Here is a 56863-nt window from a genome sequence, read left to right as displayed (position 1 = left end):
CGCTCCGACATCGAATGGCGCAACGAAAGTACACAAAAGCCACCCAAGCAGGCGGTTTACATACAAGGAGCAGGCGCAACAGAAATCTTAAAAAATGCCCACGCGCAAACTGCAACTGTTTGGACTGGCGATTTTCACAATGCCAAGCAAGTCTTATCTGCAATGAAAAAACGTATCCGCAGGCCGTCTGAAAAAAAGAAAGGCGCACCTGCCGATATTCAGACGGCCTTTCATGCCCACCGTATGAAACAGGCGCAACAAAGCCGTTTGCTCAATATGCTTGCCGTTGAAATTCAACCGAATTTTCAACTGGGCAATGCACGCGCACCCGACATCTACGCCGCTCTGTGCGATGTTTACGACACACCAAACGACAAGCCGTTTCTTTTACCGCTGAATCAATTACTGGGCTTTATTGGTGCGCACGAGTGGCACAAAAAAGGCATAGACATTCCGCAGTTAGACGGAAAAATCCATGTTCCTTTCGGCGTATTCTCTCCACTGCGTGGCGAATATTTGGATTTAATCGCCCAAGCGCCACTCGCTCCCAATATTCAGACGGCCTTTGACATCGGCACCGGCTCAGGCGTTATTGCCGCAATTTTGGCCAAACGAGGCATACCCGACATCATTGCCACAGACACCAACCCCAAAGCAATTGCCTGCGCCATAGCAAACCTCGAACGCCTAGGCTTGGATAAAGCCGTCAACATCCAATCGATTGATTTATTTCCCGAAACTTGCGCCGACCTTATCGTCTGCAATCCGCCTTGGCTGCCGGCAAAACCGACCTCGGCTATTGAGACTGCCCTTTACGACCCCAATCATGCCATGCTGACTGCGTTCCTCAACGGCGTACGCCAGCACTTAAATCCAAACGGCGAAGCTTGGCTGATTATTTCCGACTTGGCAGAACACTTGCATTTGCGCGATAAAGACTTTCTAAACCAATGCTTTCAGACGGCCTCGCTCAATATAGTCGATATTTTGAAAACCAAACCGCAACACAAAAAAGCAATAGATGAATCCGATCCTTTGGCGTTTGCCAGAAACAAGGAAACTACTTATCTATACCGTTTGAAAGCGATATAAAATCAAGGCCGTCTGAACATTTAGACAGCCTTTAAGCATTTCTATAAAAGAAAACGGCATATCCGTAAAGATATGCCGTTGATGGGAGCAGGGACTGCTATATTTGGCAGTGGTTTGTGTTTTAGTCCTCTTGCGCCGCTGTTTGCAGGTAGTTTGGCAAACCAACTTTGCCAATCAATTCCTGCTGAGTTTCAAGCCAGTCGATGTGTTCTTCGTTGATGTCTTTTTGTTTTTCCAACAAATCACGGCTGACGTAGTCTTGTTGCTCTTCTGCAAGAGCGATGGCTGCAACCAGAGCATCATGTTTTTCATACTCTTTTTTCAGATCGCAGGCAATGATTTCTTCGGTAGATTCACCGATCAACAGTTTACCCAATTCTTGCAGATTAGGCAGGCCTTCCAAGAACAAAATACGCTCGATTAAATCGTCTGCGGATTTCATTTCGCGGATGGATTGTTTGAAGAAGTGTTCGCCCAATTCTTCAAAGCCCCAGTTTTTCAAAATGCGGGCATGCAGGAAGTATTGGTTAATGGTAATCAGCAACAAGCCTAAGTTTTTGTTCAATTCGCGGATAACTAAGCGATCGCCTTTCATATTCAGCTCCTTGTATGTTATACGCTAGATTACAGTTGGCTTTGGTAGTAGTTGCCTTCGCCGACCAATTCGATCAGACGCAGTTGTTGTTCCAACCAGTGAGCGTGATCTTCTTCAGTGTCTTTCAGTTGGGCAATCATCAAATCGCGGGTAACGTAGTCTTGAGCTTCTTCGCACAACTTGATGCCTTTTTTCAGCGCATCGCGTACTTCGTATTCAGTGTTCAAGTCTGCTTTCAGGCAAGAGATTACGTCAGTACCAATGTTCAGTTCGGCACGGGTCATTTTAGGCGTACCGCCCAACATCAGGATACGACGGATGAAGTCTTCGGCGTGAGTGGTCTCTTCTTCCATCTCGTGGTTCAAACGTTCAAACAGTTTGGTGTAACCCCATTCAGAGTACAGGCGAGAGTGGATAAAATATTGGTCGCGAGCAGCCAACTCACCAGACAATAATTCGTTCATGTAATCAATAACTGCTTGGTTGCCTTGCATAATTCTTTCTCTTTCTTTTAAAAGTTGATAATCACGAATGAAGATTCGTGTGTTGTTATGGAATGAGGTAATTGTATGCACAAGTAGCACTTTTGACAAATTTTCTATTTAAAATACAAACAATTATCAAAAAATTTAACCTGCCTAAAAGGCCGTCTGAAAAATTAATCCCCTGTTTTTAATAACAATTTTTTGACATTAATATTAAGAATCCATTGCATTATTCAAAAACATTTACATTTGTTAACCATAAATAAAAGCAAATAATCCAACAAAATCAATCAAATTTAATTATGAATTATTCTCAACTGCTTTTGCCTCATTTTTTTGAATCTTCTACTCCGTCAATACTTAGGAATCGTGCTATAATCGCCAGTTATCTTTTTTTTAAGCACCTAGCTGAAACACATAAATTATCATGAAACAAATCCGCAATATTGCCATCATCGCCCACGTCGACCATGGCAAAACCACATTAGTTGACCAGTTGCTGCGTCAGTCCGGTACATTCCGTTCCAACCAGCAAGTCGAAGAACGCGTCATGGACAGCAACGATCTTGAAAAAGAACGCGGCATTACCATTCTTGCTAAAAATACCGCCATCGAATACGAAGGCTACCACATTAACATCGTAGATACCCCGGGACACGCTGATTTTGGTGGCGAGGTGGAACGTGTATTGGGCATGGTTGACTGCGTCGTACTGTTGGTTGACGCACAAGAAGGCCCTATGCCGCAAACCCGTTTCGTGACCAAAAAAGCCTTGGCTTTGGGTCTTAAACCTATCGTTGTTATCAACAAAATCGACAAACCATCTGCCCGTCCAAGCTGGGTTATCGACCAAACATTCGAATTGTTCGACAACTTAGGCGCAACCGACGAACAATTGGACTTCCCTATCGTCTATGCTTCCGGCCTGTCCGGCTTTGCCAAACTGGATGAAAACGACGAGAGCAGCGACATGCGCCCTCTGTTCGAGACCATTTTGAAACACACGCCTGCACCAAGCGGCAGCGCGGACAAAACGCTGCAACTGCAAATTTCCCAACTGGACTACGACAACTACACCGGCCGCCTCGGCATCGGCCGCATCCTGAACGGCCGCATCAAACCCGGCCAAGTCGTTGCCGTCATGAATCATGAAGAACAAGTCGCCCAAGGCCGCATCAACCAGCTGTTGGGCTTCCAAGGCTTGGAACGCGTACCTTTGGAAGAAGCTGAGGCCGGTGACATCGTGATTATTTCCGGCATTGAAGACATCGGTATCGGCGTAACCATTACCGACAAAGACAATCCCAAAGGCTTGCCTATGTTGAGCGTGGACGAGCCGACCCTGACCATGGACTTTATGGTCAACACTTCTCCTCTTGCCGGTACTGAAGGCAAATTCGTGACTTCCCGCCAAATCCGCGACCGCCTGCAAAAAGAATTGCTGACCAACGTTGCCCTGCGTGTTGAAGATACAGCTGATGCCGACGTTTTCCGCGTTTCTGGCCGCGGCGAATTGCACTTGACCATTTTGTTGGAAAACATGCGCCGCGAAGGCTTTGAATTGGCAGTCGGCAAACCGCGCGTGGTATTCCGTGAAATTGACGGTCAAAAATGCGAGCCTTACGAAAATCTGACTGTGGATGTGCCGGATGAAAACCAAGGCGCGGTCATGGAAGAACTCGGCCGCCGCCGTGGCGAATTGACCAATATGGAAAGCGACGGTAACGGTCGTACACGTTTGGAATACCATATTCCTGCACGCGGCCTGATCGGTTTCCAAGGTGAATTTATGACCTTGACCCGCGGTACCGGCTTGATGAGCCACGTTTTTGACGACTATGCTCCGGTTAAACCTGATATGCCAGGTCGTCACAACGGCGTCCTGGTTTCTCAAGAGCAAGGTGAAGCTGTTGCTTACGCCCTGTGGAACTTGGAAGACCGCGGCCGTATGTTCGTTTCTCCAAACGACAAAGTCTACGAAGGTATGATTATTGGTATTCACAGCCGCGACAACGACTTGGTGGTAAACCCTCTGAAAGGTAAAAAACTGACCAACGTCCGCGCCAGCGGTACAGATGAAGCCGTGCGCCTGACTACGCCTATCAAATTGACTTTGGAAGGTGCAGTTGAGTTCATCGACGATGACGAACTGGTTGAAATCACGCCACAATCCATCCGCCTGCGTAAACGCTACCTGAGCGAATTGGAACGTCGCCGTCATTTCAAAAAACTGGACTAATTCTGTTTGATTGATACGTTTTAAAATTGAGGCCGTCTGAAAAGTGTTTTAGAAATCCTAGATTTCATTATTACACTTTCAGACGGCCTTTTATCATCTGTTCAAATAAAGTAAATCGGCATTTCTTCCGCTTGTACTGCTGCTTCATCAGCGCGATCACTTTTACGATATTGCCCCGGCGATATCCCATATTGCTTTTTAAATGCCTTGCCAAAATGCGTTTCCGATTGAAAACCAACCGAGAGCGCAACCGATAAAACCGAATCCGCCGTCTGTTTCAATAATAATGCTCCCTGTTGCAAGCGGATACTGTTTACAAAGGCGTGCGGGCTTGTGCCCGTCTGCTGCTTGAATACCCGCATCAACTGGGCGCGAGATAAGTTGGCCATCGCGGTCATTTTCTCGATATTCCATTCCTCTTCCGGCTTATCCACTACTGCCTGAAGCAAATTCCGCAGGCGTTTGTCCTGCCAACCATTCAGCAAACCGCTTAATTGCGCTTCCCCATTTTTTTCCAAGCTGGCTCGAAGTAGAAATACCAGCAACACCGAAGCCAATGCATTCACAACCGCTACCGAACCGGACAAGGCTTGACCGCTCTCATATTGCAACAATGCCACCAAATACTGCAAAGAAGGATGGTTGATATTCAGCAAAACCGTGTCAGGCAGCCCCGCCATAATATCCGCCTGCGCTTCATATTCAAACCGTGCACAGAAAAGATGCAAAGCCGCATCGCCTCCTGCATGACTTTGCTTGACTTTAAATGCGCCTTTTTCACTCGTCAGCACATTAACACCAAGATTTTCACAACTGCTATCGCTGCTCAAAGTATGCCCTACACTACGCGGGAAAAAAATGACATCCCCCGCACTCAGCAGCCTTGCCTCTTGCTCCCCATCAATTCGGATATAACCCGAACCGGCAGTGACGATATGCACCAAACCATTCGCACGCTTGGGCTCATGCCGCACATACCACTCCCCCCGAAAAAGACATTGAACATCCACGCTGCCTTTTACCTGCGCCAATTCGACCAGCCTATCCAAAATATCCATAGTGTTTTTTACCAATAAATGAGATGTTTTGACGATTTTATTCTTCCAATTATTGCAATAATACACACACTAAACACAAACGGATAGGATTTTTTATCTTATCCACTCACATTAAGAAAGGACATATCATGTTTAAAGACTGGCCTGAACATACCGCCTTGGTAAAAAAAGCATTCGGTGAACTGGGTAAAAACCATCCTAAAATGCTGCAAGCCTACGGCGCACTGGATCAAGCAGCCGCTGCCGAAGCACTGGATGCCAAAACACGCGAACTGATCGCCATCGCCGTTGCCATTACCACACGTTGCGAAAGCTGTATCAGCGTGCATGCTGCCGCTGCAGCTAAAGCAGGTGCAACCGAAAGCGAAATCGCCGGCGCATTGGCCACCGCTATCGCCCTGAACGCAGGTGCCGCTTATACCTACGCTTTGCGCGCTTTGGAAGCAGTAGAAACCCAACGCTAATCGGTTTGTAAAATCAGGCCGTCTGAAAGCCGACTCCCCTTTCAGACGGCCTGATGAAATGCTAGACTGATAAAGTTATCATATTGTTTTCTGTCTAATAGGAGATTGAACCATGAAGAAACTGCTGACCGCCGTACTTTTTGCCGCCGCTGTTGCCACTCCTTTGGCCGCTTCCGCAGCCTCTATGCCTAAGGTTGAAAAAAGCGCGGCACAGCCTGCAAAAGCAAAAGGTGTTTGGATTGATGTCCGCTCTGCCGAAGAATTTAAAGAAGGCCACTTACAAGGTGCACTCAATATTCCGCATGACCAAATCGTTGACCGCATCAAATCCGTCAGCCCGGATAAAAACGCACCGGTCAACCTCTACTGCCGCAGCGGCCGCCGTGCAGAAGTCGCGCTGACTGAGCTGAAAAAAGCCGGCTACACCAACGTAACCAACCATGGCGGTTATGAAGACTTGGTGAAAAAAGGTTTGAAATAAATCTAGCTGATTTTAAAAAGGCCGTCTGAAACTTTTCAGACGGCCTTTATTGCCATTACAGGCAGCAACTTCCAAACCTCAAACGTTTGCTGAGACCGGTTTCGTGAATTAATTGTTTGATAACCAAAATATTGGTGTTATCGGCCAACGCGCGAATGCTGTGCGCCTCCATCGGCTCAAGACGGATAACTTGCAAGCCTTCGGTCTGCAAAACTTCGTCCACCGTTTTGATTTCGGCTTTGCCGTTTAAAACCAAAAGCAAAATAATCGCATCCGCCTCATATGCCGGAATTTCATTATTCTTCTGCAGTGAAAGCTGAACAATCTCTTGATTGCCGTCTGAAGCAATCACGCCGCCCAATAAAGCTTTGGGGTCTAATTCATAATGTTTCATTATTATCCTTTCCGCCCAAACGTTGCCGATTCATGGACAATCGCTCAAGCAAACCAGTACAATACGGCCCATCTTACCGATAGACACAATATTGTCACATGAACATATTAATCTCAAACGACGATGGTTATCTTGCGCCCGGTTTGGCTGTTTTGGCAAGAGTATGTGCAGAATTTGCCAATGTCAGGGTGGTTGCGCCCGAACGCGATCGCAGCGGCGTCAGCAATTCCCTGACTTTAGACCGTCCTTTACAACTGAAACAGGCGGAAAACGGGTTTTACTATGTGAATGGCACCCCTACCGACTGCATTCATGTCGGCCAACACGCCCTTGCCGATTTCAAACCCGACTTAGTTTTGTCCGGCATCAACAACGGCGCAAACATGGGCGACGATACGCTTTATTCCGGTACGGTTGCCGCTGCGACGGAAGCCTACCTGATGGGCATACCCGCCATTGCTTTCTCCCTCGCCGACTCCAGCGCCCGTTATTGGGAAACCGCGGAAAAAGCCGCTTGGATACTGCTTTCCTACTTTCTCAAACGCCCTATTTCCGAACCCATCTTATGGAACATCAATATCCCTGCCGTCGCACCTGAGGATATCCAAGGCATAAAAATTACACGGCTCGGCCGCCGTCATCATGAACAAAGCATTGTTCCCATGTATAATCCACGTGGCGAACAAATTTATTGGATTGGGCCGGTCGGCGATGTTTCCGACAGCGAAGAAGGTACCGACTTTAGCGAATGCGCATCCGGCTTCATCACGATTACCCCCCTGCAAGTCGATTTGACTGCCTACGGACAAATGGAGCAAACCGCTTCCTTTTGGTCAGAAATCCCTGCGCCTTAACAGTCCCTAACAGCCGAACACTTGAGAAACAAGCATATTTTTATTATGATATGCCCCGACGAGAACAATTACCCGAATACGAAAGTCATTAACATGTTGAAAAAAAGTGTATCTTATGCCGGATCGGCAGCTTTGGTTTTATTACTTGCAGCCTGTGCCAGCCAACAACCGGCTCCTGTAGTCGTCGGCACACAAAGCGGTGGTTCAACAACAAGCTCTACCGCTGACAATCCTTACGGTGCAGCGCCTTACAATACCAACACCAGCCCAGCGGCAGATGCTCCATACACTCCGCCGGTAAGTACACCTGCTCCAACGTACAACAGCGGCAGCACCGGCACTTACACGCCTTCTTATGCGCCTGTTGATATTAATGCAGCGACACATACCGTTGTTCGTGGTGATACCGTTTACAACATCTCCAAACGCTACAACATTACCCAAGACAATCTGCGTGCATGGAATAACTTGGCCGACAACACCATCAGCATTGGTCAAACCCTCCGTGTGAAACCTGAAGGCTACGTTGCACCTGCAGCTTCTGCAAGCAAACCTTCTACTCCAACAACTACAACTACTGCTCCGACTCCAAGCACGCCTGCCAATACACCGACCGTATCTACCGGCAGCAGCCGCAACGTCAGCGGCATCACATGGCAGCGTCCGACTACCGGTAACGTTATCGCCAACTTCGGCGGCAGCAACAAAGGTGTGGATATCGCCGGTACGCAAGGCCAGCCTGTTGTTGCAGCGGCAGACGGTAAAGTCGTTTACGCAGGCTCAGGCTTGCGCGGTTACGGCAACTTGGTCATCATCCAACACAACTCCTCATTCTTGAGCGCATACGGTCACAACCAACGCCTGCTGGTTAATGAAAACCAAACCGTGAAACGCGGTCAAACCATTGCGCACATGGGTAATACCGATGCATCCCGCACTCAGTTGCACTTTGAAATCCGTCAAAACGGCAAACCAGTCAATCCGGCAAATTATGTTGCCTTCTAAGCTGATTCAAGCAACCTAATTTCAATTCAATCCCTGCCTAAATATCATTTAGGTAGGGATTGTTTGTACCGGTTTCCCATGAAATTTCATCTTCCTCTTCTTTATACCCTGCTATTGGGCGGTTGCGCCGCGTTTTTGCCATCATTGGACGAACGCACCCAAAGCAGTTATCTTGACATCCCTTCAACGCCGCGACTGGACAGCGCCTTAGGTATTCCTTCTACCCCCTCCAAGGCCGATATTTCCCATATCTATCTGCTGAACGATGCCCATGAAGCCTTTGTTGCCCGAGCAGCCTTAATTGAAGCCGCCGACCATACTCTTGATTTGCAGTACTATATCTGGCACAACGACATCTCCGGCAAGCTTTTGTTCAACCTGATTCATCGCGCGGCCGAACGCGGCGTCCGTGTGCGTTTGCTTCTGGACGACAACAACACCAACGGCATGGATGATCTCCTGCTGGCACTCGACAATCATCCCAATATCGAAGTCCGTCTGTTTAATCCCTTCATTTTCAGAAAATGGCGTGCGCTCGGCTACGTTGCCGACTTTCCGCGACTTAACCGCCGAATGCACAACAAATCCTTTACCGCCGACAACCGTGCCACCATTTTGGGCGGACGCAATATCGGCGACGAATATTTTAAGGTTAACGACGATACCATCTTTGCCGACCTCGATATCCTCGCAACAGGACGCGTAGTAACAGAAGTGTCCCAAGACTTCGACCGCTACTGGGCAAGCCATTCCGCCTACAATGCAAGTAGCATAATCAAACGGGGAAACCTGCAAAAAGGACTAGCCGAACTTAATTACACCGACCAAGATAAAAACCAAACGCTCATCCGCTACCGTCAAAGCATTGAACACTCCAACCTCTATCAAAAAATACAGAGCAACCTTATGGAGTGGCAAAGTGTCAGCACACGCCTGATCAGCGATGACCCGGCCAAAGGCTTAGACCGTGACCGGCATAAACCGCCTATTTCCGAACGCCTACAAGACGCCCTCAAGCAACCTGAAAAAAGCGTTTACCTTGTCTCACCCTATTTTGTGCCCACAAAATCGGGCGTTAAAGCCATAGAAAAGCTGATTCACAACGGCGTGGACGTTACCGTTTTGACCAATTCGCTCCAAGCAACCGACGTTGCCGCCGTCCATTCCGGCTACGTCAAATACCGCAAGCCCTTGCTTAAAGCTGGGGTCAAACTCTATGAGCTCCAGCCCAACCACGCCGTTCCGACCTCCAAAGACCGCGGCTTGACCGGTAGCTCCGCCACCAGCTTGCACGCCAAAACATTCATCGTGGACGAGAAACGCATTTTCATCGGCTCATTCAACCTCGACCCACGTTCCGCACGCCTCAATACCGAAATGGGTGTCGTCATCGAAAGTCCCCAAATCGCAGGCCAAATGCAGCGCACCCTCGTTACGACCACCCCAAACTACGCCTATCAGGTAACGCTTGGCAATTACAATAAACTATACTGGTATGACCCAAGTGAAAAACGAACTTACGCACAAGAACCAGAAGCCAAATTCTGGAAACGGGTTACTTCAAAAATCCTGTCCATCCTGCCCATAGAAGGATTATTATAGAGACCGTCTGAAAACATAAATCATGCGACCGGAGAAATTCACCATGTCTCGACTCATCTGCAAAACCCTATTTGTTTGTACCACCAGCCTATTGTTGGCCTCCTGCGGCACCACCAGCAAACACAAATCCCACAAGCCGCAAATAACCGCCAGAAAAGTCCAACCTGTCCGCATTTCCCATATTGACCGCACACAAGGTTCGCAGGAATTGATGCTTCACAGCATGGGCCTGATCGGCACGCCCTACAAATGGGGCGGCAGTACCACAGCCACAGGCTTTGACTGCAGCGGCATGATCCAATTCGTCTATAAAAACGCCCTCAATGTCAATCTGCCACGCACCGCACGCGATATGGCCGCAGCCAGCCGTAAAATTTCCGATGACAAATTAAAAGCCGGCGATCTTGTCTTTTTCAATACCGGCGGCGCACACAAATATTCCCATGTCGGCCTCTACATCGGCAACGGCGAATTCATCCACGCCCCCAGCAGCGGCAAAACCATCAAAACCGAAAAACTTTCCACCCCGTTCTACGCCAAAAACTATTTGGGCGCACATACCTTTTTTACTGAATAAATCAAGGCCGTCTGAAAGGTATCGCCACATCATCGATACCTTTCAATCTATTGCTGATGAGTCAAGCTTGATTACAAGATAAGCCCTGCAAAAATTTACCCATAACAAAACACCATCAAGGAAATATCATGCACACAGAATCCGTTCTAACCCTCCTCAAAACCCTGCAAAACCAAATCTGCGCCGCGCTGGAGCAAGAAGATGGCGAAGCCAAATTTGTGCATGAAGCGTGGACGGGGAAACTGGGTATCGGCGAAACCCGCGTATTGAAAAACGGCGCAGTATTCGAGCAGGCCGGTGTAAATTTTTCGCATGTAAAGGGAACCAAAATGCCGGCTTCTGCCACTGCCCATCGTCCTGAATTGGCAGGCGCGGCGTTTGAAGCCATGGGCGTGTCGCTGGTCATTCATCCGAAAAATCCTTATGTCCCGACCAGCCATGCCAATGTGCGCTTTTTTATTGCCTATCCTGAAAATGCCGAGCCGGTTTGGTGGTTTGGCGGCGGCTTTGATTTGACGCCGTTTTATCCTTTTGAAGAAGATATCGTGCATTGGCACACAGTGGTGCGAGACGTATGCACGCCATTTGGCGAATCGGTTTATTCTGAATTCAAACAATGGTGTGACGAATATTTCTACTTGAAACACCGTAACGAAACACGCGGCGTGGGCGGCCTGTTTTTTGACGATTTAAACCGTTGGGATTTCGATACCTGCCTGAATTTTATCAAGGCGGTTGGGGAAGGCTATATCGCAGCGTATCTGCCGATTGTGGCCAAACGTAAAAACACGCCTTATGGAGAACGTGAACGAGATTTCCAACTCTACCGTCGCGGACGCTATGTCGAGTTTAACTTGGTTTGGGACAGAGGCACGCTGTTCGGCCTGCAAAGCGGCGGCCGTACGGAAAGCATTTTGATGTCCATGCCGCCTTTGGTACGCTTCGAGTATCAATATGTGCCGGAAGAAGGTTCACCCGAAGCACGCCTCAATCAATTCCTTATACCGCGCAACTGGCTGGAAGAAGCCGGCAGATAGTTTTACCTATAAGAGGCCGTCTGAAAAGCGATTCTCACTGGTTGAGACTACCTTTTCAGACGGCCTTTGCTTCAATTGCTTTGAATTTGCATACCTTTGCCTATCATGCTGTTTCATCTCTATAGAGTTTTTGAGACAATGCGCCCATATAAAAATCACCTCACAAACCACACTAAAAAGGAATAATCGGTGAAACGCATTTTCTTATTTATCGCAACCAATATCGCAGTTCTGGTTGTCATCCGTATTATTTTGGCCATCTTGGGCATCAACAGTACCGACCAAGTCGGCAGCCTGTTGGCTTATTCCGCAGTCGTCGGCTTCAGCGGCTCGATTGTCTCTTTGCTGATGTCGAAAACCATTGCCAAACATTCGGTCGGCGCCGTCGTCATCGACCAGCCCCAAAGCGAAGAAGAAGCTTGGCTGTTGGCAACTGTTGAAGCGCAAGCCCGCCAATGGAATCTGAAAACGCCCGAAGTAGCCATTTACGACTCCCCAGAGCCTAATGCCTTTGCAACCGGCGCGACCAAAAACAGCTCGCTCATCGCTGTCAGCACCGGCCTGCTCGACCACATGACCCGCGATGAAGTCGAAGCCGTTTTGGCGCATGAAATGGCACACGTCGGCAACGGCGATATGGTAACGCTGACACTGATTCAAGGTATTGTGAATACTTTTGTTGTCTTCTTGGCGCGTATTGTTTCCAGCATGGTGGCGCGCAACAATGACGGCAGTACGTCGCAAGGTACATATTTCATGGTCAGCATGGTATTGCAGATCGTATTCGGCTTCCTCGCCAGCATCATTGTGATGTGGTTCAGCCGCCAACGCGAATACCGCGCCGATGCGGGCGCTGCAAAACTGGTGGGCGCGCCGAAAATGATTGCCGCCCTGCAACGCTTAAAAGGCAGCACCAGCGATCTGCCGCAAACCATGACCGCAATGGGCATTGCCAGCGAAGCCAAAGATTCTTGGTTCAGCACCCATCCTTCTTTGGACAACCGCATCAACCGTTTGAAAAACCGCTAATCGAAAACATCAAGGCCGTCTGAAACATCAATTTCAGACGGCCTTTTTTTATTTCTTCATCAAAGCCCGTTTGATGATAATCATCCAGTCTTTCTTATCCAACAGCGGCCGCTGGTTAAACACGTCATATTTGCAACCGTCCAGTTTCTGCAAAATCAACTGGCCGCCGACAATAATCATGCGCAACTCAAAACCGATTCGTCCTTTGAGGGTTTTGCCCAACGGCGAACCGGCCTTCAGTATTTGAAAGGCACGTTGACACTCGTGTGCCATCAGTCGTTGAAAAGCAAAGTCGGCTTTGCCGGCCGCAATCTGTTCTTCGCTGACTTTGAACTTCTGCAAATCTTCCTGAGGGATGTACACGCGCCCTTTCTGCCAATCTGCCGCCACGTCCTGCCAGAAATTAATCAGCTGCAAGGCAGTGCAAATGCCGTCGCTTTGCGCTATGCTCACTTCATCGGTTTGCCCGTACAAATGCAACATAATGCGCCCCACCGGATTGGCGGACAAACGGCAATAGGCAATCAATTCGCCAAAATTTTCATAACGGTTTTTGACCACATCCTGACTGAACGCCGCCAACAAATCGTAAAACAGCTGCAACGGTAATTGAAACGGCTCAATCGCTTCGTTGTACAAACGCTGCATCAAAGCTGTTTGCGATTTCCCACCTTGTGTAATGCGGTCTAACTCTGCCTTCAGTTCGTCCAGTTGGCGCAGGCGTTCGACTGCTTCGGCATTGCCTTCGTCGGCAATATCGTCCGCCGTCCGCGCAAAAGCGTAAACGGCGTGAACCGGCTTGCGCAAACGGCGCGGCAGCACAATAGAGCCGACTGGGAAGTTTTCGTAATGATTGACTGACATGGGGAAATCCGAAAATTTAAAATAAAGTGTTTTTGCTGACAGGCCGTCTGAAATTCAGACGGCCTTACGTTTGGCCGCAAAGAAATCCTGCAATACGCTTTGGCATTCTTCTGCCAATATGCCGCCCAAAATTGCGGTATGCTTGTTCAGACGTTTGTCGGCAAACAAATCGACCACGCTGCCTGCCGCACCGGTTTTAGCTTCAGCCGCACCATAAATCACACGCCCGACCCGCGCCTGTATCAAGGCAGATGCGCACATGGAGCAAGGCTCTAAGGTAATGTACACGTCGCAGTCTTCCAAACGGTAGTTTTGCAAGGTCTTACCTGCGGCGGCAAGCGCGTTGATTTCGGCATGATGGCTGACATTGTGGTCGCCAATGCAGGTATTGTGTGTCGCTGCGATTGCCTCGCCTTGATATACGATGACCGCGCCAACCGGCACTTCGCCCAATACCGCCGATTGTTTGGCCTGTTCTATCGCCAACCGCATAAAGGTTTCCATATCGCTTTGCGAAGGGAAAACGGCAACAGGCGGATGTTTTTTCAAATCCTCGCACAGCTCCGTCTTTCTCTCCTCGGAAATACGCCGGGCATCCACACCTGAAACCAACGCAGCCAGTTGCCATAAGGTGCTTTTGGTTACGGTCAAACCCGACGCTTTCAGCAATAGAAATGCGTGGACTGCGCCGATTTCCTGTAAATCTTCCAGCGTACAAATACCCAATTCTTTTAGCGCGGTCAATGCTTTAGGGGCAAGTGGTGGCGTAGTCAGCATGGATTATTCCTGAAAATGCTGACGCGCCAAGGCTAAGGCCGTTTGAACATAATCGCTGTCTGCGTAAGGATCTAACGTGTGCGCCAAAGGAATTTTCCGCAACCAGGTCAACTGGCGTTTGGCAAGCTGGCGCGTGGCGATAATGCCTTTTTCGACAAAGGTGTCATAATCGGTTTCGCCTTCGAGATAATCCCAAGCCTGACGGTAGCCCACGCAGCGCATAGACGGCATATCGGCATGCAGTTGCGGATAATCGCGGCGTAAGGCGTGTATTTCATCTAGGAAACCGTGCTCCAGCATACTTAAAAAGCGTTTTTCGATTTGCTGGTGTAACAAATGGCGGTCTTCGGGGATAAGGGCAACCGTGCATAAATCCAATAAAGACGCAGCCTGCTTCTGCTCTGTGAAATGTTCGCTCAAAGGCCTGCCGGTCAGAAGATAGACTTCCAAAGCGCGCTCAATACGCTGGCTGTCATTGGCTTTCAGACGGCCTGCCGTTATCGGGTCAACTTCCTGCAAACGGCGATACAGGCCTGCCAAACCGTGTTCTTTTTTTTCCGCCTGAAGCTGTGCGCGCACCGCCGCATCCGCGCCGGGCAAATCGTTCAAACCTTCCGTCAGCGCATGGAAATACATCATCGTGCCGCCGACAATCAGCGGATAGCGACCGCGCGCATGTATTTCGTTCACCAAGCGCACGCAGTCGCCGACAAAATCCGCCGCGCTGTAACTTTCCAGCGGCGAGATAATATCAATCAAATGATGCGGTACGGCAACAAGCTCTTCGGCAGTCGGCTTGGCCGTACCGATGTCCATGCCGCAATACACCAGCGCGGAATCCAAACTGATGATTTCTACCGGCAACGATCGGGCAATATTTAAGGCCAGTGCGGTTTTACCGCCGGCGGTCGGGCCGAGTACGGCGAAGGCTTTGGGCGCGTTCATAAGAAAACGGAAAAATTAAAAATGCGATTATAGCAAACCCGGGCAAACCATATTTCAGGCCGTCTGAAACATTTGCTCTACATTATCAAAAGCGTTACACTTGCTGCGCCGTTTCAGACGACCTTTTATATTGATTTCAAACCTGCTGCTGCCGTCATTGCGCCGGCAGTCAAGCCGTCAGCGACACTGCGTCGCTGTAAACACGAAAGAACACACTATGACCGTATCTCCCGTAGCCTTGCGCCGTCAAACCGAGCGCAAGCCGCATCCGACTGCGCGTTATTGGAAAAAATGCGATGTCGAGGCTTTATTCGGACTGCCTTTCCTCGACCTCGTTTTCCAAGCCGCCGAAATCCACCGCCAAAACTTCAACCCGCGCGAAATCCAACTTTCCACCCTGCTCTCCATCAAAACCGGCGGCTGCCCCGAAGACTGCGCCTATTGTCCGCAATCGGCACACCACAACACCAATCTGGGCAAAGAGCAGATGATGGATGTGGACGAAATCGTCGAAAAAGCCAAAATTGCCCAATCGCGCGGCGCCAGCCGTTTCTGCATGGGCGCGGCATGGCGCGGCCCCAAACCCAAAGACGTGGCTGTCGTTTCCGAAATCATCAGCGCGGTGAAAGGCTTGGGCATGGAAGTGTGCGGCACCTTCGGCATGCTCGAAGACGGCATGGCGGAAGACTTCAAAAAAGCCGGTTTGGACTACTACAACCACAACCTCGACACCGACCCCGAACGCTACAACGACATCATCCACACCCGCAAACACGAAGACCGCATGGATACTTTGGGCAAAGTTCGCAATGCCGGTTTGAAAGTCTGCTGCGGCGGCATCGTCGGCATGAACGAAACCCGCGCCGAACGCGCAGGCCTGATTGCCAGCCTTGCCAACCTCGATCCGCAACCCGAAAGCGTGCCGATTAACCAGTTGGTCAAAGTGGAAGGCACGCCGCTGGCCGATGCCGAAGATTTGGACTGGACGGAATTTGTCCGCACCATCGCCGTCGCGCGCATTACCATGCCGCACAGTTACGTCCGCCTGTCCGCTGGCCGCAGCAATATGCCGGAATCCATGCAGGCCATGTGTTTCATGGCTGGCGCAAACTCAATTTTCTACGGCGACAAGCTGCTGACTACGGGCAATCCGGACGAAGACGGCGACCGCCTGCTGATGGAAAAATTGAATTTGTATCCGCTGCGCTTTGAATTGGAAGAAGAATACAAAGCCGCTCAGGAAACGCCTAAAATCAAAGTCGACTATTAACCGCCATCATAAAAGGCCGTCTGAAACTTTTTCAGACGGCCTTTTATCGTTATTCAACATTAAAACTTTCAATCTTCCGTACCCATTCTTCCTTTTCCGCCTCGCTCAAAAACGAAGCGCGGAACGAATTCGCGCACAAGGTTTTGATTTCTTCCGCACTCAAATCCAAAGCCTCGGCAAGCGCTTCAAAATTGCGGTTCATATAGCCGCCGAAATACGCCGGATCATCGGAATTGACGGTTACCAACACGCCGCGTTGCAACATACGGCGCAAATTGTGTTTTGCCATTTCAGGGAACACTTTTAATTTCAAATTGCTCAACGGGCAAACGGTCAATGGCATTTGTTCTTTAATCAAACGCGCCATCAACGCCTCATCTTCTTCCGCCCGTACGCCATGATCGATACGGCGGATATGCAGCAAGTCCAAAGCCTCATAAACATATTCCGGCGGGCCTTCTTCTCCGGCATGTGCCACCGTCAACAAACCCTCCGCCCGCGCCTGCGCAAACACGCGCTCGAACTTGGACGGCGGATGCCCCTGCTCGCTCGAATCCAAGCCTACGCCAATGATGTGTTCCTTATAAGGCAAAGCCTGATTTAAGGTTTCAAATGCGCTTTCTTCCGACAAATGACGCAGGAAACACATAATCAAACGCGTGCTTATTCCCCATTGCTGTCCGGCTTCATGACAGGCGCGGACAATGCCGTTAATCACGGTTTCAAACGCCACACCCCGCGCAATATGGGTTTGCGGATCGAAAAATATTTCCGTATGCACGACATTGTCTTCACGGCAACGCTCAAGATACGCGCGGGTCAAATCGTAAAAATCCGCCTCGTGCAACAATACGCCGGCACCGGCATAATAAATATCCAAAAACGACTGCAGATTGTGAAAATCATAAGCCTGCCGTACCGCATCGACATTTTCATAAGGAATTGCTATATGGTTGCGCTTGGCGATTTCAAACATCAGCCCCGGCTCAAACGTCCCTTCGATATGAACGTGCAACTCGGCTTTGGGCAGGGCTTGGATAAATTGTTTGATATTCATATTTTCTCTGATTTTCTGTTTATATTTAATATTGAAGGCCGTCTGAAACTTTCAGACGGCCTTTGACCATTTATCTGTTAAAAACCATTTTCCATCATGATTTCGCCGGGGATGCGGTTGCGGTGCATAGCGTAGCCCAAATCCATCAAGGCTTGGAAAGTGTCTTTGACCATTGCCGGATTGCCACAGACCATAAAGCGCGTATCGGCCTTGGTGAACTTGAAGCCGACTTTTTCTTCCAAGCCGCCATTCTTCAGCAATTCGGGAATCCGTTTGCCACTCAATGCGCCTTCCGTTTCCTCACGCGTGGTGACTGGCACCAAAGTGAATTTATGGAAATATTCTTCAATCAGCGGATGCTCTTTCAAATCGGCAAGGCGCTGGTTGAAAATCAACTCGTCGGCGTAAGAGACGGAATGCGCCAAAACCAAACGGTCGAAACGCTGCCAAATTTCAGGCTGCTCAATAATAGAGAGGAAAGGCGCAATGCCTGAACCCGTGCAGAGCATAACCAAATCTTTGCCGTCGGGGAAACGCTCGGGCAAGAGGAAACCGGTAGCCGTTTTATCCAGCAAAATAGTATCGCCCTCTTTCATCGCAGCAAAACGCGCCGACATCGGGCCGCCTTCGATTAATACTGCGAAATACTCAAGCGTATCGGCGTATTCGGCAGACACGACAGAATACGCGCGCCAAATAAAGCCCTCGCCGTCACGGAAACCAAGGCGCGAAAACTGCCCTGCCGAAAAACGGTAGGACTCAGGGCGGCTGATGGCAAAAGTCATCAGCTTGGGCGTATAGTGTTTGATCCACAAGACTTTTTCTTCTGTAAACTTGGCTTCTGGAGAAGCTGCCATAATAGGTTTCCTTGATATTCGGTATCAGTTTCAAATAGGGCTTATTATAAAGATTCAAAAGGCCGTCTGAAATATTTATTTTCAGACGGCCTTTAAGATTATTCACGGCGCAAACGGATATTGATGCCTTTTTGTTCCAAAATCAAATCGTTACCATCAAAACGATAGTTCCACACGCTTTGTTTACGCAAAAACGCATCTTCCAGCTTCATGTCTTCACACAGCATCATACTTACCGCAATATGGCCAAAATCAATTTTGTCCGCTCCGATTACATTCGCTTGAAACATCATACCGTTGCAACCCATATTGCCATAAGCCTTAGGCATTTTGCTGAAATCCAAATAGGCGTTTTTATCTGCCAATTCTTTTTCAGTGAATTTATTGAAAGCGACAACACGCCATTTAGCGGCTAAAGTAGGCATTTTCATTTGCTTTGATTCAGATGATTTGCTAGAAGAAATATGTGGCTGACTTGATAAAGGCTTATCGGCAGGCGTAGAACAAGCAACCAATACAAATGCACCAATCATTGCTGAAATAAGGGTTTTCATGACTCATCCTTTTTTAGAAATCTTCTTTATCGTCTAACTGTACACCAAACGGACAACGGCTTTTTTACTATCCGCATCAAAAAATAGGTACAACTCATCGCAACCATATTCCTGAAATTTATATCCGCTCAAATAGCCGACATAAGAAAAAACTTTTCCATCATCTCGTTTGGGTGTATCCACTAAATTACCGTACTCTTCTTGGAACATTCCATCAATATGGTTAAAACCTTCTTCCAACATACCCTCTGATAATCCGCCGGCATCCTCAATCAAATCTCTATCCAACCCGTCATCCTGACATTGTGAATCTGCAGCTTCCTTCAATGCAACCAATTCTTCCAAAGTATATTTACTGTCCAGCTCAATGGGTACATATCCCTGAAGGAATTTTCCATATTTCAGATACAAATTTTTGATGGCATTAAAACAAAGATGATTGATTCTATATACGTTTTCTAATTCTTCCTGCGTATCCTGCCGATAAATATGCGGCGTTTTATACCAAGCTGCCTGATCAAAACTCATACCCTGTTTTTCCGCAATCTTTTGCGCCTGTTCCATTATTCTGGTTTTAATTTCAGACGGCATTTCCTTGTTTTCCAAAATAAAAAAATGCCAATCGCCATTAAATCGATATTTACCGTTCTCATCGACATCAAAACAAATACTGTCCTCAAAATTATAGCGGTCATGAAATGCCGATGTATGCTCACCTACGCAACCCGAATGAATTTCCGCAGGCTGGACGAAATGTATCCAAAACTCTTCACTATCAGGACGTATAAATTGAAGATTAAGCGAACAAATGGGTAAAAAATGTTTCGCGTGTCGCTCTATCTCTTCAGAAAAAACTTCTTCCGGAGAGGGGAATGGACGAATAAATTTTTCAGGGATATTCATCTTAATCACCATAATTTAAAGGCCGTCTGAAAAACTATCCACCTTCAGACGGCCTTTAAGCCTTATTTACAAAGTCGTATCCAATGCTTTGGAAATATCGTTCCAAATATCGTCCACATCTTCGATACCGACAGAGAAACGCAGCAGGCCGACTTTGATGCCCATTTCCATTTTCACATCATGCGGCACGCCGCTGTGGGATTGGGAATAGCAATGGTTGACCAAACTTTCCACTCCGCCAAGGCTAGAAGCCATTTTGACCAGTTTCATGTTTTTAATCACACTATTGGCCGCTTCACGCGTGTCGTTTTTGAGGTAAACCGTAACCACGCCACCGATGCCTTTGGGCATTTGTGCTTGGGCGAGTTCGTAATGTTCGTGAGACGGCAGGCCGGGATAGAACACTTTTTCAATGGCAGGATGGGCTTCCAAACGGCGCGCGATTTCGAGTGCGTTTTGGCAATGGGCGTTCATGCGTAGAGCCAGTGTTTTAATACCGCGCAACACCAGCCAACAATCCATCGGACCTGCAATCGCGCCGGTATGCACCATCATGTCGTGCAAAGGCTGCGCCAGCTCTTTGGTTTTGGCAACGACTACGCCCATCAGTACGTCCGAATGGCCGCACAAATATTTGGTAGCGGAATGGAACACAAAATCACAGCCCATATCCAACGGCTGTTGCAGATACGGCGTGGCAAAGGTGTTGTCGATGCCGACCAGCGCACCGGCTGCTTTGGCTTTCGCGGCAAGCGCTTTGATGTCCACCAAGCGCAAAAGCGGATTGGACGGCGTTTCCAGCCAAACCAGTTTGACATTGTGCGCTTTAAGCAGCTCGTCCAGATTATCCGGATTGCCCAAATCGGCAAAAACAACGTTCACACCCCATTTTTGATAAACATCGACCAATAAATCATAAGCGCCGCCGTAAATATCGGCGACTGCGACAATGGTATCGCCCGGGCGCAGGAAAGTACGCCATACGGCATCAATCCCCGCCATACCGCTGGAAAACGCAAAGCCGGCCACACCGTGCTCCAAATCGGCAACGGTATCTTCCAAGACCTGTCGGGTCGGGTTGCTCAGGCGCGAGTAGCGGTAAGGCACATTTTCGCCAATCTCGTGCAACGCGAACATACTGTTTTGATAAATCGGCGGCATCAGCGCACGGTTGTGTTCGTCGCAATCGTAGCTGGAATGGATGGCTTTCGTGGCGAATTTCATTGGGTCTCTGCCTATATAGATGTGAATAATTGAAGATTTTATCACTATCTGAAAAATAGAAACAATCAATGCAGGCGGATAAAGCAAGTGATATAATCTCGCATTTGCAAATCGGCCGACACGAGCCGACTCCCTCCACACGCATCTCAACAATCCTATCATGAAGGACATACCACGCATGAACGCCATTGCAGACGTGCAATCCAGCCGCGATTTACGCAACCTGCCGATTAATCAGGTCGGCATCAAAGACCTGCGCTTTCCAATCTCCCTCAAAAGCAAAGAAGGCGAACAATCCACCGTCGCCCGCCTGACCATGACGGTTTTCCTACCTGCCGACCAAAAAGGCACGCATATGTCGCGCTTTGTCGCCCTGATGGAAAAACAAACCGATGCTTTGGATTTCGATACGCTGCACAAGCTGACCGCCGATATGGTTGCCCTGTTGGATTCCCATTCCGGCAAAATCAGCGTTACCTTCCCGTTTTTCCGCAAGAAAAGTGCGCCCGTCTCCGGCATCCAATCGCTGCTCGACTATGATGTTACCCTGACCGGCGAAATCAAAAACGGTACATACAGCCACAGCCTGAAAGTGATGGTTCCGGTTACTTCCTTGTGTCCGTGTTCCAAAGAAATTTCCCAATACGGCGCGCACAACCAACGTTCGCATGTGACGGTCAGTCTTATTGCAAACGCGGATGTAGGCATTGAAGAAATCATCGATTACGTCGAAGCACAGGCAAGCTGCCAGCTCTACGGTTTGCTCAAACGCCCTGACGAGAAGTATGTAACGGAAAAAGCATACGAAAATCCGAAGTTTGTCGAAGACATGGTTCGTGATGTGGCCACGGTGTTAATTGCAGACAAACGCATCGAATCATTCGTCGTCGAAAGCGAAAACTTCGAATCGATACACAACCATTCCGCTTACGCTTATATCGCTTATCCTTAAAAGCCGAGCAGAATAAAAACAAAGGCCGTCTGAACATTTCAGACGGCCTTTGGCATAGATTGAACGATAACATGAGACTATCGGTCATATATGGGCAACTCTATTTCGATATAATTCAAAAGCATTAGATTTCTCTCGCAATATTTAACATAAATTAAGCCGATTGTTTTTTCCATCATTTATAATGACGGTTCCTCAACGGCAACTCCGTAGATACTATGAAAAAATTCCTTTATTTCCTCATTGCATTTTTAGGCTTGAGCAGCTTCGCATTCGCAGTAGATGCCAATGATTTACTGCCTCCAGAGCAAGCCTTTGTACCTCAAGTCAATGTAACCGACCAAGGCATCAGCGTGCAGTTCAAAATCGCCGACGGCTACTATATGTACCAGTCCAAAATCGTTGCAGCGACCAATCCTGACAAAATCCTAGGCGAACCCAAATTCAGCAAAGGCGAAGAAAAAGAAGACGAATTCTTCGGCAAACAAACGGTTTACCACCATACCGCACAGGTTGACCTGCCTTACAAACAAGCCGCACCGCAATACAAACTGACGCTGACTTATCAAGGCTGTGCCGAAGCCGGTGTATGTTATCCGCCTGTGGACACCGAGTTTGACGTAAAAGGCAACGGGGTTTATCAGCCGCAAAGCGATGAGCCGGTTTCTGCCAAAGACCGCTTTTTACAACCGTCCGCCTCTTCAGACGGCCAAATGCCAACGCAACCCAGTACAAACAATCCCGACAGCAGCCGCTTCAAGCTCTCTTGGGATACTTTAAACGCCAACCTGTTGGCGTTTTTTGTCGCAGGTTTAGGCTTAAGCTTTACCGCCTGTATGTATCCGCTCCTGCCGATTGTTTCCAGCATTGTCGTGGGCGATAAAAAAGCCGGCAAAGGCCGCGCGTTCACCTTGTCTATGGTGTATGTACAAGGTTTAGCATTGACCTATACCTTGGTCGGCGTGATTGCCGGCTTGACCGGCGCGCTGCTGACCGTATGGCTGCAACAGCCTTGGGTCGTACTTGCCGCCGCCGCGTTGATGGTGGTACTGGCAATGTCCATGTTCGGCCTCTTCAACATCCAACTGCCCAACTCCGTCCAATCCTATTTCCAAAACCAAAGCAACAAACTCTCCGGCGGCAAAATCATTTCCGTCTTCATCATGGGTATTTTGTCCGCGCTGATTGTCGGCCCTTGCGTTGCACCTCCGCTGGCATTTGCTTTGGGCTATATCGGCCAGACCGGCGATGCCGTCTTGGGCGGACTTGCGCTTTATGTTTTGGCACTCGGCACCGGCGTGCCGCTCATCATCATCGGCACATTCGGCGGCCATATCCTGCCTAAAGCAGGCGACTGGATGAACGGCATCAAATACGCATTCGGCTTCATCTTGCTGGCCGTTGCCGTATACCTTGCCACACCGCATCTGCCTTATTTCGCAGTAGTCGGTCTCTACACCTTGCTGATGATTGTTCCCGCCCTGATGCTTTTGGCGAAATCCGGCAAACAAAAAGGCCGTCTGAAAACGGTTGCCGCCGTATTGGGCTTTTTACTGCTGATTGGCGGCTCATGGTTTGGCTGGCAAAGCTTCAATAAACAAACCACCGCCCTCCACCACTTCTTAACGCTGGTTCCGCCATCCGAAGCCGGCCAAGAAACCGACCACGGTAAGATGTTTACCGATGTCGGAGAACTCAAAGCCGCTATGGATGCCGCCTTGAAAGCCGATCCTAGCAAACCCGTGCTGATTGATTTCTACGCCGACTGGTGCGTATCCTGCAAAGAAATGGCCGCCTACACGCTCAACCAACCGCAGGTACACGAAGCAGTCGATATGCAGCGCTTCTTCCAAATCGACGTAACTGCCAATACTCCCGACCATCAGGCCTTACTGAAAGAATACGGCCTCTTCGGCCCTCCGGGCGTGTTTGTTGTCCGCGCCGACGGCAGTCATAGCGAACCCTTATTAGGCTTTGTCAAACCCGATGCATTCATTGAATGGTATCGCAAAAACGAGAAATAGCCGTCTATAAAAAGGCCGTCTGAAAACAGATTTTCAGACGGCCTTTTCTTATGTTTAAAAATTAAAATTCATCTTGAGCCCAACGCGTAGAACGCAAAATGCTGGAATCCACATCTTGAATATTGCGATGACCGGTAAACGCCATAGAAATATCCATTTCTTTATACAGGATTTCCAGCGCACGGGTTACGCCTTCTTCACCATACGCACCCAAACCATACAGGAACGCCCGGCCTATCATCGTACCTTTCGCACCCAAAGCCCAAGCCTTCAAAATATCCTGACCGCTGCGGATACCGCTGTCCATCCAAACCTCGATGTCGCTACCCACTGCGCTGACCACATCAGGCAAAGCTTTAATGGCAGACACGGTATCGTCAAGCTGACGGCCGCCATGATTGGAAACGACCAATGCGTCCGCGCCACTTTTCGCTGCCTTTTCCGCGTCTTCAGGTTCCATAATGCCTTTAATAATCAACTTGCCGCCCCACAAATCCTTAATACGCGCTACATCGTCCCAGCTCAGACGCGGGTCGAATTGTTCGGAAGTCCATGAAGACAGCGAAGACAAATCACCCACGTTTTTCGCATGACCGACAATATTGCGGAAGGTGCGGCGTTCCGTGTTCAGCATTTTCATGCACCATTCCGGTTTGGTCGCCAGATTGATTAAATTGGCGATGGTCGGTTTCGGCGGCGCAGACAAGCCGTTTTTAATGTCTTTGTGGCGCTGACCCAAAACCTGCAAATCGGCAGTCAATACCAAAGCCGAACAATTGGCATCTTTTGCACGCTTAATCAGGTTTTCCATAAACTCGCGGTCGCGCATCACATAAAGCTGAAACCAAAACGGCGAACTGGTGTTTTCAGCCACATCTTCAATCGAACAAATAGACATGGTCGACAGCGTAAACGGGATACCGAATTTCTCAGCAGCCCGCGCCGCCAAGATTTCCCCATCAGCGTGCGCCATACCCGTGAAACCTGTTGGCGCAATCGCCACCGGCATTTTCACATCCTGCCCAATCATTTTGGTTTCGAGACTGCGTCCCTCCATATTAACCAATACCTTTTGGCGGAAACGGATGTCTTTGAAATCCGAAGTGTTTTCACGATAAGTAGTTTCCGTCCAAGAGCCTGAGTCAATATAGTCATAAAACATACGCGGCATTTTACGTTTGGCAACAAGGCGCAAGTCTTCGATACAGGTTATTTTGCTTAAATCAGATTTCATTGTCGATTGCCTCTGTTAAGGTAAAGATGGATGGTCAAGGCCGTCTGAACATTTCAAACACCTCATTATTTTACTCCATCAAAACAACTAAATTTTAAGAATAATTTTGATAATCTATATCAGTATCAATATTAAATCAAAACATTTTAACCCTGGTATTTGTAGGGTTGATAGCCTTTTTTCAGACGGCCTTAAATCCAAATCACAGAAAAATAAAGAAAATATTTTCCGATTTAAAAATCAACCCATGCCACCATTTAAACAAACAATCAAACCGAACCGCCACATACTTGACTGAAACACTCAGATATTAGACAATTCCCCCACTAATAAAAACGCCCCACACAGGCAACCACACCATGAGACTGACTACCAAAGGGCGATTTGCAGTAACCGCCATGATAGATTTGGCGATGAACGCGCAAACCGGTGCTGTCAAACTCAGTGCCATCAGCGAACGACAAAGCATATCGCTCTCCTACCTCGAACAATTATTCAGCAAGCTGCGCCGTGCCGGATTGGTTGAAAGCCTACGCGGCCCAGGCGGAGGCTATATCCTTGCAGCTCCCGCCGAGCAAATCAATATTGCACAAATCATCTCCGCAGCCGAAGACCGACTTGATGCCACGCAGTGCGGCAGCAAAGCAAACTGCCACCACGGCGCCCCCTGTCTGACCCATGACCTTTGGGAAAACTTAAACAAAACCATCAATGATTACCTCAGCGGCGTTACGCTGCAAAGCATCATTGAACAAAAAAACTGCAGCGACAGCAGTCATGTCGTTACCTTTACACACATTCATTAAACCGACCTACGGCAAAGACCGCAGGCAGATGACCAAACGAAAGAGCAAACCATGACCGTCAAAACCCCAGTATACCTCGACTACGCCGCCACCACTCCCGTTGACCGCCGCGTTGCCGAAAAAATGATTCCCTACCTGTCCGATATTTTCGGCAACCCAGCCTCCAACAGCCATAGCTTCGGTTGGGAAGCAGAAGAAGCCGTAGAAAAAGCACGTGCAGACATTGCCGCCCTGATTAACTCCGACTCCAAAGAGATTGTTTTTACCAGCGGCGCAACCGAGTCCAACAACCTCGCCATCAAAGGCGCGGCCCACTTCTACAAATCCAAAGGCAACCACCTCATCACCGTAAAAACCGAGCACAAAGCCGTACTCGACACCATGCGCGAACTCGAACGCCAAGGTTACGAAGTAACTTATCTGGACGTACAAGAAAACGGCTTGGTTGATTTAGACGTACTGAAAGCCGCCATCCGCGAAGACACCATCCTCGTTTCCGTCATGTGGGTAAACAACGAAATCGGCGTGGTTCAAGATATTCCTGCCATCGGCGAAATCTGTCGCGAACGCAAAATCATTTTCCACGTTGACGCAGCACAAGCCTGCGGCAAAGTGCCTGTTGACGTTGAAGCTGCCAAAGTTGATTTGTTGTCTATGTCCGGCCACAAAGTATACGGCCCTAAAGGCATCGGCGCCCTGTATGTACGCCGTAAACCACGCGTCCGCCTCGAAGCCCAAATGCACGGCGGCGGCCACGAACGCGGTTTCCGCAGCGGCACCTTGCCGACCCATCAAATCGTCGGCATGGGCGAAGCCTTCCGCATCGCCAAAGAAGAATTGGCACAAGATACTGCACACTACCTGAAACTGCGCGATATCTTCCTCAAAGGTATCGAAGGCATTGAAGAAGTCTACATCAACGGCGACCTCGAACACCGCGCTCCAAACAACCTAAACGTCAGCTTTAACTTCGTCGAAGGCGAAAGCCTGATTATGGCGGTTAAAGAACTCGCCGTATCCAGCGGCTCCGCCTGTACTTCTGCAAGCCTTGAGCCAAGCTACGTTTTACGCGCACTCGGCCGCAACGACGAATTGGCACATTCATCCCTGCGCATCACCTTCGGTCGCATGACCACCGAAGAAGAAGTCCAATTCGCAGCAGAACTGATTAAATCTAAAATCGGCAAACTGCGCGAACTGTCCCCGCTGTGGGAAATGTTTAAAGAGGGTATCGATTTGAACTCGATTGAATGGGCGGCGCATTAATCAAGAGAAAAGGTCGTCTGAAAAATCCCCAAGGCCTTTACCTTTTCAGACGACCTCATCAAGAAAAATACTAAAAATGACGATAATAAAAAATAAAATACGCCACTTACTTTCTTGTCTGATTCTATGCTCGGTCCCGCTGGTTTCAGCACAGACACAACCTGATTGGTCAACTATATTCAAATCATTTGAAAATGGCTGCCAATTCGATAAACATTTGGAAAACCTGTTGGATCCATTTAGTGATGCAAGCTATGACTGGAACGATAAAGACTCTAAATATCAAAACCTGCGTTTGAATTATCCCAATAGAGTCAAGCTGCCAAAGGCTTACCGTGATCTTGCGCACCCTCCGATGACTTTGCACCGCGCGGAATTTAGTGAAGACGGAGAACAGTTCATTCTTGATCAAACCCGTTTGAAACTAAGCGGTACTTACTATGGCTTACCTGTGGTTCATATCAGCCAGACGTTCCAATTAGAAACCGCAGGTTACAGCTACACCCGTTTGTTGTTGGATGTACCTTTGGAACAGGCACGCAAGGTGTTAAAAGGAAAATACCGCCCTATTCGAAAATACAGTTTGATTTTAGAAGAATACGAAACCCTGCAAGCAAAACTAAAACCGATTAATGTTGATGGGAAAGCCCAAACAATTTTGGAATGTGCTTTTGTAGATGGTTAATAAAACAACTTTGCAATAAGCAATCAACCTGGACATTAAAAAAGGCCGTCTGAAACTCTAAAAAAGCCTTTTCAAACGACCTAAAAACCACCACATTCAAACCAAGGATGCAATCCATGAACGAACAAGAATTAGACCTCGACAATCTCGACAACCTGCTTGAAGATTTTGACGGCGTTACCGTAGAAGGCGGCGTTGATTCAGAGAATGATGACGGCTGCGAAGGCGGCGCGTGTAAAATCTAAACTTCAGGCCATCTGAATATTCGTAAACAAACCATTTACACCACTAAAAACACAAAGGAAACCACATCATGGCATACAGCGATAAAGTAATCGACCACTACGAAAACCCCCGCAACGTCGGTACTTTCGACAAAAACGACGAATCTGTCGGTACCGGCATGGTCGGTGCACCGGCCTGCGGTGACGTAATGCGTCTGCAAATCAAAGTAAACAATGAGGGTATTATCGAAGATGCAAAATTTAAAACTTACGGCTGCGGCTCTGCTATCGCTTCTTCCAGCCTGATTACCGAGTGGGTAAAAGGCAAAAGCTTGGATGACGCGCTGGCAATCAAAAACAGCGAAATCGCCGAAGAATTGGAGCTGCCGCCGGTAAAAATCCACTGCTCCATCTTGGCTGAAGATGCGGTAAAAGCAGCCGTTGCCGACTATCGCAAACGTCAGGAAAACAAATAACCTTGTTTGCCAGATACTTAGTTTGCAGACATTAATGTCTAAATCGGCTTGATAGGCCCAACTTGCCATATAAGTGCGCCAGTACCTGCAAAATCAAAGAAGACGATATGCCTTTTACCGATGAAGAAATCCAATCCCTACTTGCTGTCAAAGGAATAGGTAAAACCATATTGCAGCGTTTGCAGCAAATGGGATTGATGATATTGCCACTCTGGAGGTTGCGGATTTAGACGATATTTTGGAACAGGGCGCACAATTAACCGGCTCAACCTGTTGGAAAAATAGTCCGCAGGCCAAAGCTGCCATTACTGCCGCAATAGAGTGGGCAAAACAGCGTTTTCAGACGGCCTGATAGTTCAAGAGGCCATCTGAAATAAAAAAGCAGACAAAACAGAAAATGATTGCGAAATGAGGAAAAAAGCATGATTACCATCACAGAAAACGCAGCCAAACACATCAACAGCTACCTGACCAAACGCGGTAAAGGTTTGGGCGTGCGCTTGGGTGTGAAAACCAGCGGCTGCTCAGGCATGGCATACAACCTTGAATTTGTCGATGAAGTGAACGAGGATGACCTGATTTTTGAAGAACACGGCGCACGCGTTTATATCGATCCGAAAAGCTTGGTTTATCTAGACGGCACGCAAGTCGATTACACCAAAGAAGGATTACAGGAAGGTTTCAAATTTGAAAACCCAAACGTTAAAGATTCCTGCGGCTGTGGCGAGAGCTTCCACGTTTAAAATATCAAAAATGGCGAGAAAGTATCAAAACCATCCCGCCATTTTTTGGCTTCTTGCCTATTATAGCTACCCTTGCCTTTTCTTTTTCGTTCTACTTTGTGTCGGAACAAATCAGATTTGACTAAGGCTTTTAAGGCATTGTCTCGTATTTTGCCTTTATTGTGTTGCACCTTACCGGTCATATTGTTTTCCTTTCGTATAAACAGTTTCTGGATTATATCGTAAAATAATCCTCTTCTTTAGATTTTTTCCTTTGATATCATGTCTCAATACTTCAACCTCTTTCAGCTTGAGCCATCTTTCAATATTGATACCGAAGCACTCGAACAGATCTATCGAGCTTTAGCTGCCCGTTTTCATCCCGATAAATTTGCTTCTGCTTCAGCTTTTGAGCAGAAACAAGCCGTTATGATGTCTTCTACAATTAATGACGCCTACCGCACATTAAAAAGCCCTATTGATCGAGCCGCTTATCTCTTGAAAAGCCAAAATATCGATGCTGATGCACCTGAACACACTTCGTTTTCACCAGAATTCCTCATGCAGCAGATGGAATGGCGGGAAACATTGATGGATGCACAAATGGAACAAAACCATGATGCCATCCGAGCGCTGGATCAAGAAATCCAAGAAGTACAAAGCAACCTATATCAAGATTTACAACAAGCATTTGAACAACAGGATTATGAATCGGCCGCACAATGGGTACGGCATGGCCGCTTTCTTAATAAACTTCGCAATGAAATTGCTTCAATCTTATAAAGTACATATGCTGCTGCATTTGCCTAAGTTTTATTATGGCAAATGATTTTATATGTAAAACAAAAACCGTATCAGATTTATCTGATACGGTTTTCTTATATTAACTACCTATTAGCGTTTTTTACCAGTAACAGTAGCAACAGCCAGGTTTTCATTACGTTTCAGAGAAACACTTTCAACACCTTCTGGCAATTTGATGTCTGACAAGTGCAGAATGTCGCCAGCAACTACAGATGCACAATCCAACTCCAAGAAAGCAGGAATGTTTGCAGGCAAAGCAACTACTTCAACAGAAGTGTTCAACAGAGATACGCGGCCACCTTGCAATTTAACAGCTTGAGAGTTTTCAGCGTTAACAATGTGCAGAGGAACGCGGATGCGTACAGGTTGATCAGCTTTTACAGCTTGGAAGTCGATGTGTTGAACTTCGCGACGGAATGGGTGCATTTGGAAGTCACGCACGATAACGTCTTTAGTTTCACCGTTCAAAGACAGTTTAATCAAAGCAGTATGGAAAGATTCTTTTTCCAATGCGTAGAATACAGTTTTGTGGTCTACAGCGATAGCAACAGGCTCTTGACCTTCACCATACAGAATGCCAGGGATTTGGCCTTCGCGACGCAGGCGGCGGCTCGCACCAGTGCCTTGGGCTTCGCGAACAGAGGCTTGAATTTCGTAAGTCATGTTTAATACTCCAATTTAGATAAAATCGTCGTCATCGGCCGCGACCAGCTTAAGACGACATCGGGTTATGGCAGCAACATGCCGCCAATCATCACATCTTCATTGAAAAGATATGAGACGGATTCTTCATTGCTAATACGGCGTACCGTTTCAGCCAGCAAACCGGCAATGGTAACTTGACGGATGCGTTCACATTTTTTAGCTGCTTCAGACAACGGAATCGTATCTGTCACAACTACTTGGTCAATTTCGGAAGAAGCAATTCGATTCACTGCTTCACCGGAGAATACTGCATGGCTAGCGTATGCCAGTACACGTTCTGCACCGCGCTCTTTCAGGGCTACAGCCGCTTTACACAAGGTGTTTGCCGTATCGATCATATCATCTACGATCAAGCAAGTACGGCCTTGAATATCGCCAATGATATTCATCACTTCAGCCACGTTGGCTTTAGGACGGCGTTTATCGATAATGGCCAAATCAGCATTTAAAGATTTAGCAACAGCACGTGCACGTACAACACCACCGATATCAGGACTGACAACAGTCAGATTGTCGATACGTTGTTGTTTAATGTCGTTCAACAAAATCGGGGTAGCGTAAATATTATCTACCGGAATATCAAAGAAACCTTGAATTTGGTCGGCATGCAAGTCAACAGTCAATACGCGGTCGATACCTGCGGAGTACAACATATTCGCTACCAATTTAGCAGAAATCGGTACACGAACAGAGCGAGGACGACGATCTTGACGCGCATAGCCAAAGTAAGGAATCGCGGCAGTAATACGACCGGCAGAAGCACGTTTGAGTGCATCGGCCATAGTCAAAATTTCCATCAGGTTATCATTGGTTGGCGCGCAGGTAGGTTGCAAAATAAACACATCGCGACCACGCACATTTTCCAACAATTCAATGGCTACTTCGCCATCAGAGAATTTGGAAACGGTGGCTTCACCGAGTGAAATATCCAAATGTTTGACAACACGTTGTGCCAATTCCGGATTTGCATTACCGGTAAACACCATTAAACTGTCATAAGCAGCCATATCTTCACCTGATTCTAGATTTGATTTACGCTCAGAAAACATTACGCTTCCCTTTGCCCTATGTCTAAGACACTAATTATGCGATTATACGCGTAAAGACGGGTAAAAAAAAGTTTTTCAGCGTTATTGCGCTCTGAGCATAAAAAAGCGTGTAAGAAAACTTACACGCTTTTATTTGGCTGGGGAGGAAGGATTCGAACCTTCGCATGCTGGAATCAAAATCCAGTGTCTTAACCGCTTGACGACTCCCCAATAAAGGGTGTTGGCTGGGGAGGAAGGATTCGAACCTTCGCATGCTGGAATCAAAATCCAGTGTCTTAACCGCTTGACGACTCCCCAACAAAGGGTTTGGCTGGGGAGGAAGGATTCGAACCTTCGCATGCTGGAATCAAAATCCAGTGTCTTAACCGCTTGACGACTCCCCAACTTACTAAATCATATGAAACAGCGGATGAATATCTAACCCTTCCACACAATAAGCTTCATATGATTGAGAAACCTGTTGGTAAATTGTATTTGCTTCTTGATGAGATTCACTTGCTATAAACAAACAAGCCCCAGAACCGGTCATTAATGCATGACCATATTGGGATAACTCAACATAAGCCTTCCAAACTTCAGGATATTCCTGAAATACAACCGCCTGCATATCATTTTGAAACGGCTGTAACGATTGGAAAGTCGGCATTATGCTGGGTTTGGAATCCCGTGTCAAGCCTTCATGTGCAAAAATTTTAACTGTTGCCACATGGACGGGGGGCTTAACGATAACATACCATTGTTTAGGGACATCTATTTCAGCCAGCTTCTCACCCACACCTTTGGCAAAAGCACTTCTGCCAAAAATAAAAAAAGGAACATCTGCACCAAGACTTACGCCTAAATCAATCAGTTGCTGCCTACTCAAACCGCATTGCCACCATTGGTTTAAAACCATTAAAACCGTGGCTGCATCAGAGCTTCCGCCGCCCAATCCGCCTCCGGTTGGAATCACTTTATCCAACCAGATTTCGACACCGTGCGCTACGCTTGCATATGGCAGTAATAATTTAGCCGCCCGATAAGTTAAGTCTTGCTCAGGTTCAAGCCCTTCGACCGGCGTATGCAGAATAATCTGCCCATCAGTACGGATTTTCAGATGAACGGTATCATATAAGCCGATCAAACAGAAAATACTTTCCAAATTATGATAACCATCGCTCCTGCGGCCGGTAATCCTCAAATCCAAATTTAATTTAGCCGGCGCAGGAAAGGCTTGGATTTCCTCTGAAACAGACATGGCATCCTCTATTTGCGTGCTGCGCATCGGGTTTGTCCATTCTTATCCAAAGAGTGGTTTACCGTGTCAAACACCAAGCGGATATTAAACTTGGCATTTTCAAGTTGAAGCGTTTTGGGCTGTCCTGAACTATTTAAAGTGCGCGATATCGTCCAGTCAAACTGCTCCAGACGTCCATCAGGCAGGATTTTGTATGGCGCATTGGCAACGCGTTTACCATCTGCCCAAATATGCAAATATTGTACCGGCAAAGCAAAGCCCAAAAGCTGTCTGCTCAATTCCTCAGCAGTTTCCGCCTGATAAACCTTACCCTTACTGTCTACCGCCAATACACCTTCACTGTCTTGACACAGCTGGCCTACGGTATTGCCCAATGGGGTATTCACATCAATGGTTTGAACCGCGTTCTGATAAGTCCAATCGAAATTGGCATAAGAGCCTTTTCCTTCCACTTTGACAGCCAAACGACCGTCTGCGCTAAAATCCTGCACCTGCTCTGCTGCTTGCCAACTGTTTTGCTGAGGTAAGTTTGGCTGCGCACAGGCAGCTAAAAGCAATAAGGCTGCAACCGATGATAATCGTTTTAAATTCATGGATATTCCTTCATAGACCGTCTGAAATCAAACGCTTTCAGACGGCCTTTGGGTTTTATTTGTGTTTTTGAGTATGCGGTTTGCTGGGCGTTATACCGAATTTGGACATTGTCTCTTTTAATACTCGGAGATTGCTTCCACGTTTCAAGCCGTCATTCCAGATTTCTTTGGCCTTGTCTTGGTCTCCAAGCGTCCATAGGACTTCGCCCAAATGTGCGGCGACTTCGGCTTCAGGTTCTTTTCCATAGGCATATTGGATATACGGCAAAGCCATTTGGGCATCGCTTTTAAGATAATATGCCCAGCCTACACTATCATTAATGGCTGCGCTTTCCGGATCCATTTGATAGGCCATCTGAACCATTTTGAAAGCCTCGTCCAAATCCTTGCCGTTGGACAGCAAGGTATAGCCCAAAGCATTCCAACCATGCGGATTGTCCGGATACAACTCAACAACTCGGCGCAAATCGGCAATCGCCTTGCCTGGCTGATTCAGCTTCTCATACACCATCGAACGCTGATACAGCACATTGGCAAGCAGCTCCGGAGAAGCTTGGGTTTTCAAGGATTTTTCGGTGGAATTTACCAAGCTGTTCAAAGCGTTCAACGATTCTTGAAGATTGGTATTTTTAGACAATACGAACAAAGCCGTACTCAACAAATCCTTAACTTCAAAATAACGTCCTCTTTGCTCGGGCATTTTTTGTGCGCGTTGTACCAAAGCCCAAGCCTCTTTATGGTTGCCCTGTTTGGCTTCGATAGAAGCAGCCAAAATGGTTTTATCAAACGTATAAGCCGTAGCCGTTACCTTATCCAGCCATTGTTTGGCTTTGGCCAATTCTTCTACATCATTATATGAAACCGCACCAATCAACGCTGCACGGCTGCGCTGCTCTTCCGTGCCAGCTTTATAAGCCTTTTCCAGATAGCTGTTTACCGCAGAAATATTTTCTGTCTTGCTCGCTGACAATAAGGCAGCCTGAATATACAAATCAGGGTTGGGATTTTCTTCCAATAAAGTCTGCAAACGCTTAAAGGCCTTATCATTTTGACCATGGGCGATCAAATTGGCGATGTCCAATTCCTGCCAAATCGGAGATAAGGTTTTGGTGTCTGTCTCTTTGAAGAAGCCGTCCAAAATATCAGGATGCCGTTGCGCCATCAGCCGCAACGTCACAAAAGTCGGCGGCAAAATTTCGTTGTCCAACTTGGCCAATCGCTGCAATGCCGCAATGGCGTGTTTCTTTTGACCGTCTTTTGCACTAAAAATTGCATCCGCAATCGCCGCTTCTGGAAAGTCTTTATAATTCAAGGCCGTTTTATGCACCTGTTTAACCGCATCGCTGGTCAGATTCGGCTGTTGTGCTGCGGTTTGTGCTAAAAGCAGGAACACGCGCTTTTGCTCATCTTCACTACCGCCGGCAATTACCTTGTCCAATCCGCTCAAATTCTTATCGGCTTTACCCAGCAGCAAATTGCGCAACCAAGTCATACGCTTTTGTGTTTCACCAGGCTCCGGCTCGATTTCGCGCCATTTTTGGTAAATGGCTTCAGCCTGTTCAAATGCGTTTAACGAAACCGCCATCTCCAAAGCGCGTTCGGCCACTTCGGGAGATTTGGTGCGATGCAACGTTAAAATATAAGTAAACAACGCAGAAGCTGCATCACCCTTTTGCAGGGCCAGTTCTGAATTTAACAAAGTGAAAACCTGAGATGTACGGTTTTGTATACCCAACAGACGTATCCGCTCCTGCTCGCGCTCTTCGGGAGAAAAACGGTCGGTACGGCTTTTCTTTTTAATAATCTTAGCCGATTCAAAAACTGCATTTGAATCGCCGGGCGCGGCAAAAGTTTGTGTAACAAACAACATCATGACAGCCGCAGCTGCCACTCGAATACGGGATGGGGAAAACAACATAACTATCCTTTTTGAGAACCTGCCGACATTTTCAGACGGCCTAAGCACTTGCAGAACAGACGCAAAGCTTTATTTATCATTCAGGCATAACTGTAACACACGCACCCTATTTTGTTGACACGGTAACCGTAAACCTTGTGTAATCCTCATCTGCATAAAACGATCAGCGCCAAAAATGAATACCGACCACCTTATCCATTTCCTAACTCAAGCTTCACGCTTCAGCAGCCGTATGCAAGCAGAGCGCAATCAATTAGTTACCACTAAAACGGTCAAAGAAGCAGCCGTTTTGGTCGGCATCGCCTTGCATGAAGGAGCGTGGCAAATTTTACTGACCAAAAGGGCCGAGACCTTAAGGCAACACACCGGACAAATCGCCTTTGCCGGCGGCCGCAAAGATGCCCAAGACGACAGCCTAACGGCAACGGCGTTAAGAGAAGCTTACGAAGAAACCGCCATTCCGATTGCCGCATGGCAGACTTTTGCGCCGCTACCCTTTTATGACACACCTTCCGGCTACCGTGTTACGCCTGTTCCGGCAATTTGCACCCAGCCCGTCAACCCCAAAGCAAATCCCGATGAAGTAGCAGAAATTTTTTATCTGCCTTTGGACTTCACCTTAAACCTGCAAAACTACTCATACCGTCATCTTCATCACAACAATCAAACCCTCGCCCTCCCCGCCCTGCCTTTCCGACACTACGACATCTGGGGGCTGACAGCAATCATCCTATATGGACTGGCAGAACGTTATCAGCAATATTGCCAAGCTTTTAAATAAGGCAAGGCCGTCTGAAAACCAATATTCAGACGGCCTTGTTTGATCAATCCTCTTTATGCAGCTTCTTCATAGCATTCGACAAATTCTCCAAACCATTTCATCTCATCGCGCAGGGCAACCACTTCGCCAATTACCATTAAAGCCGGACGTTCTGCTTCGGCAGCCAACAAGCCCAAATCTTTCAGACGGCCTGTCCGCACGGTTTGATGCGGTAAAGTCCCATTGGAAATCACGGCAACAGGTGTAGAAGGCTGCCTGCCATAAGCCATCAGCTTTTCCGCAATCTCAGCCGCTTTAAGCGTGCCCATATAGATTACCAACGTTTGGCGGCTTAAAGCCAAAGTCTGCCAATCGGGCTGACTGCCCTCGTGTTTGCTGTGGCCGGTTACAAATAAAGCACCTTGGGCACAATCGCGATGGGTTAACGGAATACCGGCATAAGCAGTAGCTCCAAGCGCGGCAGTAATACCCGGCACAATGCGGTAGGCAATCCCGGCCTGATGCAGGGTTTGCACTTCCTCCCCGCCGCGACCGAACACAAAAGGATCGCCGCCTTTCAACCTTACCACACGCTCGCCTTTTTGAGCGTGTTCAACCAATAGACGGTTGGTTTCTTCCTGCTGAACATGGTGCGCACCAGCACGTTTACCCACGCTGATTTTCACCGCATCTTTACGCACCATCGCCAAAATCTCATCCGACACCAAAGCATCGTAAAACACGGTATCCGCAGCCTGTATCGCCTGCAAAGCATGTATGGTCAGCAAGCCCGGATCTCCCGGCCCTGCGCCCACCAAAACCACTTCGCCGCCAAACGGCGTTTCCCGGTTTAACTGCGTGATCAATTCACGTTCTGCCGCCTCGATATTGTTTTGAGCCGCAAAAATACTGAAACGGCTGTCGAACAACTTTTCCCAAAAATAACGGCGTCGTTCGACATGATGAATAGTCTGTTTAACCTTTTCGCGCCATTTACCGGCAATACGCGCCATCGTGCCCGTATGCAGCGGAATCAATGTTTCAATAATCTGCCGCCATTTACGCGCCAATACAGGCGCAGTACCGCCGCTGGATATGGCTATCTTCAATGGCCCCCTATCCACCACGGCAGGCACGATAAACGAACACAAGTCCGCCGTATCCACCGTATTGCACAATTTCACCCGTCGTTCCGCCGCTTCAAAAACACGGCGGTTAAACATGCCATTATCCGTCGCCGCAATAACGAAATACACCTCGTCCAGCATGGCTTCTTCAAACAAGCCACCCAGCCAAACTATTTTCCCTTCAGCCGCCCATTGCTGAAACTGCGGATTCAAAGTTTCCGCAACAACACGCACGCGCGCTCCGGCAGACAACAGGCTTTCCGCCTTACGCTCGGCAACCTTACCCGCACCTGCCAGTAAAACAGGGCGGTTTTTCAAATCGGCAAACAACGGATAATGGCTCATAGTCGTGCTCTTACTTTATCAATGATTGTCCGCCGATATTAAAGGCCGTCTGAAAAAATAGGAAAGAATGGTTTCTGATTTTCTTATGGTGTTTGGTTATATACCTGCAAAAAACCGTCTTTTGAATAACAAAACATTCAGACAGCATTTTTAAATTTCAATCACAAACCGAATTATTTTAGATATTTGCTATCAAACGGGGAACTTATTTTCCGCTCTGCCTACTAAAAAGTCTTAACAATTATTCATATCAACAACTTAAGTGATATTGATTTATTAAGGTAATTTCAAAATATAATATTTAGAAGCGAATATACAGCATGACAACTGAAGCAAAAACAGCCCCTTTACCGACTATTCTCTTTAACAAGGTAGCCTATACCAACGGCGATGATGTTATTCTGAACATCTCCAATGCGACAGACAAAATCACCTCTGTCACCGTCAGCCATTTGGGTACGGAAATCCAAAAATTGGATCATCTGAACTCAACCTCCGTCAAACTCTCTTCCGATATTTTTTCACCCAATTCAGGCTACGTCGTCAAAGTAGAAACCGTTGACAACACCGGCAACCACACCAGCAAAACACTGGGATTGTCTGTCGAAGACGACTGGACTATTTTTCCCCGCTATGGCGTAGTGGCAGGATCTAACGATAATTCGGCAGAACGAAACAACGCCATGACCAATGACCAGCTCGAAGGCTATCAAAACAATATCGATCAGCTGGCACAAATGCACATCAACAATTATTTCTTCTATGATGTGTACGACACAACCTCCAATCCATTTCCAAATGTCAACAGCTTCAAGCAAGAATGGGCGACTTGGGCTGTCGACAACGGCCAACCCAACCCTCCCCAAATCGATACCCTGCTGATTAAAAACCTCGTGAACAAAATTCACGAAAAAGGCGGCAGTGCCATGCTCTACAATATGCTTAACGCCGCCTCCAATGACGAACTCGATAATCCGGCCATCAAAGAAATTTTAAATAATGTCAAACTCTACAATGCCCAAGAGCATTCCAACTTCGGCAAAGCCGGTGCAGAGACCAAAACATCCGTACAACAATTCGTCGATCCTGCCGACAAAAGCTGGCAAAACTATATCGTCAACACCATGATCAAAGCCCTGAAAACAGGCGGCTTTGACGGCTGGCAGGCCGATACCATGGGTGATAACCTCGTTTACAAAATACAAAATGGCCAAAAGACTGAAAACTTCAGAATGTCTGACGGTTATGACGATTTGTCAGCCGCGGCTGCGGAAAAGTTACACGATTACGGTCAAACTTATATGATCAACGACATCAGCACAGGCAGGGCCGATGTCTTATCCACCACCGGCATGGATGTTCCTTACTCAGAAATCTGGCCGCGCGATTTTAAAGATACAGCCGGAAATACCCATTATGAAAACCACAACTATGCCGAGCTTAAACGCTTGGTAGGCCGTCTGTACGATTACAATCACGTTTCCCCGATTATTGCCGCCTATACTCGAAAAGGTACCCACCCGGAAGATAATTCTTCCGAACTCAATCCGGACAACGAATTGCTGGTCGATGCCGTTATCGCAGCGAGTGGCGGCTACCACATGACTGTTGCCGCATTAAACAACCTCCCGGATAAAAACGCACATGGTTTTGGTATTTTGCAAGATCCATACTATCCCGCTCAGACGCTCAAAACCAACGAAACCCTGGCCAAATCAGAATTCAACTATCAACAATTCATTACCGCCTATGAGGAGCTGCTTCGCGGCGAAGGCTTGGTTGAACTCAAAGACAGTCATGCCTCCATCGTAGCATCCGACGGCTATGACATGACTTCCACTTCAGGCGAAGGAGGCAAAGTTTATACATGGACCAAGGCCACCGCAGACGGCGGCCGAGTTGTCCAATTAATCAATCTCGCAGGCCTCGACAAAGACACCAATTGGAACAGCTCCAACCACCACACGCTGAAACTCGACAACCCTAAAGTCAGAATCCCGTTTGATATGGAAATCAGCGCAGAACAGGCCGAGCAAGCCATCGTACAACTGGCTTCCCCCGACTCAGACGATATATCCATGCACACATTGGAATCTTCCGTCATCTATGAAAACGGCAAACCGGTGGCACTGGAAGTCACCGTCCCGAGCCTGGATGTCTGGGATATGCTTTATGTCAGCAATTTAGGGCAGGCAAGCGTCAGCCAAACCTTTGCCGACGGCAAAACCACATTCAACGGCACCCACGCCGACGACCATATCAAAGGTACTGAAAGCGAAGACATCATCTACGGCAACCGGGGTAATGATGAGATTCACGGCGGCAGCGGCAATGACAAATTGTCCGGCGGCACCGGCGACGATGTCATCAACGGCGATGCCGGCAGCGATATTCTCTACGGAGGCGGTGGCAATGACCATCTGAACGGCGGATTAGACAACGACACGCTGTATGGCGGCTCCGGTAACGATACTATGTTGGGCGAAGCAGGCAACGACATCCTTCACGGCGGCGCAGGCAACGACACACTGTTTGGTGGCTTAGGGGACGATATATTGCACGGCGAAGCCGGTAACGATACCTACGTATTCAATCGCGGCGAAGGCCATGACACCATTTTCGACCATCACAGCACAAACGCCATCCAATTCGGCGCTGGCATTTCCCTCTCGGATCTGTCGCTCGAAACGGTCAACGAAAAAGACGGCACGACTTGGAACATCACCATTCGTGGCGAAAACAATCACAACGACCTCATCACCATCGACCACCAATATGCCGACATCCATACCGACGTCCAAGGTCAAAAAATCCCCTCAGTCAGCGAATTCCGCTTTGACGAAGGTACGTTCAACATTGACCAGTTAATGCATATTTTAGGTTAACCATTAAAATATCGAGCATCCCAAAGCCGGACTTTCAAAAAGAGTCCGGCTTTTCTTGCCTGCAACGCCACTTCCATTTTTCAGACGGCCTTTGCCTGCGTATAATATCGTTTTGTCTACAATTTGAAATCCTAACCAATGACCGAATCCATCCGCCTGCCCGCTTCCACACTCAAGCCCTCCACCGTTGCCCTGCCCGGTTCCAAAAGCATCAGCAACCGCACGCTGCTCTTGGCAGCACTCTCCGACAACGTTTGCGAAATCCATTCTTTGCTCAAATCCGACGATACCGACCGAATGCTTGAAGCACTCGACAAACTCGGCGTGCAAATTGAATCTTTACCTGAAGGCCGTCTGAAAGTTCATGGTGCCGGCGGCCGCTTTCCCAACCAATCCTCCGATTTGTTTTTAGGCAATGCCGGTACGGCATTCCGCCCCTTGACTGCCGCACTTGCCGTTTTGGGCGGCGACTATCATCTGCATGGCGTACCGCGTATGCACGAACGCCCTATCGGCGATTTGGTCGACGCGTTGCGTATTGCCGGAGCGGACGTACAATATCTGGGCAATGAAAACTATCCGCCTCTTCAGATCGGCAAACGCCAAGACAACGGCGAGCGCGTTATTCCGATTAAAGGCAATGTTTCCAGCCAATTCCTGACCGCCCTGCTGATGGCTTTGCCCTTGACGGGACAAGCATTTGAAATCCACATGGTAGGCGAGTTGATTTCCAAACCTTATATCGACATCACGCTCAAGCTGATGGCGCAGTTCGGTGTGGACATCATCAATGAAGACTACCGTGTATTTAAAATCCCGGCCGGTGCCAAATATCATGCGCCCGAACATTTATATGTAGAAGGCGATGCCTCCAGCGCGTCTTATTTCTTGGGCGCAGGCCTGATTGCCGGTACACCCATCCGCGTAACCGGCATCGGCGCACACAGTATTCAAGGCGACGTTGCCTTTGCGCGTGAATTGGAAAAAATCGGCGCAGATGTCATTTGGGGCGAAAATTTTGTAGAAATTTCCCGTCCTGCCGAGCGCAAGATTCAGGCTTTTGATTTAGATGCCAACCATATTCCTGATGCGGCCATGACCTTGGCCATTGTTGCGCTGGCCACCAAACAACCCTGCACCCTGCGCAATATCGGCTCATGGCGCGTCAAAGAAACCGACCGTATCGCCGCCATGGCAACCGAACTGCGCAAACTGGGCGCAGACGTCATCGAAGAAGCCGAAGCCATCCATATTACGCCGCCCGAAACGCTTACCCCCGATGCCGTTATCGACACTTACGACGACCACCGCATGGCCATGTGTTTCTCGCTGGTTTCGCTTTTGGGCGTCCCCGTCATCATCAACGACCCGAAATGTACGCATAAAACTTTCCCCGACTATTTCCAAGTTTTTGCATCATTGACCAACTGATTGATTATTCAACATTTCAGACGGCCTGTTGCATACAAAAAACACAGGCCGTCTGAAAAATAAAAATAAAACTATACTTTTTCTTAATTTGTGCGATAATAGCTAAATAAATTCTTAGCGATTCATATTTCCTTTCGGAGAGAAAACATGTCAGACGAAAAAAGCAAAGCCTTAGCCGCAGCCCTTGCCCAAATCGAAAAAAACTTCGGCAAAGGCTCCATCATGAAAATGGACGGCAGCCAACAGGAAGAAAACCTTGATGTTATTTCCACCGGCTCCCTCGGCGTGGACTTAGCACTCGGCGTCGGCGGCCTGCCCCGCGGCCGCGTGGTTGAAATTTTCGGCCCGGAATCCTCCGGTAAAACTACACTCTGTCTCGAAGCCATTGCCCAATGCCAAAAAAATGGCGGCATCTGCGCATTCATCGATGCCGAGCATGCTTTTGACCCGATTTACGCCCGCAAACTCGGCGTAAAAGTTGAAGAACTCTATCTCTCCCAACCGGATACCGGCGAACAGGCATTGGAAATCTGTGATACCTTGGTACGCTCCGGCGGTATCGATATGGTCGTTGTCGACTCCGTAGCCGCACTTGTGCCTAAAGCCGAGATCGAAGGCGAAATGGGCGACAGCCACGTCGGCCTGCAAGCCCGCCTGATGAGCCAAGCCCTGCGCAAACTGACCGGCCACATCAAACGCACCAATACATTGGTTGTTTTCATTAACCAAATCCGTATGAAAATCGGCGTGATGTTCGGCAGCCCTGAAACCACAACCGGCGGTAACGCGCTCAAATTCTATGCCTCTGTCCGCCTCGACATCCGCCGTACCGGTCAGATTAAAAAAGGCGATGACGTGATTGGTAACGAAACCAAAGTCAAAGTCATCAAAAACAAAGTTGCCCCTCCGTTCCGTCAAGCCGAATTCGATATTCTTTACGGCGAAGGCATTAGCTGGGAAGGTGAATTGATCGACTTGGGCGTCAAACATGACATCGTTGAAAAATCCGGCGCATGGTACAGCTACAACGGCGCAAAAATCGGCCAAGGTAAAGACAATGTACGCGTTTGGCTGAAAGAAAACCCTGATATCGCCAACGAAATCGATGCCAAAATCCGTGCGGCAGTCGGTATCAATGTCGATATTACCGAAGGCAAATTGGACGACACCGACGGCGAACGTCCTGAGGAATAAGTCTGTCTGAAATTAAAGGTTAAAGACCAAATAAAAGGCCGTCTGAAATCCGACCATTAATCGGATTTCAGACGGCCTTTTATTCAATACTGCTTAAAGCCCCAATGCCTGAGCATGAAACTCAATATGCGAATCGATAAAGCTGGCAATAAAGAAATAGTCATGCCCATAGCCCGGGCGTACTTTATATTGGATATTGAAACCTTTTTCGCGTGCTGAGCGGACAAACCCTTCCAGTTGCAGGACTTCAGGATACAAAGCATCTTCACTGCCGACATCAATCAAAACAGGCAATTTATGCGAGGCCGTCTGAAGCAGCTCTGTACTGTCATAGCGTTTCCACGTTTCCACGTTTTGGCCCAAATAAGCCGAAAACGCCTGCCTGCCGCCTTCCGTATCGATAGGATGACATAAAGGCGCAAAGGCTGAAACCGCAGCATATCGGCCGGGATGCTTCAAAGCCAACTGCAGCGCACCATGCCCGCCCATGCTGAAACCTGCAATGCTGCGCTCTTGCGTTACCGGAAAATGATGCTCGATCAAATCAGGCAATTCTTGGCTGATATAGCTTTCCATTTGGTAATGCTGCGCCCAAGGTGCTTCAGTTGCATTGACATAAAATCCGGCGCCCTGTCCAAGATAATGTTCCTCACTGTCGGCAACATGCCGACCGCGTGGCGAGGTATCCGGGAAAACCACGATAATATTCCATTGCGCCGCAAAACGTTGGATCCCGCTTTGTTGAACCAATTCAGAACCATCACTATTTAAGCCGGAAAGAAAATATAAAACAGGCGCGGGATAGCCTTTTAAGACTTGTGGCGGCAGATAGACATCAAATACCATATCCGTCCGGCAGGTTTGAGAAAAATGGCGGTACCGTTCCTGATACCCGTTAAACATCTTTCTGCGTTCCAGCAAATGCAATTCTGAATTTTTCATTTTATTCCTTGTAAGGAAACAACAATGAGCAGAATGTTAGCGCAAAACCTGCTCATCGTGTTGTTGCCCCATCTTTTTAAGGCAACCCAATCTGCTTTAAACAAGGCTTGCCAATCATGCGAAATCATTACGCCGACAGCATTTAAAATCTATACACAATCTCTGTGGATAAATCTGTTGATAAGCTTTGGGTAATCGTAAAATTTTCTTTAGGAACAAACCAAGTCTTAAATTGACTAAAATTTAATCAAATAAAATATAATAAAATCAAGTGGTTATATTTATAAGATTTTACTATAATCATACAGTGAAAATTTATAGGTAAAACAAGGTTATGCGGCTTTGTGCATAAATTAGGGTTGACATCCCTAAAAATCACCCCGAATCAAAAGCTGCGTAAAACAACGGCCGATTTCATCAGATGCCATTCAAAAGACACGCGGCCATACATTTTGCGTTACAATACGCACTTATTTTTAAGAAAGAAAAATACGCCATGAAAGCCTCCCAGTTCTTCATTTCTACCCTTAAAGAAGCCCCTGCCGAAGCCGCACTTGCCAGCCACAAGCTGATGATTCGTGCCGGCTTGATCAAAGCCAACGCATCCGGTCTTTATACTTGGATGCCGATGGGTCTGCGCGTATTGCGCAAAGTTGAAAATATCGTGCGTGAAGAAATGGCCCGCGCAGGTAGCGTGGAGCTGCTGATGCCGGTGGTACAACCTGCCGAGCTGTGGCAGGAATCCGGCCGCTGGGAGTTTTACGGTAAAGAACTGCTGCGCCTGAAAGACCGTCATGACCGTGATTTCTGTATGGGTCCGACTTGTGAAGAAGTGATTGCCGACATCGTGCGCAAAGAAGTCAACAGCTACAAACAACTGCCGAAAAACTTTTATCACATCCAAACCAAATTCCGCGATGAAGTGCGTCCGCGCTTCGGTGTGATGCGCGCGCGCGAGTTCGTCATGAAAGACGCTTATTCCTTCCATGCCGACTATGCCTCGCTTCAGACGACCTATCAGGATATGTACGACGCTTACTGCCGTATCTTTACCCGTCTGGGCTTGGAATTCCGCCCCGTAGCCGCAGACACCGGCAGCATCGGTGGTACCGGCTCTCACGAATTCCAAGTATTGGCTGAAAGCGGCGAAGACGTTATCGCATACAGCGATACTTCCGATTACGCCGCCAATATCGAATTGGCACCCACCTTGCCGCTCAAAGGCGAACGCGCCGCTGCTCAGGCCGAGTTGACCAAAGTACATACACCAAATGTCAAAACCATTGAGTCTTTGGTTGAATTCCTCAATATTCCGGTTGAACAAACCCTCAAATCCATCGTGGTTGAAGGCGAAAACGAAGGCGAACTCGTCCTGCTGCTGTTGCGTGGCGACCATGAGTTTAACGACATCAAGGCGGAAAAACTGGCCGGCGTGAAATCGCCACTGACCATGGCAAGCCCTGCCGCGATTATTGAACAGTTCGGCGCCAACGGCGGCTCTCTCGGCCCTGTCAACTTCAAAGGCAAAGTCTATGCCGATTTCGCCACCGAAAAAGGCGCAGACTGGGTTATCGGCGCAAACGAAGACGACTACCACTATACCGGCTTCAACTTCGGCCGAGATGCTGCCGAGCCTGAATTTGTCGATTTACGCAATGTCATCGAAGGCGACATTAGCCCTGACGAACAAGGCCGTCTGAAACTGGCGCGCGGTATTGAAGTCGGCCACGTTTTCCAATTGCGCGACAAATATACCCAAGCCATGAATGTCAGCTTCTTGGACAATAACGGCAAATCCCAAATCATGGAAATGGGCTGCTACGGTATCGGTATTACCCGCGTTGTGGCCGCCGCCATCGAACAAAACAACGACGAAAAAGGCATTGTTTGGACCAAAGCAATGGCGCCGTTTGAAGTCGTTATCGTGCCGATGAACTACAAAAAATCAGACGCCGTGCGCGAAGCCGCCGACAAAATCTACGCCGAGCTTTTGGCTGCTGGTGCGGATGTTTTGTTGGATGACCGCGACGAACGTGCAGGCGTATTGCTGAATGACTCCGAGCTGTTGGGTATTCCTCACCGCATCGTGATCGGCGATCGCGCATTGAAAGAAGGCAATGTCGAATATGCCGAGCGCCGTAACAATCAGGCTCAAGCCGTTGCAGTATCAGAAGTTGTCGCCAAGGTTTTGGCCGCATTGAACGCTTAAATTTTTTTCAATAATGAAAAGGCCGTCTGAAACTGATTATTTCGTTTCAGACGGCCTTTTTCTGTTTTAATAAATAATGTTTTTTCCGTAGCTCTCTAATATTTCTTTGATTTTCAGAATGGTTTCTTTGGGCGGCGGATGTACGCCTTTTAATTTGTATTCGTCGCCGCACAAAGCCCATTTGTGTGCGCCCAATTCGTGATACGGCAAGAGCTCGACCATTTCGACATTATCCATATCACCGATAAACTCGCCCAATAAATGCGCTGACCGCTCATCATCGGTATAACCGGGAACAACCACATAACGCACACGCGTCGGCTGATTGCGTTCAGCAAGATAGCGCGCGAATTTCAGCGTTTTGGTATTTGGAATACCGACAAGCACTTTATGAATTTCAGGATCGATTTGTTTTAAGTCGAGCATGACCAAATTGGTATGATCGAGCAAATCATCCAAAATCGAATCATAGTGCAAAGCATAGCCATTGCTGTCTAGACAGGTATGGATATCGTGTTCCCGACAGGCCGTAAACCAATCGCATACAAACTCATATTGCAATAACGGCTCGCCGCCGGTTGCCGTTACGCCTCCGCCTGTCGCACGCAAATAATGACGATAGGTCATGACCTGCTTCATCACAGTTGCCACATCCAATTCCTGCGCCTGCTCAGTATGAAGATCCCATGTGTCACGATTATGGCAATACAGGCAACGCATCAGGCAGCCTTGCAAAAAGAGCACGTAGCGCAAACCCGGACCATCGACAGCACCGCAAGATTCAATCGAATGAATAATGCCTTTACCGTTATAGTGACGGTGGCCAAGGTCTTTCAGTGCCGGCTCGGGGGTAATGGCAAAAGTCGTGGACATAGTGTTCGGCTCAAAAATGTTTTTGCTTATATGGATTGTACGATAATAAAGGCCGTCTGAACATTTCAGACGGCCTCGGAGCTTTGTTTCAAAACAAACCAAATGCAAATTTAGCTTCCGGTTTGTTTCTCCACCCGGATTACATGGTTTCTGTGAATGTACGGGTAATCACGTCAAGCTGTTGTTCGCGGGTCAGCGAGTTGAAGCGAACCGCATAACCGGACACACGAATGGTCAACTGCGGATATTTCTCTGGATTGTGCATCGCATCTTCCAAAGTCTCGCGATTCAATACGTTGACGTTCAAGTGTTGTCCGCCTTCCAAAATACCGTCTTCATGGTGGAAATAACCGTCCATCAAACCGGCAAGGTTGCGTTCGCGAGAATACTCGTCTTTACCCAACGCGCCAGGAATAATGGAGAAGGTATAGGAAATACCGTCTTTGGCAAACTCAAATGGCAGTTTGGCTACGGAAGTCAATGAAGCGACTGCACCGTTGACGTCACGACCGTGCATTGGGTTTGCACCCGGACCAAACGGAGCGCCTGCACGGCGGCCGTCTGGAGTATTACCGGTTTTCTTACCGTAAACAACGTTGGAAGTAATGGTCAGTACGGACTGAGTCGGAGTGGCGTTGCGGTAAGTTTTGTGGGTTGCCACTTTTTTCATGAAGCGTTCAACCAAATCGCAAGCAATATCGTCAACGCGGTCGTCGTTGTTACCAAATTGTGGGTATTCGCCTTCGATTTCGAAGTCAACGGCAATGCCATTTTCGTCACGAATCGGTTTCACTTTGGCGTACTTAATGGCGGACAATGAGTCGGCAGCCACAGACAAACCGGCGATACCGCATGCCATCGTACGTTTCACATCACGGTCATGCAATGCCATCAATGCAGCTTCGTAGCTGTATTTGTCGTGCATGTAGTGAATAATGTTCAGCGCGGTAACGTATTGGGTTGCCAACCAATCCATGAATTTGTCCATGCGCTCAAAGACAGTGTCGTAGTCCAAAACTTCGTCCATAATCGGCTCGGTTTTCGGACCAACTTGCTCTTTAGATTTCTCGTCCACGCCGCCATTGATTGCGTACAGCAGAGTTTTAGCCAAGTTGGCGCGTGCGCCGAAGAACTGCATTTGTTTGCCGACCACCATCGGGCTGACGCAGCAGGCAATGGCGTAGTCGTCGCTATTGAAGTCAGGGCGCATCAAATCGTCGTTTTCGTATTGGATGGACGAAGTATCGATGGATACTTTGGCGCAGAATTCTTTAAAGCCTTGCGGCAGTTGTTCTGACCACAATACAGTGATGTTTGGCTCAGGAGACGGGCCCATGTTGTACAGAGTATGCAGCACGCGGAAGTTGGTGCGGGTTACCAAGGTACGGCCATCCAAGCCCATGCCACCGATAGATTCGGTTGCCCAAATCGGGTCGCCGGAGAACAGTTGATCGTATTCCGGAGTACGCAGGAAACGGACCATACGCAGTTTCATCACCAAGTGGTCAATGAATTCTTGCGCTTGGGTTTCGGTAATCACACCGTTTTTCAGGTCGCGTTCGATGTAGATGTCCAAGAATGAAGATACACGGCCGAAAGACATCGCCGCACCGTTTTGAGATTTAACGGCAGCGAGGTAGGCAAAGTAAGTCCATTGGATGGCTTCTTGTGCATTTTTTGCAGGGCCGGAAATATCGTAGCCGTAAGAAGCTGCCATTTCTTTCATTTGGTTCAATGCTTTATATTGCTCATTGATTTCTTCGCGGCGGCGGATCACTTCTTCCAAGTCCACACCGTTTTCCAAATCGGCTTGCAGTGAGTTGAACTGGTTGAGTTTGTCTTTCATCAAGAAGTCGATACCGTACAATGCCACGCGGCGGTAGTCGCCGATAATACGGCCGCGGCCATAAGCATCCGGCAGGCCGGTAATCACGCCTGATTTGCGGCAGCGGCGGATGTCGGGCGTATAAACGTCAAATACGCCTTGGTTGTGGGTTTTGCGGTATTTGGTGAAAATTTCGCTGACTTCGGGATTCAATTCAACGTTGTACACTTTGCACGCGTCTTGCACCATTTTCAAACCGCCAAACGGCATGATAGAGCGTTTCAAAGGCTCGTCTGTTTGCAGGCCGACAATGGTTTCCAAATCTTTGTTGATGTAGCCTGGAGCGTGGCTGGTAATACCGGAGACGATTTGCGCGTCGATTTTATACGGCTCGTGTGTACGGTTTTCAACCTTGATACCTTCCATCACTTCCGCCCACAGTTTGGTTGTGGCTTCGGTTGCTGGTGCCAAGAAAGAGGCATCGCCTTCATATGGCGTGTAGTTTTTTTGAATAAAATCGCGGACATCTACGTTGGTTTCCCAGTTGCCACCGACAAAACCTTCCCAAGCGGCTGGACGTTGCTGAACATCATTTGACATATCAAGCTCCTAATTTTATTGAAAATATAGACTGTAAATTTTCTGAAAGGATAACATCAATACCCATTTATTTACAGGGGTTTTTATGAAATAAAATTACAGATTTGGTTTTTCTTGATTTACGTCAATGAGAATAATTGTTACTTGGCACTACATCTCACTTTCCAAACATTCGTACTTAAAAACAGCGTAAAATACAAAATTCAGCCCTGAAGACAGGTGTTCTTCAGGGCTGAGTTTTTATTGCATTTTATATAAAAGGCCGTCTGAATTTTCAGACGGCCTTTTATTCACTTAATCAATTAAGCAAACGGATGATGCAAAACAATGGTTTCTTCACGGTCAGGACCGGTTGAAACAATGGCCACAGGCGCACCGCACACTTCTTCAATACGTTTCAGATAAGCTTTAGCGTTTTCAGGCAGCTTGTCGTACTCTTTCACACCGAAAGTCGACTCGCTCCAACCCGGCATGGTTTCATAAATCGGTTTGCAGGTTTCTACCGCATCGGAGCCGCAAGGCAGAATGTCGGTTTTGCTGCCATCAGGCAATTCATAACCTACACAGATATTGATATTCTCAATACCATCCATCACGTCCAGCTTGGTAATGCACATGCCGGAAATGCCGTTAACTTGAATAGAGCGTTTCAGAGCAGCTGCGTCAAACCAGCCACAACGACGCGCACGACCGGTTACGGAGCCGAACTCATGGCCGCGTTCAGCCAAGCCTGCGCCCACTTCGTCAAACAATTCAGTCGGGAATGGGCCGGAACCCACGCGGGTGGTATAGGCTTTAACGATACCCAAAACGTAATCCTGCATTTGCGGGCCCACGCCTGCACCGGCAGAAGCGGCACCTGCCAAGCAGTTGGACGAAGTTACAAACGGATAAGTACCGTAGTCGATGTCCAGCAACGTACCTTGTGCGCCTTCAAACAACAGGCTTTCGCCTTTGCGGTTTTTCTCGTTCAAAACACGGGAAACATCGGTAATCATCGGCGTAATGCGCGGTGCAACTTTTTCAATGACCGCCATCACATCTTCAACTTTTACCGGCTCGGCATTGTGCAGGTGTTGCAACTGAACATTGTAATAAGCCAAAACAGCTTCCAGTTTTTCAACCAGTTTTTCAGGGTGCAACAAGTCCACCACGCGAATCGCGCGACGGGCAACTTTATCTTCATAGGCTGGGCCGATGCCGCGACCGGTTGTACCAATTTTGCTTTTACCGCGGGAAGCTTCGCGTGCTTGGTCAAGCGCAATGTGGTAAGGCAGAATCAATGGACAGGTCGGCGCAATTTTCAGACGGCCTTCGACGTTTTTCACACCGGCAGCATTCAATTCGTCGATTTCACCCAACAATGCTTCAGGAGAAACGACAACACCTGAACCGATGAAGCAGTCCAAAGTCTCGTGCAAAATGCCGCTTGGAATCAGGCGCAAAATGGTTTTTTTGCCACCGACGACCAAAGTATGGCCGGCATTGTGGCCGCCTTGGAAACGTACTACACCGCTGGTTTCTTCCGCCAGCCAGTCAACAATCTTACCTTTGCCTTCATCACCCCATTGGGCACCGATTACGACAACATTTTTAGCCATAGCCATCTAACCTTATTTCAGATACAAAATTTCAAAATAAAACTCAATCGTTCAAAGCGATTACTTTCCAAACGCCATCTACCTGTTTCAGACGGCCTGTAACCTCTTCCGAACCGTTATAGCCGATACCGTAATCGATAACGACACATTGTCCTTGTTCGCGCAAAGCATCTACCACTTCTTGAGCCGCAGGCATGTCCTTTACATCGACAGCCACCACGGATTCCCGTCCGATAGCAGGAAGGCGGCCGATGAAGCTGCGCAAATCAAAACTGAATCCGGCAGCAGGACGCGCGCGTCCGAAGTATCCGCCCAAGCCATCATAACGGCCGCCGCGTGCTACGGCATCATGACGATTTGAACCATAAGCCGCGTAAAGCAAACCGGTGTGGTAATTGTCAACGCGCAGTTCCGACAAATCGATATGCACTTTTTGATTTGGGAACGCATCGCATACTGCCTGCAATTCATCCAAGGCCGCACTGACTGCGGACAATTCGGGTAATTTCTCTCTAGCCAAAGTCAGCACTTCACGACCGCCGTACAGTCGGGGCAACAGTGAAAACGCTTTTGCCCACATACCATCGAGTTTCCACTCTTTGACCAACTGGCTGACGGCTTCAGCATCTTTGTCCTGCATCGATGACAGCAGGATTGCCGATTGCTGCTCATCCAAATGCGCGGCATTTGCCAAAGCACGGAATACGCCGATATGACCCAATGAAAGCAAAACTTCGCCCATATCGGCAATCTTCATACTTTTCAGCATCAAATCGATCAATTCAATATCCGCTTCAATGCCTTCCAAACCGTACATTTCCGCACCCGCCTGCAAAGGCTCGCGCATATTGAGCAGTCCGTCAGGCCGCGCATGAAGCACCGAACCGGCATAGCATAAACGGTTGATGCCTTGATTGGCGGAAAGCAAGTGGGCATCAATACGCGCCACCTGTGGCGTAATATCCGCGCGGATACCGAGCTGACGGCCGCTAAGCTGATCGACGACCAAAATGGTTTTCAAAGACAAACCGGCATCGATATGCGTCAATAAGGAATGGCTGTATTCCATCAATGGCGGTTGCACCAATTCATAACCATGCACGCGAAACAAAGCCAACAACCGCTCACGGGCGCTTTCCAGTTGTCGGGCATTGGTCGGTAACACGTCGGCAACGTGTTCAGGAAGCTGCCAAGACTTCATGAGAATCTACCTCTGTTTTTTTGTAAACATAAAGGGCTGATTAAATTTAAAACCAAATCAGCCTGACGACTGAAATTTTCCTGAATGCATCAATAGCAAATCTGATGCGGCTTCAACAAAACTGATTTTAAATTTAAACAGCCCCTGAGTAACGGCTTCAAACCGTCGAGTTATTAAAATCAGACTTTACCATATTAAAACGAATTTTGCACCCTGTTTACAGAGAACGTAAAAAAACATTAAAAACAAAGGCCGTCTGAAAACCAAATGCATAGCTGCATCGTTTTCAGACGGCCTTATTCATGCCTGAACAACCCGACGCTTAGCGCCAGTAACGCCACCAAGGCATATCGTCAGATCGCCATTCGTGTTGCAAGAACGGGCTTTGCGGGAAGTTGGTTTCCAAAACGCGGCGTGTATCGGCAGCCAGTTGCGGCTTGTCCAGTTTTTTGTATGCCAATTCCATCATCGCCAAAGCTTCTTCGACGTAACGGGTATTTTGGTAACGGCTGACGATTTTTTGCGCACGGTTGGCCGCTGCGACATAAGCACCGCGTTTCATGTAATAACGTGCCACAGATATCTCGTTACCACCCAAAGCGTCCACCAGCTTGGCCATACGCTCGGTTGCATCGGCAGCGTATTTGCTGTTTGGATAACGTTGAACCAACTCGGCAAACGCCTGATAAGCATCGCGGTTAGCTTTCGGGTCGCGGTCGGACCAGTCTTGGGAAGCCAGCTTGTTCAAGAAAGACTGGTCTTCGTTAAACAGGACCAAACCTTTCAAGTACAGCGCGTAGTCCATATTCGGATGTTGCGGATGATGGCGTTGGAAGCGCGCAATGGCAGCCAAGGCTTTTTCCGGCTCATCGTCTTTATAATAGGCATACGCCGTATCCAACTGGGACTGCTGGGCATAGCGGCCGTTTGGAAAACGGGATTCTAAAATTTCGTATAACTTGACAGCTCGCGTATAATTGTTGCTGTTCAATTCGTCTTGCGCTTCGGCATAAAGCTTTTCCACACTCCAATCTTGAGTAATTTGGGCGTCTTTATCGATTGTGCCTTTATTTGCGCAGGCACTCAGTGCCAAACCTAAAGAAACTACTAAAAGAATTTTTTTCATGCAGAATACTTCCTTTGATAACGAAGCCGATTATAGCGATGATTTAGACTTTCCGTCATCCCCTGAAACAGAAAGTTGTGTTAATTTGACCGTTCCGCTCGAAATGGCGGGCGGAAGGCTGGATGCCGTATTGGCCAAACTCATGCCCGACTACTCGCGCAGCCGTCTGAGTTCGTGGATTAAAGAGGGTGCGGTCATTGTAAACGATAAGCCCGCTCAACCCAAAGATAAAATGATAGGCGGTGAATTGATTGCCGTTACGGTACGTCCGAGCGAAGAAAACCTCGCGTTCACACCCGAACCCATGGATTTGGACATTATTTATGAAGACGATACCGTCATCGTCATCAACAAACCGGCCGGATTGGTCGTCCACCCTGCCGCAGGCAACTGGAGCGGCACCCTGCTCAACGGCCTGTTGGCGCACTGTCCCGAATTAAGCCAAGTGCCGCGTGCAGGTATCGTACACCGTTTGGACAAAGAAACCAGCGGCCTGATGGTGGTCGCTAAAACCCTGCCGGCGCAAAACTCACTGGTTCAACAGCTTCAAGAGCGCACAGTCAAACGCATTTACCGCGCAGTCGCCAACGGCATTGTTCCTTTTGACGGCAAAATCGAAACCCAAATCGGCCGCGATCCGCACAACCGCCTGAAAATGGCAGTCGTCAAATTCGGCGGCAAGCCTGCCATTACCCACGTCAAAGTGTTGGAACGTTATCTGGCGCACAGCTACATCGAATGCTCGCTCGAAACCGGCCGTACTCACCAAATCCGCGTTCATATGCGCGAAGCCAACCATCCGCTGGCTGCCGACCCTGTTTACGGCAACCTGCGCCATCCATGCAGCGATGCGGTTAAAGAAGCCATCAAAGCCCTCGGCGCGCGCCAAGCCCTGCATGCCTACCACTTGAGCTTTGTACATCCGAAAACCGGCGAAACCGTTTCCTTTGAAGCGCCTATGCCTGACGATATGTACCACTTGCTTTCCGTCCTGCGTCTGGAGGCCGGTTTGGATTCGTCCCTGAGCAACGAGGAAGAATGGCAAGAGAAATTCGGCATGGACGATGACGATGATTGGAATGAAGACGACTACGATGTCGAAGTCGTTTATGTAAGGGATTAAACCCATATTTTCAGACGGCCTAAAATATTATTTGAGGCCGTCTGAAATCAATCCGTTCCAATACTTCAGCGATTCAAAGATTATGAAAACCATCACAGATACCCTGAACCTCGCCCCGCAAGGCAAGAATTTTTTGACTGCCGATTGGCCTGCCCCTGCCAATGTTAAAACGCTTATTACCACGCGCAACGGCGGTGTCAGCGAAGGCGTGTACCGCAGCCTGAATGTCGGCTCGCACGTCGGCGACAATCTCGAAGCCGTACTCCGCAACCGCGAAATCGTACAGGAACAAGTCGGCCTGCCCATTGCCTACCTTAATCAAATCCACAGCACCATCGTTGTGAATGCTGCAGAAGCATTAGGCAATACGCCCGACGCCGATGCCTCGGTTGATACGACGGGTACGGTCGCCTGCGCTTCGATGACTGCCGATTGCCTGCCTGTCTTGTTTTGCGACAAAGCAGGGACCGTTGTTGCGGCGGCTCATGCAGGTTGGCGCGGTTTGGCCGGCGGCGTTTTGCAAAACACCATTGCGGCAATGAATGTCGAGCCGTTGGAAATCATGGCCTATCTCGCGCCTGCCATCGGCCCTGATGCGTTTGAAGTGGGACAAGATGTATTTGATGCGTTTTGCGCACCTATGCCGGAAGCTGTCGATGCGTTTAAAGACATCGGCGGCGGCAAATACCTTGCCGACATTTACGCTTTGGCGCGCATGGTTCTGCACCGCGAAGGCGTGAACATGATTTATGGCGGCACCCATTGCACCGTCTTGGAACGCGATACTTTCTTCTCCTACCGCCGAGACGGGCAAACCGGCCGCATGGTCAGCCTGATTTGGCTGGAAAAATAAGCGTTGTATCTTATAGACAAGGCCGTCTGAAATACTTTCCGTTTACGGTTTCAGACGGCCTAAACATTATTCGTTATAATCCGACGATACCGTAACCGGTTTCAACGAAGGAATATCCAATGAAAAAAATCCTATTGCCTGCACTCGCCCTATTGATTGCCTCTTGCGGTTTCCACCTGAAAGGCACAGGCGTGACTTCTCAGCCGTTGCCTTATCAGAACTGGCATGTAGAAGGCGGAGCCGTCATGCAAAAAGCGCTGGAAAATGCCTTACGCCGTGCCGACGGCCATCCGGTTAGCGAAGCCGAATCACAAATCACCCTGCGCGTTGTCGACTTTCAAAAACGCCGCGATATCTACACCATCACCCGCGCCGCCGCAATCAACGAATACCTGCTGGCCATGACCGTCAAAGCCCAAGCCTTCCGCAACGGCGAGCCGGTTGGCGAACCGCTGGAAATTAAGGTTCACCGCACCATGGACTACGCCGACAGCGAAGTTTTGGGTAAACAGGAAGAGGAAGAAACCATTTGGTCTGAAATGCGCATTGACGCCGCAGATCAAATCGTCCGCCGCCTGACTTTCCTGAAGGCGCAATAATGGCTGCCGCGCCCATTGAGAGCCTGCGCCCCGATACGCCGCTCAAACCGTTGTACATCATCCACGGCGAAGAGGATTTGTTGCGCATCGAGGCTTTGGATACGCTGCGCG

The 56863-nt window shown here is 48.3% G+C and carries 55 protein-coding genes, 3 tRNA genes and 2 pseudogenes (2 of these 60 only partly in view); 31 read left to right on the top strand and 29 right to left on the bottom strand.

Annotated elements, in window-relative coordinates; translation table 11 throughout:
* A protein-coding gene (locus ACTHTG_RS06515; protein ID WP_004520305.1) for a methyltransferase crosses the window boundary here: on the top strand, window positions 1–1092 show its 3' portion. The gene continues 24 nt to the left of window position 1, outside the view; only the last 1092 of its 1116 coding nucleotides appear in the window; its start codon lies beyond the left edge, outside the window; its stop codon occupies window positions 1090–1092.
* Window positions 1093–1213: 121 nt separating this feature from the next.
* On the opposite strand, the gene bfr (ACTHTG_RS06510) is transcribed toward ACTHTG_RS06515, so the two are convergent.
* Window positions 1214–1687, bottom strand: coding sequence for a bacterioferritin (bfr, locus tag ACTHTG_RS06510; protein ID WP_003680736.1), 474 nt, complete (start codon window positions 1685–1687; stop codon window positions 1214–1216).
* A gap of 29 nt (window positions 1688–1716) precedes the next feature.
* Window positions 1717–2181 (bottom strand): bacterioferritin, encoded by a 465-nt coding sequence (bfr, locus tag ACTHTG_RS06505; protein ID WP_004520304.1) that lies wholly within the window; start codon window positions 2179–2181, stop codon window positions 1717–1719.
* 418 nt (window positions 2182–2599) lie between these two features.
* Here bfr (ACTHTG_RS06505) and typA point away from each other — a divergent pair, with 418 nt between their 5' ends.
* Complete coding sequence (gene typA, locus ACTHTG_RS06500; protein ID WP_049335263.1) at window positions 2600–4411, top strand: translational GTPase TypA; 1812 nt, start codon at window positions 2600–2602, stop codon at window positions 4409–4411.
* Between the two features lie 101 nt (window positions 4412–4512).
* On the opposite strand, the gene ACTHTG_RS06495 is transcribed toward typA, so the two are convergent.
* Window positions 4513–5469, bottom strand: a complete 957-nt coding sequence (locus tag ACTHTG_RS06495; RefSeq protein WP_070588461.1) for a cupin domain-containing protein — start codon at window positions 5467–5469, stop codon at window positions 4513–4515.
* A 128-nt stretch (window positions 5470–5597) separates the two neighbouring features.
* Between ACTHTG_RS06495 and ACTHTG_RS06490 the strand changes: the two genes are divergently transcribed.
* Window positions 5598–5933: a carboxymuconolactone decarboxylase family protein gene (locus ACTHTG_RS06490; protein ID WP_003686488.1), complete on the top strand. Its 336-nt coding sequence runs from the start codon at window positions 5598–5600 to the stop codon at window positions 5931–5933.
* Between the two features lie 112 nt (window positions 5934–6045).
* Window positions 6046–6414: a rhodanese-like domain-containing protein gene (locus tag ACTHTG_RS06485; protein ID WP_070504598.1), complete on the top strand. Its 369-nt coding sequence runs from the start codon at window positions 6046–6048 to the stop codon at window positions 6412–6414.
* 55 nt (window positions 6415–6469) lie between these two features.
* On the opposite strand, the gene ACTHTG_RS06480 is transcribed toward ACTHTG_RS06485, so the two are convergent.
* Window positions 6470–6808: a hypothetical protein gene (locus tag ACTHTG_RS06480; protein ID WP_004520298.1), complete on the bottom strand. Its 339-nt coding sequence runs from the start codon at window positions 6806–6808 to the stop codon at window positions 6470–6472.
* A gap of 98 nt (window positions 6809–6906) precedes the next feature.
* Between ACTHTG_RS06480 and surE the strand changes: the two genes are divergently transcribed.
* The 6 genes from surE to htpX all read left to right on the top strand — a co-directional run bounded on the left by surE (window position 6907) and on the right by htpX (window position 12912).
* On the top strand, window positions 6907–7662 hold the full coding sequence (gene surE / locus ACTHTG_RS06475; RefSeq protein WP_004520297.1) for a 5'/3'-nucleotidase SurE: 756 nt from the start codon (window positions 6907–6909) through the stop codon (window positions 7660–7662).
* Between the two features lie 93 nt (window positions 7663–7755).
* Window positions 7756–8667 (top strand): peptidoglycan DD-metalloendopeptidase family protein, encoded by a 912-nt coding sequence (locus ACTHTG_RS06470; protein ID WP_049335267.1) that lies wholly within the window; start codon window positions 7756–7758, stop codon window positions 8665–8667.
* Window positions 8668–8745: 78 nt separating this feature from the next.
* Window positions 8746–10269, top strand: a complete 1524-nt coding sequence (locus ACTHTG_RS06465) for a phospholipase D family protein (protein WP_004520295.1) — start codon at window positions 8746–8748, stop codon at window positions 10267–10269.
* 43 nt (window positions 10270–10312) lie between these two features.
* Complete coding sequence (locus ACTHTG_RS06460; RefSeq protein ID WP_004520294.1) at window positions 10313–10846, top strand: C40 family peptidase; 534 nt, start codon at window positions 10313–10315, stop codon at window positions 10844–10846.
* Between the two features lie 128 nt (window positions 10847–10974).
* A complete protein-coding gene (hemF, locus tag ACTHTG_RS06455) occupies window positions 10975–11883 on the top strand; it encodes an oxygen-dependent coproporphyrinogen oxidase (protein ID WP_004520293.1) in 909 nt (302 codons plus the stop codon).
* A gap of 189 nt (window positions 11884–12072) precedes the next feature.
* Window positions 12073–12912 (top strand): protease HtpX, encoded by an 840-nt coding sequence (htpX, locus tag ACTHTG_RS06450; RefSeq protein ID WP_004520292.1) that lies wholly within the window; start codon window positions 12073–12075, stop codon window positions 12910–12912.
* A 48-nt stretch (window positions 12913–12960) separates the two neighbouring features.
* Here htpX and hpnC read toward each other — a convergent pair whose 3' ends face one another.
* From hpnC to miaA, 3 genes are read right to left on the bottom strand one after another with little or no spacing between them, the layout of a single operon-like run.
* On the bottom strand, window positions 12961–13776 hold the full coding sequence (gene hpnC, locus ACTHTG_RS06445) for a squalene synthase HpnC (protein WP_004519881.1): 816 nt from the start codon (window positions 13774–13776) through the stop codon (window positions 12961–12963).
* A 54-nt stretch (window positions 13777–13830) separates the two neighbouring features.
* A complete protein-coding gene (gene tadA, locus ACTHTG_RS06440) occupies window positions 13831–14553 on the bottom strand; it encodes a tRNA adenosine(34) deaminase TadA (protein ID WP_004519882.1) in 723 nt (240 codons plus the stop codon).
* A gap of 3 nt (window positions 14554–14556) precedes the next feature.
* A complete protein-coding gene (miaA, locus tag ACTHTG_RS06435) occupies window positions 14557–15498 on the bottom strand; it encodes a tRNA (adenosine(37)-N6)-dimethylallyltransferase MiaA (RefSeq protein WP_004519883.1) in 942 nt (313 codons plus the stop codon).
* A gap of 217 nt (window positions 15499–15715) precedes the next feature.
* Here miaA and bioB point away from each other — a divergent pair, with 217 nt between their 5' ends.
* Window positions 15716–16768: a biotin synthase BioB gene (gene bioB, locus ACTHTG_RS06430; protein ID WP_004519884.1), complete on the top strand. Its 1053-nt coding sequence runs from the start codon at window positions 15716–15718 to the stop codon at window positions 16766–16768.
* Between the two features lie 49 nt (window positions 16769–16817).
* On the opposite strand, the gene ACTHTG_RS06425 is transcribed toward bioB, so the two are convergent.
* From ACTHTG_RS06425 to ACTHTG_RS06405, 5 genes are all read right to left on the bottom strand, one after another.
* Entirely contained in the window at window positions 16818–17825 is a 1008-nt protein-coding gene (locus ACTHTG_RS06425) for an adenosine deaminase (RefSeq protein WP_004519885.1), read from the bottom strand.
* 77 nt (window positions 17826–17902) lie between these two features.
* Entirely contained in the window at window positions 17903–18682 is a 780-nt protein-coding gene (locus ACTHTG_RS06420; protein ID WP_308538470.1) for a ferredoxin--NADP reductase, read from the bottom strand.
* A 98-nt stretch (window positions 18683–18780) separates the two neighbouring features.
* Window positions 18781–19236, bottom strand: coding sequence for an META domain-containing protein (locus ACTHTG_RS06415; protein WP_039862177.1), 456 nt, complete (start codon window positions 19234–19236; stop codon window positions 18781–18783).
* A gap of 33 nt (window positions 19237–19269) precedes the next feature.
* Window positions 19270–20139, bottom strand: a complete 870-nt coding sequence (locus ACTHTG_RS06410) for a hypothetical protein (protein ID WP_141744538.1) — start codon at window positions 20137–20139, stop codon at window positions 19270–19272.
* A gap of 66 nt (window positions 20140–20205) precedes the next feature.
* Window positions 20206–21363 carry a trans-sulfuration enzyme family protein gene (locus ACTHTG_RS06405; protein ID WP_039862178.1) on the bottom strand — a complete coding sequence of 386 codons (1158 nt, stop codon included), beginning with the start codon at window positions 21361–21363 and terminating at the stop codon, window positions 20206–20208.
* A gap of 178 nt (window positions 21364–21541) precedes the next feature.
* Between ACTHTG_RS06405 and folE2 the strand changes: the two genes are divergently transcribed.
* Window positions 21542–22315 carry a GTP cyclohydrolase FolE2 gene (gene folE2, locus ACTHTG_RS06400; RefSeq protein WP_004519889.1) on the top strand — a complete coding sequence of 258 codons (774 nt, stop codon included), beginning with the start codon at window positions 21542–21544 and terminating at the stop codon, window positions 22313–22315.
* 218 nt (window positions 22316–22533) lie between these two features.
* The gene (gene dsbD, locus ACTHTG_RS06395) at window positions 22534–24339 is read left to right on the top strand and encodes a protein-disulfide reductase DsbD (RefSeq protein WP_308538471.1); all 1806 of its coding nucleotides are present in this window, start codon (window positions 22534–22536) and stop codon (window positions 24337–24339) included.
* Window positions 24340–24400: 61 nt separating this feature from the next.
* Here the strand turns inward: dsbD and ACTHTG_RS06390 are convergent, their stop codons facing one another.
* Entirely contained in the window at window positions 24401–25573 is a 1173-nt protein-coding gene (locus tag ACTHTG_RS06390) for an alpha-hydroxy acid oxidase (RefSeq protein ID WP_283121284.1), read from the bottom strand.
* A 359-nt stretch (window positions 25574–25932) separates the two neighbouring features.
* On the opposite strand from ACTHTG_RS06390, the gene iscR reads away from it, so the two are divergent.
* From iscR to iscA, 7 genes and pseudogenes are all read left to right on the top strand, one after another.
* On the top strand, window positions 25933–26379 hold the full coding sequence (gene iscR, locus ACTHTG_RS06385) for a Fe-S cluster assembly transcriptional regulator IscR (RefSeq protein ID WP_003746476.1): 447 nt from the start codon (window positions 25933–25935) through the stop codon (window positions 26377–26379).
* Between the two features lie 51 nt (window positions 26380–26430).
* Window positions 26431–27645, top strand: a complete 1215-nt coding sequence (locus tag ACTHTG_RS06380) for an IscS subfamily cysteine desulfurase (RefSeq protein WP_308538472.1) — start codon at window positions 26431–26433, stop codon at window positions 27643–27645.
* A 76-nt stretch (window positions 27646–27721) separates the two neighbouring features.
* Window positions 27722–28330 (top strand): hypothetical protein, encoded by a 609-nt coding sequence (locus tag ACTHTG_RS06375; protein WP_308538473.1) that lies wholly within the window; start codon window positions 27722–27724, stop codon window positions 28328–28330.
* Window positions 28331–28446: 116 nt separating this feature from the next.
* Window positions 28447–28575, top strand: a complete 129-nt coding sequence (locus tag ACTHTG_RS06370; protein ID WP_003712319.1) for a hypothetical protein — start codon at window positions 28447–28449, stop codon at window positions 28573–28575.
* A 68-nt stretch (window positions 28576–28643) separates the two neighbouring features.
* On the top strand, window positions 28644–29030 hold the full coding sequence (gene iscU, locus ACTHTG_RS06365) for a Fe-S cluster assembly scaffold IscU (protein ID WP_049335285.1): 387 nt from the start codon (window positions 28644–28646) through the stop codon (window positions 29028–29030).
* A gap of 107 nt (window positions 29031–29137) precedes the next feature.
* Window positions 29138–29382: pseudogene (locus ACTHTG_RS06360) on the top strand (recombinase RecA).
* Window positions 29383–29452: 70 nt separating this feature from the next.
* Window positions 29453–29773, top strand: a complete 321-nt coding sequence (gene iscA / locus ACTHTG_RS06355) for an iron-sulfur cluster assembly protein IscA (protein WP_003685774.1) — start codon at window positions 29453–29455, stop codon at window positions 29771–29773.
* On the opposite strand, the pseudogene ACTHTG_RS06350 reads toward iscA, so the two are convergent.
* Window positions 29733–29955, bottom strand: a pseudogene (locus ACTHTG_RS06350) (alternative ribosome-rescue factor A). The gene iscA and the pseudogene ACTHTG_RS06350 sit on opposite strands and share 41 nt — an antisense overlap.
* 79 nt (window positions 29956–30034) lie before the next feature.
* On the opposite strand from ACTHTG_RS06350, the gene hscB reads away from it, so the two are divergent.
* The gene (gene hscB, locus ACTHTG_RS06345; RefSeq protein ID WP_004519901.1) at window positions 30035–30535 is read left to right on the top strand and encodes a Fe-S protein assembly co-chaperone HscB; all 501 of its coding nucleotides are present in this window, start codon (window positions 30035–30037) and stop codon (window positions 30533–30535) included.
* Window positions 30536–30646: 111 nt separating this feature from the next.
* On the opposite strand, the gene ACTHTG_RS06340 is transcribed toward hscB, so the two are convergent.
* From ACTHTG_RS06340 to ACTHTG_RS06305, 8 genes are all read right to left on the bottom strand, one after another.
* Window positions 30647–31219 (bottom strand): 50S ribosomal protein L25/general stress protein Ctc, encoded by a 573-nt coding sequence (locus tag ACTHTG_RS06340; RefSeq protein ID WP_004519902.1) that lies wholly within the window; start codon window positions 31217–31219, stop codon window positions 30647–30649.
* Window positions 31220–31284: 65 nt separating this feature from the next.
* Complete coding sequence (locus ACTHTG_RS06335) at window positions 31285–32268, bottom strand: ribose-phosphate pyrophosphokinase (protein WP_100066646.1); 984 nt, start codon at window positions 32266–32268, stop codon at window positions 31285–31287.
* Between the two features lie 176 nt (window positions 32269–32444).
* A tRNA-Gln gene (locus tag ACTHTG_RS06330) sits at window positions 32445–32520 on the bottom strand.
* An 11-nt stretch (window positions 32521–32531) separates the two neighbouring features.
* Window positions 32532–32607 (bottom strand) — tRNA-Gln (locus ACTHTG_RS06325).
* Between the two features lie 10 nt (window positions 32608–32617).
* Window positions 32618–32693, bottom strand: a tRNA-Gln gene (locus ACTHTG_RS06320).
* Window positions 32694–32698: 5 nt separating this feature from the next.
* Complete coding sequence (ispE, locus tag ACTHTG_RS06315) at window positions 32699–33547, bottom strand: 4-(cytidine 5'-diphospho)-2-C-methyl-D-erythritol kinase (protein WP_039862210.1); 849 nt, start codon at window positions 33545–33547, stop codon at window positions 32699–32701.
* An 8-nt stretch (window positions 33548–33555) separates the two neighbouring features.
* Window positions 33556–34140 carry a lipoprotein insertase outer membrane protein LolB gene (gene lolB / locus ACTHTG_RS06310; protein ID WP_004519905.1) on the bottom strand — a complete coding sequence of 195 codons (585 nt, stop codon included), beginning with the start codon at window positions 34138–34140 and terminating at the stop codon, window positions 33556–33558.
* 55 nt (window positions 34141–34195) lie between these two features.
* A complete protein-coding gene (locus ACTHTG_RS06305; RefSeq protein ID WP_004519906.1) occupies window positions 34196–36058 on the bottom strand; it encodes a tetratricopeptide repeat protein in 1863 nt (620 codons plus the stop codon).
* 175 nt (window positions 36059–36233) lie between these two features.
* On the opposite strand from ACTHTG_RS06305, the gene ACTHTG_RS06300 reads away from it, so the two are divergent.
* Window positions 36234–36839: a CoA pyrophosphatase gene (locus tag ACTHTG_RS06300; RefSeq protein WP_049336772.1), complete on the top strand. Its 606-nt coding sequence runs from the start codon at window positions 36234–36236 to the stop codon at window positions 36837–36839.
* 53 nt (window positions 36840–36892) lie between these two features.
* On the opposite strand, the gene cysG is transcribed toward ACTHTG_RS06300, so the two are convergent.
* Window positions 36893–38290, bottom strand: a complete 1398-nt coding sequence (gene cysG / locus ACTHTG_RS06295; RefSeq protein WP_004519908.1) for a siroheme synthase CysG — start codon at window positions 38288–38290, stop codon at window positions 36893–36895.
* Window positions 38291–38610: 320 nt separating this feature from the next.
* Here cysG and ACTHTG_RS06290 point away from each other — a divergent pair, with 320 nt between their 5' ends.
* From ACTHTG_RS06290 to recA, 3 genes are all read left to right on the top strand, one after another.
* The gene (locus ACTHTG_RS06290) at window positions 38611–41175 is read left to right on the top strand and encodes a glycoside hydrolase family 66 protein (RefSeq protein ID WP_004519910.1); all 2565 of its coding nucleotides are present in this window, start codon (window positions 38611–38613) and stop codon (window positions 41173–41175) included.
* A gap of 138 nt (window positions 41176–41313) precedes the next feature.
* Complete coding sequence (aroA, locus tag ACTHTG_RS06285; protein ID WP_039862183.1) at window positions 41314–42606, top strand: 3-phosphoshikimate 1-carboxyvinyltransferase; 1293 nt, start codon at window positions 41314–41316, stop codon at window positions 42604–42606.
* A gap of 147 nt (window positions 42607–42753) precedes the next feature.
* Window positions 42754–43800, top strand: coding sequence for a recombinase RecA (gene recA, locus ACTHTG_RS06280; RefSeq protein ID WP_003680794.1), 1047 nt, complete (start codon window positions 42754–42756; stop codon window positions 43798–43800).
* 93 nt (window positions 43801–43893) lie between these two features.
* Here the strand turns inward: recA and fghA are convergent, their stop codons facing one another.
* Window positions 43894–44742 (bottom strand): S-formylglutathione hydrolase, encoded by an 849-nt coding sequence (fghA, locus tag ACTHTG_RS06275; RefSeq protein ID WP_049336773.1) that lies wholly within the window; start codon window positions 44740–44742, stop codon window positions 43894–43896.
* Between the two features lie 24 nt (window positions 44743–44766).
* On the opposite strand from fghA, the gene ACTHTG_RS06270 reads away from it, so the two are divergent.
* Both ACTHTG_RS06270 and ACTHTG_RS06265 read left to right on the top strand, forming a co-directional pair.
* Window positions 44767–44937, top strand: coding sequence for a hypothetical protein (locus tag ACTHTG_RS06270; RefSeq protein ID WP_004519914.1), 171 nt, complete (start codon window positions 44767–44769; stop codon window positions 44935–44937).
* A 301-nt stretch (window positions 44938–45238) separates the two neighbouring features.
* Window positions 45239–46951 (top strand): proline--tRNA ligase, encoded by a 1713-nt coding sequence (locus ACTHTG_RS06265; protein WP_039862211.1) that lies wholly within the window; start codon window positions 45239–45241, stop codon window positions 46949–46951.
* A 66-nt stretch (window positions 46952–47017) separates the two neighbouring features.
* On the opposite strand, the gene pflA is transcribed toward ACTHTG_RS06265, so the two are convergent.
* From pflA to ACTHTG_RS06240, 5 genes are all read right to left on the bottom strand, one after another.
* Entirely contained in the window at window positions 47018–47824 is an 807-nt protein-coding gene (gene pflA / locus ACTHTG_RS06260; protein WP_049336825.1) for a pyruvate formate lyase 1-activating protein, read from the bottom strand.
* 139 nt (window positions 47825–47963) lie between these two features.
* Window positions 47964–50249 (bottom strand): formate C-acetyltransferase, encoded by a 2286-nt coding sequence (pflB, locus tag ACTHTG_RS06255; protein ID WP_049336774.1) that lies wholly within the window; start codon window positions 50247–50249, stop codon window positions 47964–47966.
* Window positions 50250–50551: 302 nt separating this feature from the next.
* Window positions 50552–51850 (bottom strand): adenylosuccinate synthase, encoded by a 1299-nt coding sequence (locus ACTHTG_RS06250; RefSeq protein ID WP_049336775.1) that lies wholly within the window; start codon window positions 51848–51850, stop codon window positions 50552–50554.
* A 43-nt stretch (window positions 51851–51893) separates the two neighbouring features.
* Window positions 51894–53051: an ATP phosphoribosyltransferase regulatory subunit gene (locus tag ACTHTG_RS06245; protein ID WP_070504620.1), complete on the bottom strand. Its 1158-nt coding sequence runs from the start codon at window positions 53049–53051 to the stop codon at window positions 51894–51896.
* A gap of 322 nt (window positions 53052–53373) precedes the next feature.
* A complete protein-coding gene (locus ACTHTG_RS06240) occupies window positions 53374–54177 on the bottom strand; it encodes an outer membrane protein assembly factor BamD (RefSeq protein WP_003680807.1) in 804 nt (267 codons plus the stop codon).
* On the opposite strand from ACTHTG_RS06240, the gene rluD reads away from it, so the two are divergent.
* The 4 genes from rluD to holA all read left to right on the top strand — a co-directional run.
* Entirely contained in the window at window positions 54176–55300 is a 1125-nt protein-coding gene (gene rluD, locus ACTHTG_RS06235; RefSeq protein WP_070504623.1) for a 23S rRNA pseudouridine(1911/1915/1917) synthase RluD, read from the top strand. The two genes, ACTHTG_RS06240 and rluD, sit on opposite strands and share 2 nt — an antisense overlap.
* Window positions 55301–55382: 82 nt before the next feature.
* Window positions 55383–56153, top strand: a complete 771-nt coding sequence (gene pgeF / locus ACTHTG_RS06230; RefSeq protein ID WP_070625627.1) for a peptidoglycan editing factor PgeF — start codon at window positions 55383–55385, stop codon at window positions 56151–56153.
* Window positions 56154–56272: 119 nt separating this feature from the next.
* The gene (locus ACTHTG_RS06225) at window positions 56273–56752 is read left to right on the top strand and encodes an LPS-assembly lipoprotein LptE (RefSeq protein WP_004519925.1); all 480 of its coding nucleotides are present in this window, start codon (window positions 56273–56275) and stop codon (window positions 56750–56752) included.
* On the top strand, window positions 56752–56863 hold the 5' end (the start) of the coding sequence (gene holA, locus ACTHTG_RS06220) for a DNA polymerase III subunit delta (protein WP_004519926.1). The gene runs 890 nt beyond the window's last position; 112 of the gene's 1002 nt are visible here — the first part of the coding sequence; its start codon is at window positions 56752–56754; the stop codon falls past the right edge of the window. Before ACTHTG_RS06225 ends, holA begins: the two co-directional genes overlap by 1 nt.

It is taken from the genome of Neisseria sp. P0017.S009 (assembly GCF_051957375.1).
GTDB lineage: Bacteria > Pseudomonadota > Gammaproteobacteria > Burkholderiales > Neisseriaceae > Neisseria > Neisseria perflava.
The sequence above is the reverse complement of the archived record's forward strand: the minus strand, read 5'-3'. Positions and strand labels throughout refer to the sequence as shown.

Excerpts from the sequence above, each read along its gene's own strand:
- bfr (WP_003680736.1), bottom strand. The coding sequence starts at position 1,687 with ATGAAAGGCGATCGCTTAGTTATCCGCGAATTGAACAAAAACTTAGGC.
- bfr (WP_004520304.1), bottom strand. The coding sequence starts at position 2,181 with ATGCAAGGCAACCAAGCAGTTATTGATTACATGAACGAATTATTGTCT.
- typA (WP_049335263.1), top strand. The coding sequence starts at position 2,600 with ATGAAACAAATCCGCAATATTGCCATCATCGCCCACGTCGACCATGGC.
- ACTHTG_RS06495 (WP_070588461.1), bottom strand. The coding sequence starts at position 5,469 with ATGGATATTTTGGATAGGCTGGTCGAATTGGCGCAGGTAAAAGGCAGC.
- ACTHTG_RS06490 (WP_003686488.1), top strand. The coding sequence starts at position 5,598 with ATGTTTAAAGACTGGCCTGAACATACCGCCTTGGTAAAAAAAGCATTC.
- ACTHTG_RS06485 (WP_070504598.1), top strand. The coding sequence starts at position 6,046 with ATGAAGAAACTGCTGACCGCCGTACTTTTTGCCGCCGCTGTTGCCACT.
- ACTHTG_RS06480 (WP_004520298.1), bottom strand. The coding sequence starts at position 6,808 with ATGAAACATTATGAATTAGACCCCAAAGCTTTATTGGGCGGCGTGATT.
- surE (WP_004520297.1), top strand. The coding sequence starts at position 6,907 with ATGAACATATTAATCTCAAACGACGATGGTTATCTTGCGCCCGGTTTG.
- ACTHTG_RS06470 (WP_049335267.1), top strand. The coding sequence starts at position 7,756 with ATGTTGAAAAAAAGTGTATCTTATGCCGGATCGGCAGCTTTGGTTTTA.
- ACTHTG_RS06465 (WP_004520295.1), top strand. The coding sequence starts at position 8,746 with ATGAAATTTCATCTTCCTCTTCTTTATACCCTGCTATTGGGCGGTTGC.
- ACTHTG_RS06460 (WP_004520294.1), top strand. The coding sequence starts at position 10,313 with ATGTCTCGACTCATCTGCAAAACCCTATTTGTTTGTACCACCAGCCTA.
- hemF (WP_004520293.1), top strand. The coding sequence starts at position 10,975 with ATGCACACAGAATCCGTTCTAACCCTCCTCAAAACCCTGCAAAACCAA.
- hpnC (WP_004519881.1), bottom strand. The coding sequence starts at position 13,776 with ATGTCAGTCAATCATTACGAAAACTTCCCAGTCGGCTCTATTGTGCTG.
- tadA (WP_004519882.1), bottom strand. The coding sequence starts at position 14,553 with ATGCTGACTACGCCACCACTTGCCCCTAAAGCATTGACCGCGCTAAAA.
- miaA (WP_004519883.1), bottom strand. The coding sequence starts at position 15,498 with ATGAACGCGCCCAAAGCCTTCGCCGTACTCGGCCCGACCGCCGGCGGT.
- bioB (WP_004519884.1), top strand. The coding sequence starts at position 15,716 with ATGACCGTATCTCCCGTAGCCTTGCGCCGTCAAACCGAGCGCAAGCCG.
- ACTHTG_RS06425 (WP_004519885.1), bottom strand. The coding sequence starts at position 17,825 with ATGAATATCAAACAATTTATCCAAGCCCTGCCCAAAGCCGAGTTGCAC.
- ACTHTG_RS06420 (WP_308538470.1), bottom strand. The coding sequence starts at position 18,682 with ATGGCAGCTTCTCCAGAAGCCAAGTTTACAGAAGAAAAAGTCTTGTGG.
- ACTHTG_RS06415 (WP_039862177.1), bottom strand. The coding sequence starts at position 19,236 with ATGAAAACCCTTATTTCAGCAATGATTGGTGCATTTGTATTGGTTGCT.
- ACTHTG_RS06410 (WP_141744538.1), bottom strand. The coding sequence starts at position 20,139 with ATGAATATCCCTGAAAAATTTATTCGTCCATTCCCCTCTCCGGAAGAA.
- ACTHTG_RS06405 (WP_039862178.1), bottom strand. The coding sequence starts at position 21,363 with ATGAAATTCGCCACGAAAGCCATCCATTCCAGCTACGATTGCGACGAA.
- folE2 (WP_004519889.1), top strand. The coding sequence starts at position 21,542 with ATGAACGCCATTGCAGACGTGCAATCCAGCCGCGATTTACGCAACCTG.
- dsbD (WP_308538471.1), top strand. The coding sequence starts at position 22,534 with ATGAAAAAATTCCTTTATTTCCTCATTGCATTTTTAGGCTTGAGCAGC.
- ACTHTG_RS06390 (WP_283121284.1), bottom strand. The coding sequence starts at position 25,573 with ATGAAATCTGATTTAAGCAAAATAACCTGTATCGAAGACTTGCGCCTT.
- iscR (WP_003746476.1), top strand. The coding sequence starts at position 25,933 with ATGAGACTGACTACCAAAGGGCGATTTGCAGTAACCGCCATGATAGAT.
- ACTHTG_RS06380 (WP_308538472.1), top strand. The coding sequence starts at position 26,431 with ATGACCGTCAAAACCCCAGTATACCTCGACTACGCCGCCACCACTCCC.
- ACTHTG_RS06375 (WP_308538473.1), top strand. The coding sequence starts at position 27,722 with ATGACGATAATAAAAAATAAAATACGCCACTTACTTTCTTGTCTGATT.
- ACTHTG_RS06370 (WP_003712319.1), top strand. The coding sequence starts at position 28,447 with ATGAACGAACAAGAATTAGACCTCGACAATCTCGACAACCTGCTTGAA.
- iscU (WP_049335285.1), top strand. The coding sequence starts at position 28,644 with ATGGCATACAGCGATAAAGTAATCGACCACTACGAAAACCCCCGCAAC.
- iscA (WP_003685774.1), top strand. The coding sequence starts at position 29,453 with ATGATTACCATCACAGAAAACGCAGCCAAACACATCAACAGCTACCTG.
- hscB (WP_004519901.1), top strand. The coding sequence starts at position 30,035 with ATGTCTCAATACTTCAACCTCTTTCAGCTTGAGCCATCTTTCAATATT.
- ACTHTG_RS06340 (WP_004519902.1), bottom strand. The coding sequence starts at position 31,219 with ATGACTTACGAAATTCAAGCCTCTGTTCGCGAAGCCCAAGGCACTGGT.
- ACTHTG_RS06335 (WP_100066646.1), bottom strand. The coding sequence starts at position 32,268 with ATGGCTGCTTATGACAGTTTAATGGTGTTTACCGGTAATGCAAATCCG.
- ispE (WP_039862210.1), bottom strand. The coding sequence starts at position 33,547 with ATGTCTGTTTCAGAGGAAATCCAAGCCTTTCCTGCGCCGGCTAAATTA.
- lolB (WP_004519905.1), bottom strand. The coding sequence starts at position 34,140 with ATGAATTTAAAACGATTATCATCGGTTGCAGCCTTATTGCTTTTAGCT.
- ACTHTG_RS06305 (WP_004519906.1), bottom strand. The coding sequence starts at position 36,058 with ATGTTGTTTTCCCCATCCCGTATTCGAGTGGCAGCTGCGGCTGTCATG.
- ACTHTG_RS06300 (WP_049336772.1), top strand. The coding sequence starts at position 36,234 with ATGAATACCGACCACCTTATCCATTTCCTAACTCAAGCTTCACGCTTC.
- cysG (WP_004519908.1), bottom strand. The coding sequence starts at position 38,290 with ATGAGCCATTATCCGTTGTTTGCCGATTTGAAAAACCGCCCTGTTTTA.
- ACTHTG_RS06290 (WP_004519910.1), top strand. The coding sequence starts at position 38,611 with ATGACAACTGAAGCAAAAACAGCCCCTTTACCGACTATTCTCTTTAAC.
- aroA (WP_039862183.1), top strand. The coding sequence starts at position 41,314 with ATGACCGAATCCATCCGCCTGCCCGCTTCCACACTCAAGCCCTCCACC.
- recA (WP_003680794.1), top strand. The coding sequence starts at position 42,754 with ATGTCAGACGAAAAAAGCAAAGCCTTAGCCGCAGCCCTTGCCCAAATC.
- fghA (WP_049336773.1), bottom strand. The coding sequence starts at position 44,742 with ATGAAAAATTCAGAATTGCATTTGCTGGAACGCAGAAAGATGTTTAAC.
- ACTHTG_RS06270 (WP_004519914.1), top strand. The coding sequence starts at position 44,767 with ATGAGCAGAATGTTAGCGCAAAACCTGCTCATCGTGTTGTTGCCCCAT.
- ACTHTG_RS06265 (WP_039862211.1), top strand. The coding sequence starts at position 45,239 with ATGAAAGCCTCCCAGTTCTTCATTTCTACCCTTAAAGAAGCCCCTGCC.
- pflA (WP_049336825.1), bottom strand. The coding sequence starts at position 47,824 with ATGTCCACGACTTTTGCCATTACCCCCGAGCCGGCACTGAAAGACCTT.
- pflB (WP_049336774.1), bottom strand. The coding sequence starts at position 50,249 with ATGTCAAATGATGTTCAGCAACGTCCAGCCGCTTGGGAAGGTTTTGTC.
- ACTHTG_RS06250 (WP_049336775.1), bottom strand. The coding sequence starts at position 51,850 with ATGGCTAAAAATGTTGTCGTAATCGGTGCCCAATGGGGTGATGAAGGC.
- ACTHTG_RS06245 (WP_070504620.1), bottom strand. The coding sequence starts at position 53,051 with ATGAAGTCTTGGCAGCTTCCTGAACACGTTGCCGACGTGTTACCGACC.
- rluD (WP_070504623.1), top strand. The coding sequence starts at position 54,176 with ATGCAGAATACTTCCTTTGATAACGAAGCCGATTATAGCGATGATTTA.
- ACTHTG_RS06240 (WP_003680807.1), bottom strand. The coding sequence starts at position 54,177 with ATGAAAAAAATTCTTTTAGTAGTTTCTTTAGGTTTGGCACTGAGTGCC.
- pgeF (WP_070625627.1), top strand. The coding sequence starts at position 55,383 with ATGAAAACCATCACAGATACCCTGAACCTCGCCCCGCAAGGCAAGAAT.
- ACTHTG_RS06225 (WP_004519925.1), top strand. The coding sequence starts at position 56,273 with ATGAAAAAAATCCTATTGCCTGCACTCGCCCTATTGATTGCCTCTTGC.